Genomic DNA, 57,671 nt, shown 5'->3' on the forward strand with positions numbered 1-57,671 from the left:
CCTCATCAGGTCGATGGTCATTGAAATGAGATCACGCGCCTGCTTCACGACTTGCAGATTGGCCTCGTAGGAGCGGTTGGCTTCGGTCATGTCGGCCATCTCGATCAGCACGTTCACATTGGGCATCTTGACGTAGCCCTTGTCGTCGGCGGCCTCGTTGCCGGGCTGGAATTCGACGGGAAAATTGCTCGGGTCGCGGTCGATCGAATTCACCTCCACCGTCGAGCTGCCGGAGGCCCGGTCGAGTTCGGAGACGAAGCTGATGGTCTTGCGGCGATACGGGTCGGCGCCCGGCGTGGTGCCTGTCGACTGGGCGTTGGCGAGGTTTTCCGAAACCACGCGCAGGCGCTCGGACTGAGCGCCAAGGCCTGATGCTGCGACTTTGAGGGCTGCGGTCAGTGCGTCCATGGTCAGCTCTTGACCGCCATCATCATCATTGAGTGGAATGCCTTGACGATGGCCGTGTTGAGTTCGAAGGAGCGGCGCACCTCGCCGGCCTTGAGAAGCTGGTCTTCAAGCACGACCGTGTTCTTGGAGGGCATGACCACGCCGTCGTCTTCCTGCGGCTTGATGGAGAAGCCGGCATTGGTCGCCGCAGTGCCGAGATGACCGGGCTCGGTGATCTGGAGCGACACCGCGGTGCGGTCGAGCACCTTCTCGAACGGCTCGACGTCGTTTGCCGTGTAGCCCGGCGTGTTGGCATTGGCGATGTTGCCGGCGACCGCCGACTGACGTACCGACAGCCACTGCGCTTGCTTGGCGGCGAGATCGAAAAGGGAAACAGGCTCCATGGGAATCTCCGGGCATGTGCCCAAAGAGTAGGACGCCAGTCTTGCGCGGACCTTGCGATCGGTCGCTAGAACGTGAAGACGAAAACGGCGAAGCGGTTTTCGGACGACATCATGCTCCATCCCTTGAAATGGAGACGGATGATTTCAGGACGATCCGACCTGAAATCATCCTCGGCACAAAACCGTGACGGCTTATCTGGAAAGCTCGATCACCTGGTTGGCGCTGGTGAGCATGACCCATTTGCCGTTGCGCTGCTCGATCGCCGATACCTTGCTGGAATCCGGCAGCGTCGAACCGCGCTGGACCATCCACAGGCCGGTGTCGTCCTCGATCATGGCGCGGCCATTGGCGACATGGACCATGCGGAACTTCGCGATGTCGGCGGGGAAGGGTTGCTCGCCGGGCGGCTGCGTTTTGGAATCGTCCTGCACCGTGCCGGTGGCAAGCAGATCTACATCGGCGTTGGGAACGTCCCTGGCGGTCAGCGGCGCGCTGCGCTCGGCGACCACGCCACCTCCCGCACGTCCCGAATTGGTACCGGTGCCGCCGAACTTGATCGCCTGCACGCCGAACTGGTCCTGGTTGAAGAAGATGTACCAGGGAAACAGGGCGCAGGTCAGGCCGAGCGTGATGCCGAGCGCGGCGATGACGACGTCGCTGCGACGGTCCGCCTTCTTCTTGCCCAGTCTGGGGAATTGCGGCTTTGGCGGCTGCGGCAATTCGCTGGCGGCAAACAGGCCATCGATCAGCGATTCGCGACTGGCTTGAGCCATATCGGCAGCCTCGACGCGGGGAAGGGAATTCACAGGGGGCTCGGCAGTCCGGGCCGGCAAAGGCTCGGATCTGGGGAGAGCCGATTTGACGGCCTTGGCCAGAACAACCGCGGTCCGGGCAGCCATGGCGCCGGCGGCGTTTGCCCTGGCGACCCTGGCCTCCTCCGCTCGAGCCTGCTCCGCGGCGTTCGCTTCGGCGATCATCTCGTTCAGGAGGCGCTCGGTGTACTGGCGTTCAGTCTCCTGGTTCGGCATTCTGCTTTCCCTTGAGATGGCGGGCAAGATCGGAGAACGGATCGGCGGACGGGCGGTCCCTGGGCGATTGCGTCAGCGCCTCATAGATGACGGGCACCTGGCGTACGGCCATATCGAGTTCAGCGTCGACGCCGCCCTGATAGGCGCCGAGCAGCCGGATGTCGCGCGTGTCCTCGAAGCGGGAGATCATAGACTTCAGCCGCGTCACCAGGGCTCGCTGTTCGACACTCCAGGCCTTGCCGGCCAGTCGCGAGATGGACGACAGCGGATTGACGGGCGGATAGCGGCCCTGTTCGGCGATCGCGCGGTCGAGCACGACATGGCCGTCGAGAATGCCGCGCACCGAATCGGCGACCGGATCGTTGTGATCATCGCCGTCGACCAGCACGGAAATGATGGCCGTGATCGATCCCTTGCCTTCCAATCCTGGGCCTTCGGTTCCAGGCCCGGCGCGCTCGAGCAGCTTGGGCAGTTCGGTGAAGACCGAGGCGGGATAGCCGCGGGCAACCGGCGGCTCGCCGGTTCCCGTCGCCACCTCGCGCAGGGCGTGAGCGAAGCGGGTGATCGAATCCAGCACCAGCAGCACACCGTGGCCCTGGTCGCGAAAATGCTCGGCGACGCGCATGGCGGTGTCTGGCGCGCGCCGGCGCATCATGGCGCTCTCGTCGCTGGTGGCGACGACGGCCACGGTCTTGGCCATGCTGTCGCCGATCGTATCCTCGAGGAATTCGCGGACCTCGCGGCCGCGTTCGCCGATCAGCGCCACGACGACGGTGTCGAACGCGTCGGCGCCGGCGAGCATGGCAAGCAGCGTCGACTTGCCGACGCCCGATCCGGCGAAGACGCCCATGCGCTGGCCGAAGCAGAGTGGCGTGAAGATGTCGATGACCTTGACGCCGGTCATGAAGGCGGTACCGACGCGCTGCCGCGCCATGGCGCCGGGTGTCGCGGCGGCCGCCGACATGTCGTCGCCCCTGACCAAGGGCGGACCACCGTCGATTGCCCGGGTGAGCGCGTCGATGGCGCGGCCGCGCCACGAGGCATGCGGCGCCACCGCGAGCGGACCCCTGCGGAACACGGCATCGCCGATGCCGGCGTCGGCGCTGCGTTCGAAGGGGGCGATCACAACCTCGTCGCGGCTGATTTTGACGATCTCGCCGCGGCGCGAGCCGGACTGACCGCGCTGCTCGACAATGTCACCCAGCCTGGTGAAATCGGAAAGGCCGCGCACCTTGTAGTGCGTTGATGTGACTTCGGTGACGAGCCCGCCGCGCTTGACCAGCCCGTCGCTGTCGCCAAAGCGCCTGATAATCCGCTCCAAAGCGGCAAGCCGATCCAGCGGCGCCGGCTGGAGCTGTCTTTCGGGTGCACGGAGGGCTGGCTGCTCTGACGACATGCTACGACTTCGAGCCGAGCGTCTTTATCGCCTCCTCGGCGGAGGAATCGGTCTGCCGCATCAGCGCGGCAGTGTTCTCGAAGGCGCGCTGGACCATGATCAGCCGGGTCATTTCCAGCACGGGATTGACGTTGGATTCCTCGAGGAAACCCTGGGCGACGCCGATGTCGGAGCGGTCGGTGACCGGTTCGGGCGTGCGTGCCGGCACAATGCCGGAATTGCCGTAGCGCACGAAATTCTCGCCCGGGTCGAAATTGTAGAGGCCGATGGAGCCGACGAGCTGTTCGTTCTGGCGCAGCGAGCCGTCGGCGCCGGCCTTGGGCGGACCGTTGCGGGGATCGAGCTGGATCGGCGCCCCGCCGGCGTCGAGCACCGGATGGCCCTCGACCGACATCAGCTCGCCATTCTCGTTCATCGAGAAACGGCCGTCGCGGGTCATGACGGTGCCAACTGGCGTGTCGATGGCGAACCAGGCGTCGCCCTGGATGGCGAAATCGAACGGGTTGCCGGTCTCCGTCATGGCGCCGTGTGCCCCCGACAGAAAGGTCTTGCCGGAGGAGGCGAACGAAACCGACTTCTGCCCTGCGCCAGACACCACGTCCTCGAACTTCACGCCGGTGGCGCGAAAGCCGACGGTGCTGGCGTTGGCGACGTTGTCGGCGATCGTGTCGAGCCGGCGCTCGAGGGCTATCTGCGCGGAGAGGGCAACGTAGAGACTGTCTCGCATGATCAGAACTTCAGTTTCTGCATGGCCATCATCAGGTCGGTGGAGATGCCCGATGTGACCGGTTTGGCAAAGAGCACGCTGACCGACGTCACCGCCGTCGAGGTCGGATTGTTGATCTCGTACATGCTGGTGAAGCGGGTCAGGAACTTGTTCAGTTTCACCGGGTCGGTGAAATCCGAGATGTCGAGCTTCTGCCCGAACAATTGCGCCTGCTTGTCGATGTCGGCGGTGGCGAAAGAATCGGGCAGCCCCAGCGCGGTGCGCACCACGCTGGCAAGCGCCGTGTCGGCCAGCACGTCGTACCAGCTGGTGATGGTTGATGCTTTGCGGTCGAAATAGAGCGCCAGCCGCACGCCCTCATTGGTCTTGCCGGCGTCCTCCTCGAGAGTCTGGCGCATGTAGTTGTCGACGGTCGGCTGCTGCGCCGGATTGATGGTGGTGGCTGCTTCGCCGTACTGCTCGAAGTTGAAAGCGGCGGCGAGCCCGGCATAAGCCTTGTTCGTCATCTTGTTGGCGACGCTGTCGGCGTCGCGAATGCCCCCGGTCAGCACGCTGCGGATGAGATCCTTGCTTTCCGTCGCCGGATCGAGTCCGTAAGCCGAGAGCGCATAGTTGTACAACCGGCTGTTGGCCATCAGGTCGTCGATGGATTTCACGTTCGTGACGTTGGCAAGGTAGTATGCGGTCTCCGATTTTATGGAGTCCGCGTTCGGCGGGATCAGGCCAAGGGCCGACCCGGTGGTGTAGATCTTCGGCGTGTCTTTCAGCACCTCGTCGCGCGACGTTGTCTGATCGCCATATTGGGCAAAGTTGAACGCCGTGACGAAGTTGGCGTAGCGTTTGTCCGTCAGCTTGTTTGCCGGGCTGTTGGGATCGCTGACGCCGCCCGCCAGCATCGTGCTGATCTGCAGCGGCTTTTCGGTCGACGCATCCAATCCGTAGGAAGCCATGGCGAAGGTGAGCAGGCGCTTGTCCGCCATGAGATCGTCGATCGACTTCACCTTGGAGATGTTTGCCGCGTAATAGTCCGCCTCGCCCTTGATATACTGGGGGCTCGGCTCGACCAATTTCAGTCCGGTTCCGGCCACATAGCCTTTCGGCACCGCCTGCTGGGCAGCATCGCGCGTGGTTGTCTGATCGCCATACTGGGCGAAGTCGAAGGCCGAGACAAAGTTGGCGTAGCTCTTGTCGGTCAGTTTGTTGGCGGGACTGTTGGGGTCGCTGACGCCACCTTCGAGCATGGCCCTGACGGTTGCCGCCGGTTCGGTCTCGGCATCGAGGCCGAATGCGGCCATCGCGTATGTCAGCAGGCGGCTGTTGCCCATCAGGTCGTCGATCGACTTCACCTTGGAGATGTTGGTGACGTAGTAGGCGGTTTCACTCTGGTAGTAGGAGAGTCCTGCCTGCGAGGCGCCGATCTGGACTTGCAGCGCATAGTTGCTGGTCACCAGTTGCTGCGCCTTGTTGTAGATCGTCGCATTGGGGCCGTTGGCGGCGAAATTGAAGGCGCTGACGAACGCGGCGTAGCGCTTGTCGGTCAGTTTGTTGGCAAAACTGTTGGGATCGGAGACGCCTTCCTTGAGCGCCTTCACCATGAAGGCCTTGGCGTAGTCCATGTTCTCAAGGCCGTAGGCCTTCATGGCGTATTTGAACAGCCGGTCATTTTTGACGAAATCGTCGATCGATTTCACCTTGGTGATGTTGGCGAGATAATATTGGGTATCGCGGTCGACTGTCGGCTGTTGCTCGATGCGGTCGATCGACTTGTTGATGTCTTTGGTGATCAACTGGTAGCTGGTATAGGTACTGAGCAAGGACGCGCCTCCGGCCGAAGCTATGCCAGCACAATAAGCTCACTTCCTTGCGCGAAACTGAATCGCCAACTTTCGTGCCATGGCGGCTCGGATTCAAGCCTCACACAAGGCACGGGGACTATCCCTTGTCCGACGTGAAATGCGGAAGGACCGGTCGTGGGCATTCTGATTGGACTTGTGGTGACGCTTGGCTGCGTCCTTGGCGGCTTCATGGCCATGGGCGGGCATCTGCACGTGCTGGTGCAGCCATGGGAAGCCGTGGTCATCTGCGGCGCCGCACTCGGCACCTTCCTGGTCGCCAATCCGATGAAGACTGTCAAGGATACCGGCAAGGGCATTCTGGAAGCCTTCAAGCAGGCGGTGCCGAAGGAGCAGGACTATCTGGAAACGCTCGGCGTGCTGCACAGCCTGATGCGCGAGTTGCGCTCCAAGTCGCGCAGCGAGGTCGAGGCGCATATCGACAATCCGGAGGAGTCGGCGATCTTCCAGGCCTTTCCGACCGTGCTCAAGAACCACGATTTGATGAATTTCATCTGCGACTACTGCCGCATCATCATCATCGGCAATGCCCGCTCACACGAGATCGAGGCGCTGATGGACGAGGAAATCCAGACCATCAAATCCGACAAGATGAAGGCCTATCACGCACTGGTCGCGGTCGGCGACGGCCTGCCGGCGCTCGGCATCGTCGCCGCCGTGCTCGGCGTGGTCAAGGCGATGGGGGCGCTTGACCAGTCGCCGGAAATCCTCGGCGGCCTGATCGGCGCGGCGCTGGTCGGCACCTTTCTCGGCATCTTCCTGTCCTATGCGGTGGTCGGACCTGTCGCCACCAAGATCAAGACGGTGCGCGAGAAGAAGAACCGCCTCTACATCATCGTCAAGCAGACGCTGCTCGCCTACATGAACGGTGCGCTGCCGCAGGTGGCGATCGAGTTCGGCCGCAAGACTATCTCCTCCTATGAACGGCCGACTATCGACGCGGTCGAGCAGAGCACCATGAACACCGGCAGCGCCGAGAAGAAGGCTGCCTGAGCGATGCGCGACAGATCGGTGCCAAAACTGTCATGACGAGTCCGGGCAGCCCCTCGCAGGCGCGTTCGTTGATCATCGAGCGTCTGGTCGGCGACAGCGGTGAGACCGATCAGGTCGTCGACGCGGGCCGTGCCATGGCCGAACGCGCCGTGCCGCTGCTGCAGAAGGGACTCTCGGGCGAGCTCGGCATTCCCGTAATTGTCGACCTCAAGGCCGTCGAGGTCAGCCGCGTCCCGGAGGCGCGCTCGCGCGCCGGCGACAATTTCGCGATGACCGTCGTCGGCTCGCCGGCGTCCTCGGACGCGATGACACTCGTCATGGATGCTCCCGCAATCGCGATCATGGTCTCCACCCTGTTCGGCGGCGACCCGGATATGCCAGTGTCGCCGATCGAGCGCGAGCTGTCGTCGATCGAGGCCGATGTCTCGACCATGGTGCTCCAGGAAGTGGCGCAGGCGCTGAACGGATCGGGGCGGCGCTCGCTCGAACTGCGGCTGCCCGCACCGCGCGCCATGTCGGGGATCGAGGCCAGGCGGCACGTGTTGCGCGACGGTGCCGCGATCCGCATCGTCCTTGGCATCTCGACGCCGGTCGACAGCGGCTCGATCACCGTGACGATGCCGCAGCGCATCGTGCTGGCGGGCCGCGATGCCACGGCCAGCATCAGCGAGGACGATCATGGCACCAGTTGGCGGGCACGCTTTTCGGAAGAGGTGATGCGCTCGACCGTAGCGCTCGAGGCCACCATGCCCCTGGCGCGGCTGACGCTGGGCGACCTCGCCAACCTCGAAGTGGGCCAGGTCATCGACTTCGAAGAGACGGCGCAATCGCGGGCTCGCCTCGGCGCACGCGGCCAGACGCTGTTCGTATGCGAGTTCGGCAAACTGGGGCAGAATTACACCGTCCGAATCAGGCATCCTTTCGATGCCGGGCAGGATTTCATCGATGGGCTCATGCCGGCTGGTGCCGGGCGCGCCTGAGCTTTTGGAGACGACGCATGGCCAAGACCAAGGTAGAAGCAGAGCTCGACCAGCCGGACGAGCAGCTCGATCGCGCCATCGAGGAATTGCGCGGGGTCCTGCACGAAGAAGAACAGCGCCCCGATGCGGCGTTCCGGGCCGCCGCAGGGGCCAATTCAAGCGTCATCATGAACATCCCCGTCGATGTCCAGATCATCCTCGGCAGCACCGAGATGGCGGTTGCCGATCTGATGGCGCTGCAGAAGGGGTCGACGGTCGCGCTCAATCGCCGCATCGGCGAGCCGGTCGATGTCGTGGTGAACGGCCGCAAGATCGCGCGCGGCGAGATCACCGTGCTCGAAAGCGACCCTTCGCGCTTTGGCATCAGGCTGACCGAAATCATCGCCGGCACGAAGGGCGCCTAGACATGGATCGCGGAGCTCGCCGGTGGCAGCGGAGGCGAAAGGCATGACGACGCCGCTGACGACCCTGACGCGCGCGCAGAAGGCGGCCGCCATATTGGTGGCGATGGGCAAACCGTCCGCCAGCCGTCTCCTGAAATTCTTCAAGCAGGAAGAGCTGAAGGCGCTGATCGAGGGCGCGCGGCTGCTCAGGACGATTCCGCAGAGCGATCTCGAGCGCATCGTCGCCGAATTCGAGGCCGAGTTCACCGAGGGCGCCGGCCTGCTCGATTCCGCCGACAGGATGGACACCATTCTCAACGAGTCTCTCTCGCCCGAAGAGATGAGTGCCATCATGGGCGACAAGAAATTCGAGGTCGCGCCTGAAGGGCCGCCGCCGATCTGGCCCGATCTCGAAAAGCTCGAACCCTCGCGGCTGGGCGCCTTCCTGGCGGGCGAACACCCGCAGACGGCGGCCATGGTGCTGTCGAAACTGGGGCCGCAGGCGGCGGCGAGTGTGCTTTTGACACTGACGAAGCCGATGCGCGGCGAGATCATCAAGCGCATGGTGACGATGGCCAACGTTCCGGCCGCCGCCACCAGGATCGTCGAGAACCGGCTGCGCTCCAGCGTGCTGTCGGATACCTCCACCAAGGACACTTCGGCCGGGCAGGCGCGCGTCGCCAGCGTGCTCAACGAGCTGGAAAAGCCCCTGCTTGAGGAGGTCATGCAGGATCTCGAAGCCGCCGGCACGCCCGACCTCGACGGTGTCCGTGCCCGGCTGTTCGCTTTCGACGACCTGCCGCTGCTCACCCAGAAGGCGCGCGTGCTTTTGTTCGACGGGCTGTCGACCGAGCTTGTCACGCTGGCGCTGCGCGGCACGTCGGCCGCACTGGCCGAGGCGGTGCTGTCGGCGATCGGCGCGCGCTCGCGACGCATGATCGAGGCCGAACTCGGGCAAGGCTCGGAGGGTGTCCCGGCCGCCGATATCATGGCCGCGCGCAAGACGATCGTGACGACCACCATCCGCCTGTCGCGCGAAGGGGCCTTCGAACTTCCCTCGACGCAGAACGCCGCCTAAGGCATGTCCGACGCCACCGACAAGGACTCGAAAACCGAAGAGGCGACGGAAAAGAAGATCCGCGATACCATCGAACAGGGCAAGCTGCCCCATTCGAGGGAAACGGCGCTCCTCGCCTCGTTCGTCGCCATACTGGTGTTCACAGTCTTCTATGCCAAGGACGCCGTCGTCGACCTCAGCACGTTCCTGTCGATGTTCCTGGAGAAGCCCGAGGCTTGGCCGATGGACACCGAGACCGATGTCATCGCGCTTTACAAGCAGGTCTTGTTCGAAGTGGGTCGCGCCGTCGTGAGCCTGCTGGTGCTGCTGACGGTTGCCGGCATCGGCGCCTCCGTGCTGCAGAACATGCCGCAATTCGTCGGCGAGCGGATCAGGCCGCAGATGTCGCGCATATCGATCGCCAAGGGCTGGAACCGGATGTTCGGCGCCCAGGGCTGGGTCGAGTTTTTGAAATCGCTCGCAAAGGTCGGTTTCGCCATCACCGTGCTCACCTTCACGCTGTCGGAGGACCACCGCAAGCTGCTTGCCGGGATGATCACCAATCCCGTCGCTTTCGGCCTCGTCATCCGTGGCATCGCCGTCGACATACTGGTGGCGATCGTCTTCGTCATGGGACTGATCGCGGCGATCGACATCGTCTGGTCGCGCTTTCACTGGAAGCAGGACCTGCGCATGAGCAAGCAGGAGGTCAAGGACGAGTTCAAGCAGTCCGAAGGCGACCCGATCGTCAAGTCGCGCCTGCGCTCGTTGGCGCGCGACCGGGCGCGTAAGCGGATGATGACCGCAGTGCCGCGCGCGACGCTCGTTATCGCCAATCCCATCCATTTCTCGATTGCGCTGAAATATGTGCGCGACGAAGATTCGGCGCCGCTGGTCGTAGCGAAAGGGCAGGATCTGGTGGCGCTGAAAATCCGCGAAATCGCCAAGGAGCATAACATCCCGATCTTCGAGGACGTGGCGCTCGCCCGCTCCATGTACAAGCAAGTTTCGGTCGATAATGTGATCCCATCACAATTCTACCAGGCCGTCGCCGAACTGGTGCGGATCGTCTACTCGAAAAAGGCTGAGCGCAGACAGATTTCATGAACCGGCAACCGCACGCAAAATCCCGCGAGATCATCGTCGCCAGCGCCATCGAACAGGTGGTGGTGGAGCTCAGGCTGATCGACGTCGCCGACTATATCGCCTTCATCCGGCTGGAGCATTTCGCCTGCCTGTCGGATCTGGTCGATTCAGCGGCGGAGCTGTTCTTCATGCCGGGTACGCTTAGGCTCGGTCATGGCGGCGAGGCACATGTCGACTGGAGCGGCAGCCCGCGCATCGTGCTCGATCTGGAACTCAGGCCGCCCGGCGTGACCGTCTATTTCCAGCTGACGCTGAGCGAGACCGGCAGCACGGTCCTGGTCAATTACGTGTCGTTTGAAAAGCCGGGCGAAGACCCCGGGCACAACACGGCGCTGCTGGAGGCGGTGATCGAACAGGCCCGCATCCGCAAGGTCGAACCGCTGGCGTTCTAAAGCGCTTCCTTAAGCCGAGAGCGGCTACTCGATAAGCCCCAGCCGCAACGCCTTGGCGACCGCTTGGTTGCGGTTGACCGCATTGAGCTTTTGGGTCGACTGGGTGAGGTACTGGTTGGCGGTGTGCACCGACAGTTTCAGGAGCCGCGCGATCTCCTCGCTGGTGTTGCCGTTGGCGGTCAGCTTCAGGCATTCAAGCTCGCGCTTGGAGATCGAGCGCATTCTGCCGACGTCTCCCGGACGCATCCGCGCGACGGCGGCGAACAGCGAGAAGCAGCGAGCGTGAATTTCGTAGAGCGCATCCTGCGGCAGCGCGATCTCCGATCCCAGGAAGACGACAAGACCGCATTGACCGCGATCGGCATGGACGGGGAAGGCAATGCCGCTCGACCCGGGTGTCAGCGGCGCCATCTGTCCGGTCCAGGCGAGATTGCCGAACATGTCGGCCATGGCCGCCACGCCATCATCCGTCCACCAGCGCGGCTCGGTCGAAATCCGGCTATGGCGAACGATGTCCTCGCCATTGGCGCCTGAAATGAACTTGGTGGCCACCGCGACGCCGGGATAATCTGAATCAAAGCACGGGACCAGCCGCGCGCGCTCCGGCGACGGGCTGACGAAGTACAGGCCGAAGGCCGAGGCATTGATGTCGACTGAGATCCAGCGGCAGCGGCGCACCGCATCGGGAATGGTGACGGCGTGATGTGTTTCGGATCCCAGCGAGAAGGCACCGAACGGGCTGCGCTGCTCGTTGAAAAGGGCCTCCGCGGCCTCCTTGATGTCGGCGTGTTTCAAATGATGCCACTCCTGATCGCCGTGGCGATGGCCATCGCACGGTTCGAGGCCGCGAATTTCTGGATGGCGTGGGTGATGTAGCTGTTGACGGTGTTGGAGGAGACGCCAAGGATCACCGCCACCTCGTCGGTGGTCTTGCCTTCCGAGACCCAGAACAAGCATTCGCGCTCGCGGTCCGACAGCGGATCCTGCATCGCCGCGGCGGCGATCAACTGCGGGATGTGCGAAAGCGCGTAGCAGCATTTCAGCTGCGCCTTCATCAGCGCCGGCTGGTCGATCCGGCCGGCGGCGGCCGCCGAGAACAAGGCGAACAGGCGCTGACGGCCGACATTCAGCCGCAGTGAATAGACCTCGGCATGGCCGAGCACGTCGAGGAGCCGAGCCTCTTCGCCCGAGACCAGCCCGCCGGCATCCGGCGCCTGGGCCGCCACCAGCGGCGTCGGACGGATACCGGGTGCGGCGGTGAGCGGGCCTTGTGCAAGGCCGGCGATCAGCCGCTTGCCGATCAACTCGATGGCGTCGAAGATCCAGTTCGAAGACACGATACGTGCATCGTTGCGGTCCTGGTCATGGACGATGGCGACCAGCATGTAGCTGTCGGCGCCGATCTCGGCGGTCAGCTCCATGAAGAAGGAGGTGAGATCACCGCGCGACGTCAGGCGCGAGCCCAATGTGTCGGATTGAAGAGGCGCGGCGGGACTGCTCATCTGCTGCTTTTTGGTCGGAATCAATTCTGATGCCCGGCTGCTGGAGTGCCAGCCGCCGAACCCGAAAACGCGTTACTTTTACGAGACACACACGAGGCGCGGGGCCGCGCCCAACCAGACGGAATCCATTCAGGGAACGCGAGACATCCGCGTCTGGCGCCGGAAAAATTCCGGAACGTGAGACTTTGGGTGGTCGCCGCGCCCCCCGAGGACCGGCTGATTCGGGTCTAATCTACCCGCAGATGAATCCGACATCAAACGCGATTTGACAAAATCGAATCCGGTGGACTCGACCTGCGACTCAGCGGCCAATTTCTTTGCATTTCCTGGGCACGGAAATCGAGCCGCGCAGGCCGGCCATGATTTTTGCGAGGCTTACGCGGCGCCTCAGGATGCAAAAAAGGGGCGGCTGCCGCCACCCTTCCTTTGTCCGTCCTCCCCGCAGGCGCTCCGCTTTCTGGACGACCGCTCTACCGATCCTCGAACCCGGTCAGCACGCCGACGGCATTGATACCGATCTCCTCGACGGCATAGCCGCCTTCCTGGACGAACAGCGTCGGCAGGCCGAGCTTGGCGATGCGCTGGCCGATCTTCGGATAATCCAGGCTTTTCAGCTTGAACTGGCTGATCGGGTCCTTTTCGAAAGTGTCGACGCCGAGCGAGACGACGACGATGTCGGGAGCGTAGGCGGCGAGCCTGGCGCAGGCATCCTCCAGCGACACGTTCCAGGCATCCCAGCCGGTGCCGAAGGGCATGGGGTAGTTGATGTTGAAGCCTTCGCCGGCCCCCGCGCCACGCTCATCGGCATGGCCGAGGAAGAACGGGTACTCGACCATCGGATCACCGTGCAGGTTGAGAACCTGTACGTCGGCGCGGTCATAGAAGATCTCCTGCGTGCCGTTGCCGTGGTGATAGTCGACATCGAGGATCGAGACACGCTTGGCGCCCTGGTCGCGGAACCATTGCGCGGCGACGGCCGCGTTGTTGATGTAGCAATAGCCGCCCATGAAGCCGGCCCCGGCATGGTGGCCGGGCGGACGGCAGAGCGCGAAGGCCGACCTCTCGCCGTCCTTGACCAGGCCGGCGGCGGTCAGCGCGACGTCAAAGGACGATTTGATCGCGGCCCAGGTGCCCTCGACGAAGGTGGCGCCGCCGTCGAAGGAATAATAGCCGAGCAGGGCGTCGATGCGCTTGGGCGGCACGTCGCCGCGCAGTCCGCGCGTCGGCCAGGTGAAGGGCATCGCCGTGCCCGCATGGCCCTCGGCGATCCATTGCGGCCAGACGGTCGGCAGGAAGTCGATGTAGTCGGCCCTGTGGACGCGCTTGGCGGCGGCAAGGTCGTGCTCGACCGGCGCGATGATCGGCCCGAGCTTCTCGCTTTCGACCCGCGCCTTGATGAACTCCGCCCGCGAGGGCTTTTCGAAGCCGGGCACGATGGCTGAGGTGACCAGTTCCATCTGCCCGGCATGACCGGCGTGAAGTGGCGAATAGACAGTTTTCATGAATTTCCTCTCGAAGTGCGAAGCTACGGCAATTCCAGGAAAAGTGTGAAGCGGTTTTCCGTCCGGAATTGCATTGAAACCGGTCAGTCAAGATTGAGGTAGGGGCTCACCAAGGCGAGCCACATGGTTTCCACATCGTCCTCGATGAGGTCGAACGTCCTGCGGTCCTTCTTCAGCCCAACGAGCCGACAGACGTGCCCGACCTCCATCATCACCACGCCGAGCCGGCTGGCGATCTTGCCTTCGAGTGCGGGGTTCACATGCTGCAGCCATGCAGCATAGAGGGCGATGATCTGGTCGTCATATTCGTTCTGGATCGGCCGCAGGTCGGCATTGCCTGAAATGGCCTCGATCACCGGCATCAGGGTGGCGTTTTCGAGGTAGAGCTTCGACGTGTCGATGAACAGCTTGCGCACTTCCCGCCGAAATTCTTCGCGGTTGGTGGGCGGGGCGACCTTGATGCGCCTCGCGATCACCTCGGGAAAGGATGACAGCCAGCGTCGGGCGAGATCCAGAAGAATGGCTTCCTTGTTGGGAAAGTACTGGTAGACCGAACCGACCGACAGGCCCGCGCGTTGCGCGATGGCGAGCGTCGTCGGTGTCCTGGTTCCTTGCTCCCGCGTCAGGATCAGCGCAGCGTCGAGGATCCTGTCGACCACCTTGCTGGACCGTTGTTGCCGCGGCTGCTTGCGCGGCTCGAGCGTTATCCTGGTTTTGCGGTCGAGACTGCGCTTCACTGCTTGGTGCCCCTCGTTCCCCGCCTGGTCCCAACACAAGCGGGGCGTGCTGTCCACAATACATTCTAAATCCGGCATGTTGACAAACGCGAATAATCAGTCGCATTCTTTATCCACACTGTCTCTTGGGATAACAAGGGAAATTTCGAAGACAGCGTACTGGCATCTATTTTTGTCCCATGGCGCCGCTCCTGTGGAGTGGTCGTTGGGCACGGGGTTGTCGGGTCTAAAATCAGTCGTCAAAAGCGCGGAGTCGCGATGTCTGTTACGGGTGCGGGTCACAATGCGGATCTGATTGTCATCAACGGTCGTGTGCTGACCATGGACGGTGACAATCCCGCCGCCGAGGCCGTTGCCGTCAAGGACGGCGCCATCATCGCCATTGGCAGCCGTGCTGCAATCGAAGAGTTCAGGGGAAGGGGTACAAAGGTCATCGACGCCGAGGGCGGTTCGGTGATCCCGGGTTTCATCGAGGCCCATATGCATCTGTTTTCAGGCGCGGCCGAGCTTGCCCATCTGCAACTGGCGGGCGTGCATGGGTTCGAGGCGCTGAAGAAGGCGATCCGCGACTATGCAGCGGCGCACCCCGACGCGCGGATGCTGGTCGGGCAGAGCGTCGACTACACCGTGCTCGACGACGAGCGGGTGACGCGACACCATCTCGACGCGATCCTGCCGGACCGGCCATTCGTCATGGCCGCCCCCGACCACCATACGATGTGGGCCAACACAAAGGCGCTTGAACTGGCCGGCATCCTCAAAGGACGCATGCTTGGTCCGGGCAATGAGATCGTCATGGGCGACGATGGCTTGGCAGCGGGCGAATTGCGCGAGGGCGAGGCCTTCGGCCCGGTTCTCGACCTTGCCGGCGAAGGCCGCGTGCGGCTGGGCCTGGCGACCGGCGGTGAGCCGGACCCGATGCCGTCGGCCGCCGAACGCGCCGCCGACCGCGACATCATGCGGCGCGGGCTTGCCTGGTGCGCGCGCCACGGCATCACCTCGATCCAGAACATGGACGGCAATCTCTACCAGCTCGAACTGCTGGCCGAGATCGAGGCCGAGGAAGGCCTGCCCTGCCGCGTGCAGATCCCCTTCCACTACAAGAACTTCATGACGCTCGACATGCTCGACAAGGCGTCCGTGATGGCCGAACGCTACGACAGCGAATGGCTGTCCTCGGGCATGGTCAAGGTGTTCTACGACGGCGTGCTGGACTCGTGGACGGCTGTCATGGTCGAGCCCTATGCCGATCGTCCCGACTGGGTCGGCGAGCCGCTGTTCACGCCACGGCAGTTCATCGACCTGGCGGTCGCCATCGACAGGCGCGGGCTGCAGATCGCGGTACACTCGATCGGCGACGGCGCCGTGCGTGCCGTGCTCGACGGCTACGAGGCGGCGCAAAAGGCCAACGGCAAGCGTGACAGCCGGCATCGCGTTGAACATATCGAGGTCACCACCCCATCGGATGTGCCGCGTTTTGCCGAACTCGGGGTCATCGCCTCGATGCAGCCGCCGCATCCGCCCGGCGCCATGGATTTCCCGTTGGAGCCGACCGTGTCGCGCATCGGGCAGGCCCGCTGGCCGCTGAGCTATGCCTGGCGCACCTTGAAGGACGCCGGCGCCCATGTCGTGTTCGCCTCGGATTGGCCAGTGTCGCCGATCGACCCGATCCTGGGCATTCAGGCGGCAGTGCTGCGCAAGCCATGGGCAGAAAGCGATCCCGACCAAAGCTTCTCGCTGCATGAAGCGATCGCCGCCTACACGGTCGAGGGCGCCTATGCGGAATTCGCCGAGCATCGCAAGGGCATGCTGAAATCCGGCTACATGGCGGATCTGGTGGTGCTGTCGGCCGATATCGAGAAGACGGCGCCGGCCGATCTGCACAAGGTACGGCCGGTGACGACGATCTGCGGCGGCAAGGTCACCTATCAGGCCCGATAATGGCATGAGGCTTGCTGGCTAAAGACTGACTGAACTGTGATTCAATGCCGGGCTTGCCAACCTACCGGCCATGTGGTCACATCCAACAGGGGACAAACTCCGCCAGCAAGAGCGGGGTCAACAGTGAGGCGTAATCGTGCCGGACAAACCGGATCGGAATGCGATTGAAGTAGTAAACGTCAGCAAAATTTTCGGATCGGGTGAGGGGCAGGTCGCTGCTCTCGACAAGGTTTCGGTCTCCATTCGCGAAAACGAGTTCTTCACGCTGCTGGGACCCTCAGGCTGCGGCAAGACCACCTTGCTGCGGCTGATCGCCGGCTTCGACTTTCCAACCGCCGGGGAAATCCTGCTCTACGGCCAGGACATCGCGCCCTTGCCGCCGTTCAAGCGCCCGGTCAACACCGTCTTCCAGTCCTACGCGCTGTTCCCGCATATGACGGTGGCCGACAATATCGGCTTCGGCCTGGAGATGCTGGGCAAGCCCAGGGCCGAGATCAAGGCGCGCGTCGCCGAGATGCTGAAGCTGGTCAAGATGGAAGCGCTGGCCGGCCGCCGCACAGCCCAGATTTCCGGTGGCCAGCAGCAGCGCGTGGCATTGGCCCGGGCATTGGCGCCGCAGCCGAAAGTGCTGTTGCTCGACGAACCGCTCTCGGCGCTCGACTACAAGTTGCGCAAGGAGATGCAGATCGAGCTCAAGCGGCTGCAGCACGAGACCGGCATCACCTTCATCTTCGTCACTCATGACCAGGAAGAAGCGCTGACCATGTCGGACCGCGTCGCTGTGATGTCGTCGGGCAAGATCCTTCAGGTCGGTTCGCCCTGGGATATCTACGACAAGCCGGCGGATCGCTTTGTCGCCGACTTCATCGGCGAAACCAACTTCCTCACCGCCGCCATATCGGGCATCGGCAGCGGCAAGGCGCGCGCGACGCTCAAATCCGGCGCGACCATCGAGGCGACCGTTGCCGAAGGTTTTCAGCCGAAGGACAACGCCACGGTGGTGGTAAGGCCCGAGCACGCCAAGCTGACGCAGGACAAGGGCGACGTGTCGGGCACGGTCGAGAACATCGTCTATTTCGGCACCGACACGCATATCCACGTCCATCTCGACAGCGGCGAGGCCTTCACCGTGCGCCAGCAGAACACGCGCAGCGCAGGCTGCGGTTTCGAGCGTGGCGACAAGGTCGGCATCATGATCGGCAACGATGCCGCGCAAGTGCTGAGGGACTAATGGCGACCGCGGAAGAAGTCGCCAAGGCAGCGGAACGGCGCGATGTCCGTGACCGCTGGCTTCTGTCAGCGCCGGCGCTGCTGGTCATTCTGTTCGCCGCGACCGGCCCGTTGCTGATCGTGTTGGTCTATTCGCTCCTGACGCCGGGCGCATATGGCGACGTGAAATGGCAGTTCTCGAGCGATGCCTGGACGTCGGTGTTCCTGGAGCGCGACATTTTCGACGACACGCTGTCGCTGGCGGCGGCGCATGTCACCATCTTCTGGCGCTCGATCAAGCTTGCGGTTGTGACGACACTCGCCACGTTGGCGCTCGGTTTCCCGACGGCCTACTTCATGGCGACGCGCAGTGAAAAGACCAGGGATCTCTGGCTGTTCCTGATCACCATCCCGTTCTGGACCAACCTGTTGATCCGCACTTTCGCCGTGCTGCAGATCATCCGCAACGAAGGCATCGTCAACACGATCCTGCTCAAGCTCGGCATCGTCTCGGCGCCGGTCCAGATCCTCTACACCGACACGGCGATCCTGATCGGCATGGCCTATGTCTACCTGCCGCTGATGGTTCTGCCGATCTACGCCAGCATGGAGAAGCTCGATTTCCGGCTGGTCGAGGCGGGCTACGATCTTTACGCGACGCGTTTCAAGGTGCTGCGGAAGATCATTTTCCCGCTGGTCAAACCCGGCGTCATCGCCGGCTCGATCCTGGTCTTCATTCCGGCGCTGGGCGCTTATGTGACGCCGAGCGTGCTGGGCGGCGGCAAGAACATGATGCTGTCCAATTTGATCGAACTGCAGTTCGGACAGGGCCGCAACTGGCCGCTCGGCTCGGCACTGTCGATCACGGTGATGATCATCGTTATGGTGGCGCTGCTTGCCTATGTGCGCAATGCCGGGAAGTCGAGGGTGCGGCATGGCTAGCAACTTTTCCATCAAGCACCAGCCGGGTTTCACCGCGATCGCGGCGACTTGTTTCGTTATCCTCTATCTGCCCATCATCGTGCTGGTTATCTACGCCTTCAACGCGGCGAGCTCGACATCCGAATGGGGCGGCTTTTCGCTGAAATGGTTCCAGTCGGCATACCAGAACACTCAGGTCATCGACGCGACGCTGCGTTCCTTCCAGATCGGCTCCATCGCGGCGGTGCTGTCGACCGTCTTTGCCACCATGGCGGCACTCGCCACCACGCGCACGGCGTCGTATCCCGGCCTTACCTTCAAATACGCGGCGATCAACCAGCCGCTGATGGTGCCCGAGATCGTCACCGGCGTGGCGCTGCTGATCTTCTTCTCGCGCATCAAGATCTTCACCGGTTATTCCGGCATCGGCTACCTGGTCGCCGCGCATACGGCGTTCTGCATTCCGTTCGCCTACCTGCCGATCCGGGCGCGGCTGGAGAATATGGATCTGACGCTGGAGCGCGCCGCGGCCGATCTCTACGCGACGCCATGGAAGACCTTCCGCCGCATCACGCTGCCGCTTTTGTGGCCTGGTATCCTGGCCGGCCTGATGCTGGCCTTCGTCATCTCGCTCGATGACGTGGTCATCACAGAGTTCGTCAAATCGGGCGGTCAGGACACGCTGCCCACTTACATGCTCGGCCAGATCCGCCGCGGCATCACACCCGAGATCAACGCGATATCGACCGCCTTCCTGCTGCTTTCGGTCGCGATCGTCACGTTGTTTTTCTTCGTCAGCAGGAAACGAGACTGAAACCGACAATGGGAGTTAAAACCATGAACTGGAAGACAACAGCGACCGCCATGGGGTTGGCGTTGCTTGCCTCGACGGGCCTCGCGCGGGCCGAAGGCGTGCTCAACATCTACAATTGGGGAAACTACACCAGCCCCGACGTGATCAAGAAGTTCGAGGCGAAATACAACATCAAGGTGACGATCACCGACTATGACTCGAACGACACCGCTCTGGCCAAGGTTCGCCAGGGCGGCACCGGCTTCGACATCGCGGTGCCTTCGCAGACCTATGTGCCGATCTGGATCAAGGAAGGCCTCGTCCAGGAGACCGATCCCGGCAAGATGGAGAACGCCAAGAACATCGCGCCCGAATGGGCCAATCCCGACTTCGACCCAGGCCGCAAATACACTGTTCCTTGGGCCTGGGGCACGATCGGCGTCGTCGTCAATACCGACGCCTACAAGGGCCCGGCGAACACCTGGGGCATCATCTTCAACACGCCCGACGAGTTGAAGGGCAAGGTCAACGTCGTGCCCGAGATGGGCGACGTGATGTTCGCGGCGATCAAGTATGTCGGCGGTCAGCAATGCACCGACGACAAGGCGGTGCTGAAGAAGGTGCGCGACCTCCTGGTGGCAGCCAAGCCGAACTGGATCGCCATGGAATACAACACCATCGAGAAGATGGGCGCCGGCGACTTCAAGGCAACCAGCGACTGGAACGGTTCGGCCCTGCGCCAGCGGCTGGCCAACCCAGCCATCCACTTCAACTATCCGAAGGAAGGTTATGGGCTGTGGAGCGACAACGTCGTTGTGCTCAAGGAGGCCAAGAACGTCGAAAACGCCAAGCTGTTCCAGAACTTCATCATGGATCCGGAAAACGCCGCGGGTCTCTCGGCCTTCCACCGATACGCGAACGCCATCACCGGCTCGGACAAGTACATGCCAGCCGACATGAAGGACGCGCCGGAGGTGGTCATTCCGGCCGACGCCAAGCCGCTTGGCGAACTGCAGCAGATGTGCGCTCCGGAGACGCAGGAACTCTACACCAAGATCTGGACCGAACTGCAGAAGTAGTCACAGACCCAAGGGGCCCGGCGGCACTTGCCGCCGGGCCTTTTCTTTCCGGGAATGGCCTTTCATGAGTTCCTATCGCAACAGCGATCCGCGGCCGCCGATCATGCAAGGCTCGCCGCCCGCCATGCTGCCGCCGAGGCTCGACTGGGACAGGCCGCCCTGGAACCGCTGGGCTTTCCAGCACATACGGGAAATTCTGCCGACCGTGGAAGTCTGGCGCGGCGCTGGCCATCGCCACCGTCTCGAACGCGCCGAGGTCGATCTCGACGGGCTAGCGGTCGAGGACAGCGAGGGCAGGCCTTCGACACTCGCCGGTCTGCTCGACGAGACCTATACGGACGGCTTCCTGGTGCTCAAGGACGGCAGGATAGCCTATGAGCGCTATTTCAACGGCATGGACGAGCGCACGCTGCACCTGTCGCAGTCGATGGCCAAGTCGGTCACCGGCTCGGTGTTCGGCATATTGGCCGGGCGCGGCCTGATCGATCCGGCGAAGCCAGTGACGGACTACCTGCCGGAACTGAGCGCGACCGGGTGGGCCGGCGCCAGCGTCCAGCATGTGCTTGATATGACCACCGGCGTGCGGTTTTCGGAGGAATACACCGACCGCTATTCCGACATCGGCCAGGTCGATGTCGCCACCGGCTGGAAGCCGGTGCCACCGGGCAGCGATCCGGATTTCCGCTGGCCATCGCACATGTTCGAACTGATCCTGGGCTTGAAGGACACGGTTCGCCCGCATGGAGCCACGTTCGAATATCGCTCGATCGAGACGGACGTGCTCGCCTTCATCATGGAACGGGTGACCGGCAAGCGGCTGGCGCAACTCGTCTCGGAAGAACTTTGGCAAAAGCTCGGGGCTGACGAAAGCGCCTGCTTCACCGTCGACAGCGCCGGCTATGCGCTGGCCGATGGCGGCTTCAACGCGACGCTGCGCGACTACGCCCGCTTTGGCCAGCTGATTCTCGACAATGGCGGCGGAGTGGTGCCGGCTGGGTGGGTCGAGGCGACACGAAACGGCAAGCACGTGCCGGACTTCAGTGAAAGCCTGCCGGAAGGCAGTTACCACAATCAGTTCTGGATCGAGGATCCGCGTTCGCGCTCGCTGATGTGCCGCGGCGTGTTCGGACAGTTGATCCACATCGACTGGAACACAGGAATGGTCGTGGTGAAGCTGTCGACCTGGCCGGATTTCAGCAACATGGCCTATTCCAGGGCAACGCTGAAGGCCGTGCACACCATCGCCGCGGCGCTTGCCTGAGCTTCATGACCAATGGACTGGGAGGAAACGCCATGACCGGCAAGACCGCGTTCGAGACTCGATACGGATTCCGCCGTAACGAGGTGCTGCTCGGCAACTGGCGTGTGAGCCCGTTCAATCGGTGGTCGTTCCAGAATCTCGGCGAACTGGTGCCGACCGCCCGTGTGGCGGCAGCGCCCGGCGCCGCAGAAGCCCCTCGGCGAGACATGGACGGCTTGCTCGGGGAAAAGGTCACGGTCGCGACTGCACCGGAGACGGTGGCTGAATTCCTCCTGCGCTCCAGCACCGACGCCCTGACGGTGATGAAAGGCGGCAAGATCATTGGCGACTGGTTCGCGCCGCATATGGAGTTCGGCGCGCGCCACATCATCTTCTCGATCAGCAAATCGGTGACCGCGATCATCGCCGGCATACTGGAAGGCGAGGGCGTGTTCGACCCTGAAGCGCCGGTGACGGACTATATCCCGGAAGCAGCCGGCTCGGCCTATGGCGATGCAAGCGTTCGGCATGTGCTCGACATGAGCGTCAGCCTCGACTTCGAGGAGGCCTATCTCGATCCGGAAAGCGCCTTCGCCCGCTATCGCCGCGCGACGCTGTGGAATCCGGGCGGCGGCACCGAAAGCCTGCGTGAATTCATCCTGACCCTGCAGCGGCTTGCCGAGCCGCATGGCCAGACCTTCCGCTACCGCTCGCCCAATTCCGACCTGCTCGGCCTGCTGCTCGAGCGCGCCTCGGGCCAGCGCTTCACCGACCTCATGCGCGAGAAACTATGGCTGCCGCTTGGCGCCCTCAGCGAGGCCTCTGTCGCCGTCGACATGGAAGGCACGGCACGCACCGCCGGCGGCATTTCGGTGACGCCGCGTGACCTGGCGCGCCTCGGCGAGATGATGCGGCAGGGCGGCACCGCCAATGGCCACCGCATCGTGCCCGAGGCCTGGGTGCGCGACACCACCAGCACCGGCGGCAGCTCGGAAGCTTGGCGGCGCGGTGCCATGCTGCCGCTGTTCCCGAAAGGCCGCTACCGCAACAAATGGTATCAGACCGGCTTCGAAAATGGCGCCTATTGCGGCATCGGCATCCATGGCCAGTGGCTTTATGTCGATCCCAGCACCGAAGTGGTGATCGCCAAGATGTCGTCGCAGCCGGAGCCGGTCGACGATGCGCTGGATATCGAGATCGTTGCGTTTTTCGAGGCGCTGAGCCGGATGGTCTAAGTGGGCAGTCGCGTGCGATTGGTGATGTCGGCGCTGCCCCTCATCCGCCTGCCGGCACCTTCTCCCCGTATAGTGACGGGGAGAAGGGATCTGGTCGCTACGCCGGCGCCCCTTTGCACCGTTGGCGATTGGCGAAATCGGCGATGACAGCGCCCCTCTCCCCGTCCCTATACGGGGAGAGGATGCCGGCAGGCAGGTGAGGGGCAGCGCAGACATCTCAGTATGGGCAAATTCCTGCGGTACCCAGATCCGGTGAACGCATCGCGCTTTCCTGTGGACCTCCGCCGCGTGTGAGGACGCGGTGGTTGGCGGGCCGCACGCCAACCCTTATGGTCGCCGCTCTTTTCGACGAGAGTGGGAACGGCATGGCATCCGACATCAAGCGCATCGCAGCCATCATCGCGGCCGAAATCAAGGCGCGGCCGGAACAGGCGGCCGCGGCGATCGGACTGCTTGATGAGGGTGCGACGGTGCCGTTCGTGGCACGCTACCGCAAGGAAGTGACCGGCGGGCTGGACGACACGCAATTGCGCGACCTTGCCGAGCGTCTTGTGTATCTGCGCGAACTCGACGCCCGCCGCGACACCATCCTGGGCTCGATCCGCGAGCAGGGCAAGCTGACGCAAGAGCTTGAAACCAAGATCGCGGGCGCCGCGACCAAGGCGGAGCTCGAGGACATATACCTGCCCTACAAGCCGAAGCGCCGCACCAAGGCCGAGATCGCCCGCGAGCGTGGATTGGGGCCGCTGGCCGAAGCCATTCTCAACAACCGTGCGCTGGTGCCCGCGGACGTCGCGCTCGCCTATGTCACCGGCGAGGTGGCCGATGCGAAGGCGGCGCTCGAGGGCGCGCGCGACATCCTGTCGGAGCAATTCGCCGAAAACGCCGATCTGGTCGGCAAGCTGCGCAGCTACATGAAGGAGCGCGCCTTCCTGCGCGCCAGGGTGGTCGACGGCAAGCAGGAGGCCGGCGCGAAATTCTCCGACTATTTCGACCATGTCGAACGTTGGGCGACCGTGCCAAGCCACCGCGCGCTCGCCATGCTGCGCGGCCGCAACGAGGAGGTGCTGTCGCTCGACATCGAGGTGGATGCCGATGACGGCTCGCCGGTGAAGCCGGTCGAGCGGATGATCGCCAACGCCTACGCCATCGGTGCCAGCCTGCCCGGCGACCGCTGGCTGATGGAAGTGGCAGGCTGGACCTGGCGCATCAAACTGTCGCTGCACCTGACGCTCGACCTGATGCGCGACCTGCGCGAGCGGGCCGAGGAAGAAGCGATCCATGTCTTTGCCCGTAACCTCAAGGATTTGCTGCTGGCGGCTCCCGCCGGCTCGCGGCCGACGATGGGGCTCGATCCCGGCATCCGCACCGGCGTCAAGGTGGCGGTGGTCGATGGCACCGGCAAGCTGCTGGCGACGACGACGGTCTATCCGTTTCCGCCGAGGAACGATGTGCGTGGCACGCAGGCCGAACTTGCGGCGCTTATCCGCCAGCACAAGGTCGAGCTGATCTCGATCGGCAACGGCACCGGCAGCCGCGAGACGGAGAAGCTGGTCGCCGACATGCTGTCCGACATGCCTTCGGCCGGCGGCCCGAAGCCGCTCAAGGTGATCGTCAGCGAGGCGGGAGCGTCGGTCTATTCGGCCTCGGCGACGGCTGCCGCCGAGTTCCCCGGCCTCGACGTGTCGCTGCGCGGCGCGGTGTCGATCGCGCGACGGCTGCAGGATCCGCTGGCCGAACTGGTCAAGATCGAGCCGAAATCCATCGGCGTCGGCCAGTATCAGCACGATGTCGACCAGTACCGGCTCGGCCGCTCGCTGGAAGCGGTGGTGGAGGACGCCGTCAACGCGGTCGGCGTCGACCTCAACACCGCCTCGGCGCCGTTGCTGGCGCGGGTTTCAGGCCTCGGCGCGTCGCTCGCCGATGCAATCGTCGCGCATCGCGATGCGACCGGCCCGTTCGCCAGCCGCAAGGATCTGCTGAAGGTGGCACGGCTTGGGCCGCGCGCGTTCGAGCAGTCCGCCGGCTTCCTGCGCATCGCCAATGGCAGCGAACCGCTCGATGCCTCGTCGGTGCATCCGGAGGCCTATGGCGTGGCCAAGAAGATCGTCGCCGCCTGCGGCCGCGACGTGCGTTCGCTTTTGGGCGACAGTGCCGCGCTCAAGGCGCTCGACCCGCGCGTCTTCGTCGACGAGCGGTTCGGCTTGCCGACGGTGCGCGACATTCTGGCGGAGCTGGAGAAGCCCGGCCGCGATCCGCGTCCCGGCTTCAAGACGGCGACCTTCGCCGATGGCATCGACGAGATCAAGGATTTGAAGCCCGGCATGCTGCTGGAAGGCACCGTAACCAATGTCGCCGCTTTCGGCGCCTTCGTCGATATCGGCGTGCACCAGGACGGGCTGGTGCATGTCTCGCAGCTCGCCGACCGCTTCATCAAGGACGCGCATGAGGTGGTCAAGGCCGGCGACGTGGTCAAGGTGCGCGTCGTCGATGTCGACATCAAGCGCAAGCGTATCGCGCTCTCCATGCGTAAGGATGCCGGCGAGGGCGGTGCATCGAAGGGCGGGCCGCGCGACAATGGCGGCGGCAGGCCGGCGCCACGCGGGCCTACGCCGCAACGCCAGCCGGAGCGGCCGGCACAGCAAGGTGCGTTCGGCGCCGCGCTGGCGGACGCGCTGAAGCGAAAGTAGCTACCACGCCAGAACAGCCGGCTCCTTCTCAAGCTGGCCGAGCAGCCAGTCCCGGAAACTGGCAACCGGCGGATAGCCGCGCTTGTCGTGGGGGACGACGAGGTAATAGGCATTGCGGCTTTGCATCGGTTGGCCTGGCGCGGGCACAAGTTGGCCGCGCTGCAGTTCGCCCTCGATGAGGATCTGCGGCAAGAGCGCCACGCCGAGGCCCGCCATGCAAGCCTGGGCGGCGGTGGCGAACTGCTCGAATTGCATGCCAGGCCCGGTCGGCGCGCTCAGGCCCTGATGCTCAAACCATTCGCTCCAGGCGCCGGGACGCGTCGTCATGTGCAGCAGCGGCAAGCGGCCGATGTCGGCCGGCGTGGCGATGGCGCGGCCGGCGAGGAAGTCGGGCGACACCACCGGCGCCACCGTCTCGCGCACCAGAAGCGTCGAGTCGGCGTCCGGCCAGTCCGGGAGGCCATAGTGGATGGCGGCATCCAACCGTTCGCGTGCGAAGTCGAAGCGCCCGACGCGGGTGACGAAGTTGATGGTGATGTCGGGATTGTTCTCGACGAAATCGGGGATCATCGGCATCAGCCAACGCGTGCCGAAAGTCGGCAGAATGGCAAGATTCAAGATCCCACTATGCCGATTGCTCATCAATCCAAGGGCTGCATCACGCAACTGGCCAAGCGCCGAGCGTACCGCTTCGGCGTAGATTTCACCCGCCGTGGAGAGCCTTACATTGCGGCTGTCGCGTTCGAACAGCCGGCGGCCGAACTGATCTTCCAAAAGTCTTATCTGGCGACTGACCGCGCCTTGGGTCAGGTCCAATTCCTGGGCGGCGGCGGTGAAGGAGCCAAGCCGCGCCACGGCCTCGAAGGCGGCAAGGGCGCTGATGTTGGGCAAAAGGCGGCGCTGGACACTCATGATCCATTCCTAACGCTCATTGATCCGCGAAGCAATTTCGTTTGATTTTTTCAGGCCACGAGCCGATAAGCCGGGCTTCACCTGTTTCAAGGATCGAGAAGCCATGGCCGACAAGAATGCATTCGTGTGGGAAGACCCGTTCCTGATCGAGGACCAGCTTTCGGAAGACGAGCGCATGGTGCGCGATGGCGCTGCCGCCTTTGCCGCCGACAAGCTCGCGCCGCGTATCGAGGAAGCCTATCTCAACGAGACCTTCGACACGGCGATCTTCCGCGAGATGGGCGAGGCCGGCCTGCTCGGCATCAACATTCCGGAAGAGTTCGGTGGCCTCGCTGCCAGCTATGTCACCTACGGGCTGGTGGCGCGGGAAGTCGAACGCGTCGATTCCGGCTATCGCTCGATGATGTCGGTGCAGTCGTCGCTGGTGATGTACCCGATCCATGCCTATGGTTCGGACGAACAGCGCAGGAAGTACCTGCCGAAGCTTGCCAGCGGCGAATGGATTGGCTGCTTCGGTCTGACCGAGCCGGATGCCGGCTCCGACCCCGGCGGCATGAAGACCCGCGCCGAAAAGACCGCCAGCGGCTACAAGCTCTCCGGCTCCAAGATGTGGATTTCCAACGCGCCGGTCGCCGACGTGTTCGTCGTATGGGCGAAGTTGAAGGGGGAGAACGGCAAGGACGAGATCCGCGGTTTCGTGCTGGAGAAAGGCATGAAGGGGCTGTCGGCGCCGAAGATCGGCGGCAAGCTGTCGCTGCGGGCGTCGATCACCGGTGAAGTGGTGATGGAAGGCGTCGAGGTCGGCGAGGACGCGCTGCTGCCCAACGCCAAGGGCCTCGGTGGACCCTTCGGCTGCCTCAACCGGGCCCGCTACGGCATCTCATGGGGCTCGATGGGCGCGGCGGAAGATTGCTGGCATCGCGCTCGCCAATATGGGCTTGACCGCAAGCAGTTCGGCAAGCCGCTGGCCGGCACGCAGCTCTACCAGAAGAAGCTCGCCGACATGCAGACCGAGATCGCTCTGGGGCTACAGGCCTCCTTGCGCGTCGGGCGCCTGCTCGATGAAGGCAAGATGGCGCCGGAAATGATCTCGATCGTCAAGCGCAACAATTGCGGCAAGGCGCTCGACATCGCCCGCCAGGCCCGCGACATGCATGGCGGCAACGGGATCCAGATCGGCTATCACGTCATGCGCCACGCGCAGAACCTGGAAACCGTCAACACCTACGAGGGCACGCATGACGTGCACGCGCTGATCCTGGGACGGGCGCAGACGGGGATACAGGCCTTCTTTTGATCCTCGGCTTCGTCATCCTAGGGCGGAGCAGTCGCTTCCACCAATCATCAGTGCTGGAGACGGTAGCGAGCAACCAGTCGAACCAGATGATATTGTCCGTTCGATAGCCGTTTAATTTAGGTGCACCGCAACATCCGCTTGGAGAATGGCGACCAGATGTGTCAGGGTTCGGCTGATGAAACGCCGATCTCCGGGGCCCCATGGCAATTCTGGCAGCCGTCTACCACCTGACCCACTATAAATACGACCGGCCGGTGGTTCTCGGGCCCCAAATCATCAGGCTGCAGCCGGCACCGCATTCCCGCACCAAGGTGTTGAGCCATTCGCTCAAGGTCGAGCCGGCGAACCACTTCGTCAATCTGCAGCAGGATCCTTACGGCAACTTCCTCGCCCGTTTCGTCTTTCCGGAGCCGGTGACGGAGCTGAAGATCGAGGTCGACCTCGTCGCCGACATGACCGTCTACAATCCGTTCGACTTCTTCGTCGAACCGTCGGCCGAGGCGTTCCCGTTCGACTATCCCGAGGAGATCCGTGACGACCTCGCCATCTACCGCACGCCGGAGCCGGCCGGGCCGCTGCTCCAGGCGTTTCTGAAAACCGTCGACCGCAGCGCGCCCAACACGGTCAATTTCCTCGTCGATCTCAATGCGCGCCTGCAGCGCGAGATCGCCTATATCGTGCGCATGGAAACCGGTGTCTTCTCACCGGAGGAAACGCTGGCAGCGGCCAAGGGCTCCTGCCGCGATTCAAGCTGGCTCCTGGTGCAGATCCTGCGCAATCTCGGCATCGCCGCGCGCTTCGTCTCGGGCTATCTGATCCAGCTCAAGCCCGATCTTGTCGCGCTGGATGGGCCGGCCGGGACATCGGTCGATTTCACCGACCTGCATGCCTGGTGCGAGGTCTATCTTCCTGGCGCCGGCTGGATCGGCTTCGATCCGACCTCGGGCCTGCTCACCGGCGAAAGCCATGTGCCACTGGCAGCGACGCCGCATTTCCGCAATGCCGCGCCTATTTCCGGCATGGCGAGCTTTGCCAATGTTGAGTTCGGTTTCGAGATGCGGGTCGACCGCATCGCCGAGCATCCGCGCATCACCAAGCCGTTCTCGGATGAGAGCTGGCAGGCGCTCGACGCGCTCGGCAACGAGGTCGATGCCGCGCTCGCGGCCGGGGATGTGCGGCTGACCATGGGCGGCGAGCCGACCTTCGTGTCGATCGACGATTTCGAGGCCGCCGAATGGAACACCGCCGCCGTTGGGCCAACCAAGCGCGGGAAGGCCGATGCGCTGATCCGCAGGCTGCGCGAGCGTTTCGCGCCCGGCGGCTTTCTCCACTACGGCCAAGGCAAGTGGTATCCCGGTGAAAGCCTGCCACGCTGGACGTTTTCGCTCTTTTGGCGCGCCGACGGCGAGCCGGTGTGGAGCGACCCGTCGCTGATCGCGCGGGAAGATAGTTCGGCTGATATCGGGCCGAAACAAGCCGAAAGCCTGCTGACGGCGATCGCCGGCGAACTCGGCATCGACACGTCCATGGTCAGCGAAGCCTATGAGGATCCGGCCGAATGGCTGCTCAAGGAAGGCAAGCTGCCCGACAATGTCGACCCGTCGAATTCGAAACTCGAAGATCCGGAGGAACGCAGCCGCATGGCGCGTGTCTTCGAACGCGGGCTGACCAAGCCGTCCGGCTATGTGCTGCCGGTGCAACGCTGGAACAGCCAGGCCTCCGATCCGCGCTGGCGCTCGGAGAAATGGAAGACGCGGCGCGGCCGGCTGTTCCTGGTCCCGGGCGATTCCCCGGTCGGCTATCGCCTGCCGTTGGGCACGCTGCCCTATGTGTCGCCGGCGCAATTCCCCTACATCGTGCCCGTCGATCCGTCGCTGCCGCGTGGCCCGCTGCCGGTGCGCGAAGCGATCTTGCCAGCGGCCGCTCCTGCGGAACTCGAAGGCGCCGACGAAATGGCCCGTCGCCAACAGGCAGCCTCGTTCACGGCGACGACCGGCCAGCAGGAGCGCGTCGAGCAGGAGATCACCGAGATCGGCGGCGCGGTGCGCACGGCACTTTCGGTCGAACCGCGTGACGGCAGGCTGTGCGTGTTCATGCCGCCGGTCGAGGCGCTCGAGGATTATCTCGAACTCGTCGCTGCCGCCGAGAACGCGGCAAGGGCGATTGGCCTTCCCGTGCACATCGAGGGCTACGGTCCACCGCATGACCCGCGCCTCAACGTCATCCGCGTGGCACCCGATCCCGGCGTCATCGAGGTCAACATCCACCCTGCCTCGAACTGGCAGGACTGCGTGGCGACAACGACGGCGATCTACGACGAGGCGCGGCAGACGCGGCTTGGCGCCGACAAGTTCATGATCGACGGCCGCCACACCGGCACCGGAGGCGGCAACCATGTCGTGGTCGGCGGCGCCACGCCCAATGACAGCCCATTCCTGCGCCGGCCCGACCTGCTGAAGAGCCTGGTGCTGCAATGGCAGCGGCATCCCTCGCTGTCCTATCTGTTCTCCGGCCTGTTCATCGGCCCGACCAGCCAGGCGCCGCGCTTCGACGAGGCGCGCCACGACTCTCTTTACGAGCTTGAAATCGCGATGGCGCAGGTGCCGCATCCTGACCAGGGTGCCGCACCCTTGCCGTGGCTGGTCGACCGGTTGTTCCGCAACCTGTTGACCGACGTCACCGGCAATACGCATCGCTCGGAAATCTGCATCGACAAGCTGTTTTCCCCGGATGGTCCGACTGGCCGGCTTGGCCTTGTCGAATTCCGCGGATTCGAGATGCCGCCCAATGCGCGCATGTCTCTGGCGCAGCAATTGCTGGTGCGGGCCATCATCGCCCGCGCGTGGAAGAACCCGCTCGACGGGCGCTTCGCGCGCTGGGGCACCTCGCTGCATGATCGCTTCATGCTGCCGCACCATGTCTGGGCGGACTTTCTCGACGTGCTCGACGACCTCAAGCTCAATGGTTTCGAATTCCGGCCCGAATGGTTCGATGCCCAGCTCGAATTCCGCTTTCCCTTCTGCGGTGAGGTGCAGCATGCCGGGATCAAGCTGGAGCTCAGGCAAGCGCTGGAACCATGGCATGTCATGGGCGAGCAGGGCGCGATCGGCGGCACCGTGCGCTTCGTCGATTCCTCGGTCGAACGGCTGCAGGTCAGGACCGAAGGCCTCAATCCGGAGCGTCATGCGATCGTCTGCAACGGCCGCATCGTGCCGATGAGGGTTACCGACAACAGAGAGGTCGCGGTGGCCGGCGTGCGCTTCAAGGCCTGGCAGCCGGCCTCGGGCCTGCATCCGGCGCTGCCGGTCAACACGCCGCTGGTGTTCGACATCTATGACCGCTGGTCCGGCCGGGCAATCGGTGGCTGCGTCTACCATGTCGCGCATCCCGGCGGGCGCAGCTACGACACTTTCCCCGTCAACGGCAACGAGGCGGAGGCACGGCGGCTCGCCCGCTTCGAACCGCGCGGCCACACACCCTCGGGCTATGTGTTGCGCGAGGAACAGCCGGCGGAAGATTTCCCGATGACCCTTGACCTCAGGCGTCCACCAAGACTGTGATCTGACATGGCAAAGGGGAATCACAAAAGGGTGCGCGGCAAGCCGCAGGCCCATAGCCTGCTGGAGCACTACCAGCCGATCGACGGCGTCGTCGACGAGATGGTCGACGCGTCAGGCAATCCCCGTCCGGTCTGGAAGCATTTTGTCGAAGCGCTGGACGAACTCGGGGCCGAAAAGCTCGGCCAGCGCTTCGCCCGCGCCGACCAGTATCTGCGCGATGCCGGTGTGTACTACCGCGTCTACGACAAAGCGGGCGCCAACGAGCGCGAATGGCCGCTGGCGCATATTCCCTTGCTCATCGAGGACAGCGAGTGGCAGGCGGTCAGCGCCGGCCTGGTGCAGCGCGCCGAACTGTTCGAGGAAATTGTTGCCGATATCCACGGGCCGAACCGGCTGGTCGAAAAAGGCATCCTGCCGGCAGGACTGATCGCGGCGAGCCCTGAATATTTGCGGCCCGTGGTCGGCACCAGGCCGGCCGGAGGGCATTTCCTGCACTTCTGCGCCTTCGAACTCGGCCGCGGTCCGGACGGCCGCTGGTGGGTGCTGGGCGACCGCACCCAGGCGCCTTCGGGCGCCGGCTTCGCGCTGGAAAACCGGGTCGCCACCACGCGCGCTTTGTCCGACATCTATGGCGAGATGCATGTGCACCGGCTCGCCGGCTTCTTCCGCCGCTTTCGCGATGCGCTGATCGGCATGGCAGAGGAGAGCGACGGCCGCGTCGCCATCCTGACGCCGGGGCCACTCAACGAGACCTATTACGAACACGCCTATATCGCCCGCTACCTCGGCATCATGCTGCTCGAAGGCGAGGACCTGACCGTTTCCGGCGGCAGGCTGATGGTGCGGACCGTGTCCGGCCTGATGCCCATCAGCGTGCTGTGGCGGCGGCTCGATGCCGCCTTCGCCGATCCGCTCGAGCTGCGCCCGGATTCGCAGATCGGTACGCCGGGGCTGGTCGAGGCGATCCGGCAAGGCACGGTGTCCACCGTCAATGCGCTGGGCTCGGGCCTGATGGAGACGCGCGCGCTGCTCGCCTTTCTGCCCAAGATCGCGCGCGAATTGTGGGGCGAGGAGCTGCTTTTGCCCAGTGTGGCGACATGGTGGTGCGGGCAGGAGACGGAGCGCGCCCATGTGCTCGCCAATATCGACCGCATGGTGGTCGGCCCGGCGCTGTCGACAAGACTTGCCTTCGAAGATGACGGACAGACGAAGCTCGGCTCGGCGCTGTCGGTCGGGGAGCGGGCGGAACTGGTGGCGCGCATCGAACGCGACGGCGAGGCCTTCGTCGGCCAGGAGGCGGTGACGCTTTCGACGACGCCGGTCTATGTCGGCGGCTGGCTGGAACCGCGGCCGGCGAGCCTGCGCGTCTATCTGGCGCGTACGCCCGAGGGCTGGACGGTGATGCCGGGCGGGTTTGCGCGCGTCGGCCTATCGCTCGACCCGACGGCGATCGCCATGCAGCGCGGCGGCCAGGCGGCTGATGTCTGGGTGGTCAGCGACAGACCCGTGGAGCGCGAGACGCTGCTGCCGCAGGAGAGCGACAGCTTCAACCGGACGAGGCCCGGTAGCCTGCCCAGCCGCGCGGCGGAAAACCTGACCTGGCTCGGCCGCTACATCGAACGCTCGGAAGACACGGTGCGTATCCTGCGCGCCTATCACGTGCGGCTCGCCGAAACGTCCGATCCGGACATGCCGCTGCTGGCCGATATCAGGGATTATCTCGAACCGTTCGGCATCGATGTCGAAACGGCGATCCCGCCAGGGCTGATCGGCACGCTCGACAGCGCGGTGTACAGCGCCGGCCAGATCCGCGATCGTTTCTCGCCGGATGGCTGGCTGGCGCTCAAGGATTTGTCAAAAACGATCCATCAGTTCGCCACCACCGTGGCGCCCGGCGACGATGCGACGCGGGCCATGACCGTGATCCTGCGCAAGCTTGCCGGATTCTCGGGCCTTTTGCATGAGAACATGTACCGCTTCGCTGGCTGGCGTTTCCTCGAGATCGGCCGGCGGCTGGAGCGCGGCATCCAGATCGCCAGCACGCTGGCCCGACTGACCAGCAGCAAGGCGCCGGACGGGGCGCTGGACATGATGCTGGAGATCGGCGACAGCGTGATGACCCATCGACGGCAATATCCGGTGCAGGCCGGCCGGCGCACGGTGATCGATCTCCTGGCGCTCGATCCGCTCAATCCACGCTCCATCCTGTTCCAGCTCGAGAGGCTGAAAGCAGAGATAGGGCTGTTGCCGGCGACCGGCGGCGAGGGGCACATGTCGGCGGCGGCCAAGGAGATCCTGCAGCTCAACACGTCCATCGCCATCAAGGAACCGGCAGACATGACGGTGAAGGCGTTGAACGATCTCGCGGGCGAAATCGGCGGGCTCTACAGCAGCCTCGCCAAAGCCTATTTCGGCTAGAAAGAGATGGCCATGCTGTACGACATCAGGCTTCTGCTCCACTACGACTATGCTGCCGCAGCTGGTGGCGGACGCCATCAGGTGCGCGTGCTGCCGTCGACCATTGACGGTGTGCAGCGTGTCATCGCCGCTTCCCTTTCTTTTTCACCGGCACCCAACGAACGGTCGGATTTTTCCGATTTCTTCGGCAACAATGTCACTTCGATCGCGTTTCGCGACGCCCATGACACGCTCGACATCAGGATGAGCGCGCGTGTGTCGGTGGCGCGGCCCGAGCCGGGGCTCGACGTGTCGCCCGATCTCGGCCGCCTTCGACAGGATCTGGCCGCCGTGCGGTCGCTTGCGCCTGCCTCGCCGCACCATTTCCTGGCCGCCAGCAGCCATGCGGGCATCGATGCGGCGATCACCGCATTCGCGCAAGACAGCATCGGAAACTCGGCCGCAGGGACGGCGATGAACCTGTGCAATCGCATCCATCGCGATTTCACATACGATGACGAGGCGACCACGGTGCGGACCCGGGCCAGCGACGCCTTCCAGCTGAAGCGGGGCGTCTGTCAGGATTTCTCGCACATCATGATCGCCGGCTTACGCGGGCTCGGCATTCCGGCCGGCTATGTCAGCGGCTTCCTGCGCACCATTCCGCCCAAAGGCAAGCCCCGGCTGGAAGGCGCGGATGCCATGCATGCCTGGGTCAAGGTCTGGTGCGGGCGTGATGCCGGCTGGCAGGAGTTCGATCCGACCAATGGCATGCGGGCCTCCAACGACCATATCACCGTTGGTTACGGGCGCGACTATTCGGATGTGGCGCCCATCGTCGGCGTGCTGAAGACGACTGGCGGACAGGTCGGCGACCAGGCGGTCGACGTCATCCCGGTCGTGCTCGAAAAGGCGTGAAACGGGGCGCACTAACTTGCCCGGCGCCGCGAGTTCTCACAAGGATGGGGCAGACTTCTCAGACATCGATGCGGTCACTAGAGCAGCTCACCGGTTCACGGAAAAGGCAAGCCGATCCAAGTCTTTGATTTCGCGCAATTCCGGACGGAAAAGCCGTTTCACACTTTTCCTGTAGGTGCTTAGTCTGTATTCGCCTTAGGGGAGAATAGTCTTAGGCTGCCGCGCACAGGCATGAGGTTTGTCATTGAAAGCTGTCAGCGTCGTCATACCCGCCTACAATGCGGCGGCAACGATCGCTAAGACGCTGGCCTCGCTTGGCGGAGAGGCCGGGTTCATCGGCGAGGTCCTGCTGGTCGACGATCAATCGACCGATGGCACGGCCGATGCAGCCCGGCAGGCCGCGGTGCAATCATCCCTGCCCTTGCGTGTGCTGCCCGCCAGTTGCCGCGACGCCGGCGGCGCCCGTAACCTGGCGCTTGATGAGGCAGCCCATCCGTGGGTCTACCTGATCGACGCCGACGACCTGCACCTTCAGGGCGGCTTAAGCTCCTTGCTGTCGCAGGCGGAAAACCAGCCCAAGGCCGACATGATCGTCGGTGCCTTCCGGCGCAGGGTGAACGGCCAGGATCGGCAGATCAAGGTGCCAAACGGCTACACCGCTGCCTGCCTCACCAACGCCTCCGCCTACGTGAAGGGGGATATACGCTCGGTGGCGGTGGGCAGCGTGCTGGCTTCCCGGCGTCTCATCGGCGAGACCCGGTTCCCCGTCGGGCTCGCCTTCGACGAGGACACGCTGTTCTGGGCGCGGCTGATGAGCAAGGCGTCGCTGGTCATGATTCAGCGCCCCGTCATGATCTACGAAGTTTCAGCGGAGCGTTCGGACGATCGCTTCACGGTCAACCCGGTGCGGCGCTTCCTGGACTGGCGCCGGGAGCTGCGTACGCTCACCGATTGCGGCATCCCGATTTCGGCACTGAAAGCAAGGGAGGGCCTCGTCGCGCTCAAGATCGCCCGTGTCCATTATGCGCGAGGCGACCTGGACATGGCCGCGCGCTTTCTCGCAATAGCCTCAGTGGCGCCGAAGCGGCGCTCGGAAGCCTGGCGCTGCCTGCGCTACAAATTCAAACTCGCGGCGCGCCGCCGGCTGTCCCTTCCGCCGACACAGATGCAGCGCGCATTGTAGGCCCGACCGACGCCACCGGGATTGCCTTGTTTCCAGGCGGGGTGTGGAACCAGCGGTCAGCCCGCAGCTTATCTACGCATATTTCGTGTGGAGCTTACATGCTGCAGAGAACCGGATCGTCGCGGAGCCGATTGGCCGACGGTGATAGCGTACCCAAGAATGGAGCACAGATTTCCGCCAGGGATGCCGCGCTGACCTATGTCAGCGATGCCGAGCCCGGCATCCGCCGGCTGAAGGCAGGCAAGGGATTCGCTTACAAGGCACCGGACGGGAAAGCGGTCTCCGATGCCGACAGAGCGCGCATCGCGGCGATCGTCATACCGCCGGCCTGGACCGATGTCTGGATTTCGCCCGATCCGAACGGGCATATCCAGGCGACCGGGAGGGATCAGCGGGGGCGCAAGCAGTATCGCTATCATCCGCAATGGGCCGAGGAGCGCGACGGCGCCAAATATTCGAGCCTCGTGGCTTTCGCCGAAAGCCTGCCGGACCTTCGGCGCAAGATCGACAGCGACCTGCGCCGTCACGGCCTGCCGCTCGAACGCGTCGCCGCCGCGGTGGTCTGGCTGCTCGACAACACGATGATCCGCGTCGGCAATGCCGCCTATGCTCGCGACAACAAGAGCTTCGGCCTGACGACATTGCGGGACCGGCATGTCGATATCAAGGGATCGAGCCTGCGCTTCGCCTTCAAGGGCAAGTCCGGCAAGGAATGGAAATTGAAGCTGGTTGACCGCCGGATCGCGGGGATCGTTCGGGGCGCGCAGGACCTGCCGGGCCAGAAACTGTTCCAGTATCTCGACGAGGACGGCAACAGACGCCCTGTCCGCTCCGACGACGTGAATCACTATATCCGCGAAGCGGTCGGCGATGCGTTCAGTTCGAAGCACTTCCGCACATGGGGCGGCACCATCCACGCCGCGTCGCTGTTTGCACAGACGGAACTGCCTGAAAGCCAGGCACAGCAAAAACGGGTGATGAACAACGTCATCGACAAGGTGGCCGAACGGCTGGGCAATACGCGCGCGGTCTGCCGCCAATGCTATATCCATCCGCAGGTCTTCAAGGCTTGGAGCGAAGGACGACTGCTTGCCGAAATGGCGGAAGCCAACAAACGCAAGCGATCCATCGAAGGCCTCGATGAGGAGGAAGCGCTCGTGTTGAGATGGTTGAAGACGCAGGAGGACCGATCGGCGGCAATCGGCGGCCGCTGAATCCGCGGCGTCTCGATTTTTTTATCGACGCCATGTCGGCATCGGCCCTACTGTTTCGTCCTTTGCTACAGAAAGGACCGTCCATGCTCTACGCCATCCTCTGCTACGCCTCCGAAGATGTCGTCTGTTCCTGGAGCAAGGAACAGGATGACAAGGTCATGGCCGACCTGCTCGGCGTTCAGGAGAAGTATGCCAACGCCGGCCGGCTTGGGCCCGTGGCGCGGCTTTTGCCGACGACGGCGGCAACGACGCTGCGGAAAGTGAAAGGTGAATCGCTGGTCATCGACGGGCCGTTCGCCGAGACCAAGGAACAGTTCCTCGGTTTCTACACGCTCGATTGCGCCGACCTCGACGAGGCCGTCGAATTCGCCCGTGAGCTCTCCGAGGTCAACCCAAGCGGCGGTTCCTACGAAATCCGCCCTGTATCGGTGTTCCATCCGACCAGGGTTCCGGCATGACCGAACTCGCCTGGATAAGCTCCGCGATCAGCGCTGCCCGCCCACAGGCGATGGGCGCGCTGCTGCGCTATTTCCGCGATCTCGACACGGCGGAGGAAGCTTTCCAGGACGCCTGCCTCAAGGCGCTGAAGAACTGGCCGCAAAACGGACCGCCTCGCGATCCGGCGGCCTGGTTGATCTTCGTCGGCCGCAACAGCGGCATCGACGCGGTGCGCAAGCGTGCCAAGCAGGCGCCGATGCCGGAAGAGGACCAGGTTTCCGATCTGGAGGACGCCGAAAGCGACATCGCCGAGCGGCTGGACGGAGCGCATTACCGCGACGACATATTGCGGCTGCTGTTCATCTGCTGTCACCCTGATTTGCCCGCAACGCAGCAGATCGCGGTGGCGCTGCGCGTCGTCTCCGGCCTCACCGTCAAGCAGATCGCGCGCGCCTTCCTGGTCGGCGAGAGCGCGATGGAGCAGCGCATCACCCGCGCCAAGGCGCGCATCGCGGACGCTGGCGTGCCGTTCGAGACGCCGGGCGCGGTCGAGCGCTCCGAGCGGCTCGCTGCGGTCGCGTCCATGGTCTACCTGATCTTCAACGAGGGCTATTCGACCAACAGCGGCGAGGCGCCGGCTCGCGCGCCCTTGTGCGAGGAAGCGATCCGGCTTGCCCGGCTGCTGCTGCGGCTGTTCCAGACCGAGCCGGAGATCATGGGGCTGACAGCGCTGCTTCTGCTGCAGCACGCACGCGCACCGGCACGTTTTGACGATGATGGCGAGATCGTGCTGCTCGAGGACCAGGATCGAAGCCTGTGGAGCCGCAAGATGATCGACGAAGGGCTGGCGCTCGTCGACAAGGCGCTGCGCCATCGCAAGCCAGGTCCCTATCAAGTCCAGGCGGCGATCGCAGCGCTCCACGCGCGGGCCGAGAAAGCCGAGGACACCGACTGGGTGGAGATCGACCTGCTCTATGGCCTGCTCGAGCAGATGCAGCCGTCGCCGGTCATCACGCTCAACCGTGCGGTCGCGGTCGCCAAGGTGCGCGGACCGGAAGCGGCGCTGGCGATGATCGAGCCGCTCGAGCCGAGGCTTTCGGGCTATTTCCATTTCTTCGGCCTCAAGGGCGGGCTGTTGATGCAACTCGACCGGGGCGAGGAGGCACGCATTGCCTTCGACCGCGCCATCGCGCTCGCCAATACGGCGGCGGAAGCTGCCCATATCCGCATGCATATCGACCGTCTGATCAAGGACGGCGCCGTACGCACGCCGGCGAAGAAAGCAAACTGAAAGCCTCTGCCCGTTCTGCCTGGCTCAATCGTGCAGCCCGGGCTTGGACCATGCCGGGGTGGCGATTTTCCCCTGAAACAGGTAATGGCACGCCATGACAGCCCCTTCCAGCCGCGACGGCGCCGGGAAGGCATGGCAAGGCGTTGGCCCGCGCCCTACGAGCGGCGGGATTCTGAAAGGGACAGAAATGACGATAGCGAAGGAAACGGCCGAGCTTCTGGCGAAACTGGGCGTGGCCAAGGAGGCGCTTGACGGCGGCGACCTGATCGTGCGCAGTCCGGTGACGGGTGAGCGGATCGCGGCGCTGAAGACGATCTCGCCGGCCGACGCGGCAAAGACCATCGATGCAGCCCACAAGGCGTTCCAGTCCTGGCGGCTGGTGCCGGGTCCCAAGCGCGGCGAACTGGTGCGGCTGCTGGGCGAGGAACTGCGTACGCACAAGACCGAGCTTGGCCGGCTGGTGTCGATCGAGGTCGGCAAGATCCCGTCCGAAGGGCTCGGCGAAGTGCAGGAGATGATCGACATCTGCGATTTCGCCGTTGGTCTGTCCCGGCAATTGTACGGCCTGACCATCGCCACCGAGCGTCCGGGCCACCGCATGATGGAAACCTGGCATCCGCTTGGCGTCGTCGGTGTCATCTCCGCATTCAACTTCCCGGTCGCGGTGTGGTCGTGGAATGCCGCACTGGCGCTGGTTTGCGGCGATGCAGTGGTATGGAAGCCGTCGGAGAAGACGCCGCTGACCGCGCTTGCCTGCGAGGCGATCTTCAAGCGTGCGGTCAAGCGCTTCGGCACTGACGCACCGCAAGGACTGGCACCGGTTCTGATCGGCGACCGTGCGGTCGGCGAAATCCTGGTCGACCATCCCAGGGTGCCGCTGGTCTCGGCCACCGGTTCGACTCGCATGGGCCGGGATGTCGGTCCGCGCCTGGCCAAGCGTTTCGCCCGCGCCGTGCTGGAACTGGGCGGCAACAATGCCGGCATCGTCTGCCCGACGGCCGATCTCGACATGGCGCTGCGCGCCATCGCCTTTGGCGCCATGGGCACCGCCGGCCAGCGCTGCACGACGCTGCGCCGCCTGTTCGTCCATGACAGCGTCTACGACGCCTTGGTGCCGCGACTGAAGAAGGCTTATCAGAGCGTCTCGGTCGGCAATCCGCTGGAGACCTCGTCACTGGTCGGTCCGCTGATCGACAAGGCCGCCTTCGATGCCATGCAGAAGGCGCTGACGGAGGCGGCCGCGCATGGCGGCAAGGTGACTGGCGGCAGCCGGGTCGAGAACGGCCATCCCGATGCCTATTATGTGCACCCGGCGCTGGTCGAAATGCCGAAGCAGGTTGCACCGGTGACGGAAGAGACCTTCGCGCCGATCCTCTATGTGATGAAGTATTCCGATTTCGACGCCGTGCTCGACGAGCACAACGCGGTCGGCGCCGGCCTGTCGTCGTCGATCTTCACCCGCGACCTGCAGGAATCCGAGCGCTTCCTCGGTGTCGACGGTTCGGATTGCGGCATCGCTAACGTCAATATCGGTACTTCCGGCGCGGAGATCGGGGGCGCTTTCGGTGGCGAAAAGGAAACCGGCGGCGGCCGCGAGAGCGGTTCAGATGCGTGGAAAGCCTATATGCGGCGCGCCACCAACACCGTGAACTATTCCAAGGCGCTACCGCTCGCCCAGGGCGTCTCGTTCGACATAGATTGAGAACGCCGGCCCGGTTCGGGTGTCGTTGCGCACCCGAACCGTTTGCGACCGGAGATTGATTGCCGAGTGCAGTTATGCTACCATCTTTCGCATGGTGCCGACATGCGCCGACGACCCGCCGCAAGGCGGGTTTTTTATTTCACGGTTCTTGTGTTTGGCTGGTTGTCGCCACAGGCAGGTGACGCTGGCGACGCGGTTAAACCGCTCTACGGCATGTCGCGGCGAATAGGATTCGCCCGACCTGCTGTAAGCCTCTGATTTATGCAGGTCGTTGTCCCGGAGCCGGGTGCCATCCATTAAGTCCCTGTTTTGACGCGATTCCGGGCGGAAACACACCCTTCCTGGAAGCGCTCTGGAAGCGGCCAAAAAGCACGCGCAGGTTGACAACCTTCCGGTTGCTGCAACATCCTGCCGATCTTTGACTCGGAGGTAGTTATGACTGTTTCGATCAACCGCCGCACCTTTTCCATAGGCACAGGAGCTTTGGCATTGGCCGCCGCCGGCCTTTCGCCGGCGCACGCGCAGCAGGCTTTTTTCCGCATCGGCACGGGTGGAACGTCCGGCACTTACTATCCGGTGGGTGGCCTGATCGCCAACGCCATCTCGGCAACGGGGCCGGCCGGCGTCGAAGGCCTGGTCGCCACCGCCACGTCCTCCAACGGGTCGGTCGCCAACATCAGCGCCATCCAGTCGGGTGCATCCGAATCAGGGTTTACGCAATCCGATGTCGCCTACTGGGCATATTCGGGCACTGGCCTCTATGAGGGCAAGCCCAAGGCCGATGACCTGCGCCTCATCGCGACGCTCTATCCCGAAACGATCCATCTAGTCGCCCGAGCGGATGCTGGCATCAAGACGGTGGCGGACCTGAAGGGCAAGCGCGTTTCCCTCGACGAGCCGGGCTCAGGGACCATTGTCGACGCGCGCCTCGTGCTCGGCGCATACGGGCTGACGGAGAAAGATGTGCAGCCCGAATACCTCAAGCCCGGTCCGGCCGGCGAGCGGCTCCAGGACGGCGCCATGGACGCCTATTTCTTCGTCGGCGGCTATCCGACCGGTGCCATCGTCGAACTTGCCAGCACCAACAACATCACCCTGGTTCCAATCACCGGCCCCGAAGCCGACAAGCTCCTGTCCGAACAGAAGTTCTTTTCCGCCGACACCGTGCCGGAAGGCACCTACAAGAATGTCGGCGAGACCAAGACCATATCCGTCGCCGCGCAATGGGTGACCAGCGCCAAGCAGACCGACGACCTCGTCTACAAGATCGTCAAATCGCTTTACAGCGACGCGACCCAGAAGGCGCTGCAGGCCGGCCATGCCAAGGGCAAGCTGATCACGCTCCAGAACGCGGTCACCAGCGCAGGCATTCCGTTTCATCCCGGTGCGGAGAAATTCTACAAGGAAGTCGGCGCCCTGAAGTAGGAGCTACCAGCGCGTAGGACCGATGGACGACAGCGAGGCGGGAGGCGTGCTTTCCGCCTCTTTTGCCTGGAAACTCAGGACACGGAACCGGCCATGAGCGACGATGACAAAATCACGCTTTCCGCGATGGAGTTCGATGAGGAGAAAGCTCGCGAACTGGAGGAGAAATTCGACTCCGAAATCCGATTCCGGCCATTGACCCAGGCCGCGGGCTGGCTGGTCGGCTTCCTCCTGGTGGCGCTGTCGCTGTTTCACTACTACACCGCCGGCTTCGGATTGCTGCAGGAGATGCTGCACCGAGGCATCCATCTGTCGATGGTGCTGGCGCTGATCTTCCTCGTCTTCCCGCTGGTGAAGAAGGGTTACGACCAGCCCGCGCAATCCAGCTTCCTGCGGCCGCTTGGCATACCGCTTTTCGACTGGCTGCTGGCGCTCGCCGCCGTGGTGGCCGTGCTGCACGTGCCGATGATCCCGCTCGACGATCTTGCCTTCCGCGTCGGCAACCCCACGACGCTCGATGTGGCGTTGGGCGTTATCCTGATCCTGCTCCTCCTGGAAGCGACGCGCCGCTCCGTCGGCATCCCGCTGCCGATCATCGCGTGCATCTTCATGGCCTACGCACTGTTTGGGCGGTACATGCCGAGCATTCTGGTGCACCCCGGCGCGTCCGTTTCCCAGCTTGTCGATCACCTCTATCTGACGACGCAGGGAATCTACGGCATCGCGCTCGGCGTCGTGGCCACCTACGTCTTCCATTTCGTGCTGTTCGGCGTCTTCGCAACCCGCATAGGCCTCGGCCAGCTCTTCCTCGACTGTGCCGCCTGGGTCGCCGGCCGCTACGCCGGCGGTCCCGCCAAGGTATCGATCTTCGGCTCGGCATTGTTCGGCATGATCTCCGGCTCGTCGGTCGCCAACACCGTCACCGTCGGCTCGCTGACCATCCCGGCGATGATCAAGCTCGGCTACAAGAAACATTTCGCCGCGGCGGTGGAGGCGGCGTCCTCGACCGGCGGTCAGGTCACGCCGCCGATCATGGGCGCGGCCGCCTTCCTGATGATCGAATTCCTCGAACTGCCCTACACGACCATCATTCTGGCCGCCATCGTGCCTGCCTTCATGCATTTCTTCGGCGTGTTCATGCAGGTGCATTTCGAGGCCAAGCGCACCGGCCTCCGAGGGCTCAGGCCGGACGAGATGCCCGACGTCGTCGAGGCGCTGAAGCGGGACTGGCCGACGATCATCCCGCTCGTCGTCCTCATCGGCGTCCTGCTCTCGGGCTACACGCCCTACATGGCCGCCTTCTGGGGCATCACGCTCTGCATCGCCGTCGGCTTGCTCAATCCGCGCCGTCGCATGTCGGTTGCCGACATCGCAGTATGCCTGCGCGACGGCGCCAAATATGCGCTCGCCGTCGGTGCCGCGGCCGCCACCGTCGGCATCGTCGTCGGCGTCGTCACCCTGACCGGCGTCGGCTTCAAGCTATCCTACATCGTCACCTCAACGGCGGGCCAGTTGTCGCTCCTGTTCGGCACCTTCATCCCCGAGTCGATCTTCTCGGCCCAGGGCCTGACGCTGCTGTTCACCCTGCTCATGACCGGCGTGGTCTGCATCCTGATGGGCTGCGGCATCCCGACGACGGCCAACTACATCATCATGGTGACCATCGCGGCACCCGCGCTGGTCATGCTGGGCACCGAACCGATCGTCGCCCACTTCTTCGTCTTCTATTACGGCCTGCTGGCCGACATCACGCCACCGGTGGCGCTGGCCGCCTATGCGGCGGCCGGCATGGCGGGGGCGGACCCGTTCAAGACAGGCAACACCGCCTTCCGGTTAGGGTTGGGCAAGGCGCTGGTTCCTTTCGTGTTCGTCTTCTCGCCGTCCCTGCTGCTGGTGACAAAGGACTTCACCTGGCCGAATTTCTTCCTGGCCTTTGGCGGCTGCGTGCTTGGTATCACCTGCCTCGGGGCCGCCCTGTCGCGCTATCTGCTGGTGCGCACGCGCCCATGGGAGAACGTGCTCCTGGTATTTGCCGCCCTGCTGCTGGTGGCGCCCGAGCTCTATTCCTCGCTGCTCGGCCTGGCGCTTGTCGTTCCCGTCGTGCTGCGCCATTGGAGCGCACGCCATACCGAAGAGGCGCAACCAGTCTGACCGGCGCCGCGCCCGCGCGATCGACGCTTCAAATAGGCCTGCATCAGCTTCACAAGTTGGGAGGTGGCGGGACTCGGCGGTCGGTGGAAAAACACGCTGCAAAGGCGCTGTCGACGACGGCCAGCTTGGCGGCCTGGACGATCATGTATTCCTCGTAGAATCCGTGCGACACCCACATCACCGAATTGCCGCGCTGACCAAGCCAGCCAATGCTACCGAGTTCCTCCGCCGTGCGCAGTTTACGGCTGAGATGGGTCCGCGACAGCTTGAGCCATTTGGCGAAGTCGCCGATCGAAACCACGCCGGTCGGAATTCGCTCCAGCCCGGCATGGTCGGGGTTGATGCCCGACATCAGCCAGTCCATGACGATGCCGCCATTGTTGAGCCAGATGAACAGGGAAAAGGTCTGGTTGGGTTCGCGCACCGGCTTTGAGGCTAGCAAGCCGTCCGCCACCAGGGGCTGCAGCGTGGCAAGCATGTCTGGCCGCTCCAGGAACCTGGCCAGCCGGTTGCCGCCATCGATATGGTCGAGCGTGCGCAGATGGGCTGTTACCCAGCCGGTGAATCGCTCAATCGTCGCCGCCGTCGGTTGCAGGGGATGCGTGCGGCCGTCCCCACCCGCCACATACTCGGCGATGTTGTAGTGCAGCATCTCCTTGATGAAGGCGTCCGCCGTGTTGCGGCTGGCAACCGCGTTCTTGTGCACGACCTCGATGAAACGCGATACGGTCAGGTCCTTGCGGCGGTCGTTCGGGTCGCGCCTGAAGTGCATGGCAAGGCCGACATGGCCCAACAGCCAGCGCTGCTGCGTGGCAAAGATCGAAGCCAGCCGCGGGCTTTCCTCATAGATGCGGATCAGGGACTGCGACTGTTCCTGAACGTAGCGGTGCAAGGCTGGATGGCCGGCTATGTCTTGCAAATTCAGCGATGATCTCCCGATGCCTTGAATCAACTCGCATGGCGAGATTGCGTTCCCCATTTTCCAGTCTTCGACATCTGTGTCCAGACGTACCAACTACGAAGAACAGGGCCAGCCGAGACACAGATCCACGGCAACGGTTATCGTCTCGTTTGCTATGGCTTGAGAACCCCTTCCCGAATCGTTAGCCGAACGGCGAGATCCAGCCGCAGCGTGGCGCAACGGTCGTCAAGGCGTTTCCAGTTGCTGGTCCATGGCGGCATCTTTCACCTCCATCAACCAAATGAGTCCCAGCCAAGTCGAATTAACCGTTGGACAGGTTGAAGCCCTTGCGGGTTCCGCCGATTTCGCAAGGCCGTGCCACCTTGCCAGGTGGGACGGACACCTTCACTCGGCCGCCTGAACCCGACGGGCCTGGATGATCGTGCGGATTTCCGACCGGCAGGAACCGCAATTGGTACCTGCCTTCAGCGTGGCGCCGATGGCTTCGACACTGTTGCAGCCGGCCGCCACGGCCGCGGTAATCTGGTTCACCCCGATGTTGAAACAGGAACAGACGGTCGCGCCGGCATCGGGCCGCTCGGCACCGGCACGGCCGGCGACGATCCTGAAGCGTTCGCGCTGGCTGGCGTGGACCTCGCCGAGCTGCTCGGCGGCCCAGCCGCGCGACACCGCGACCGGACCGGGTGCGATGAACAAGGCACCCGCCAGATGCTCGCCTTGGAAGGCGGCGATGCGGTGCTGGCCGGCCTCGCGGTCGTGATAGGCGAGCATTTCGGCATCCGCGGCATCGAAGAGAGAGCCGGCGAAGGCTGTCCAGTCGATATCGTCATTGGCAAAGGCCAGTTCGACCCGCCAGCCGCCCCGGCATCTGGCGGTCGCCCAGTAGTCGGCGGCCATCGTCACGGGCCTTTTGCGTGTCACGGCAAAGCCAAAGGCCCCAGCGGTGAATTTCTCGATGCGAGCGGCGACATGCTTTAGCGCCGGCTGCCCCGACACGGGATCGGTAAGCGATGCCGTGAGCGTGTCGAGCCGGCCCCTGGCGGCGAACTGGTCGGTCCAGTGCATCGGCGCGAACAGGCTGCCCGGGCGCTGGCGCGTGGTCACCAGCACGCGGACCAGCACATCGCCGCGCGGAGTAGAGACGCGCGCGATGTCAGCGTCGCCAATGCCGTAAAGCTGTGCATCCTCGGGGTGGATTTCGACGAAGGGCTCGGCGATGTGCTGGGACAGGCGCGGGCTTTTGCCGGTGCGCGTCATGGTGTGCCAGTGGTCGCGGATCCGGCCGGTGTTGAGGACGAGCGGGAAGGCGGCGGTGATGCGGGTTTCGACGGTTGGACGCAGAGCGATGAAGCGGGCCTTGCGGTCGGGCGTGTAGAAGTTGCCGTCGGCGAAGAAACGGGTTGGTTGGCGTTCGATCGAAGTGGCCCCCTCTGGCCGAGTTCCAGCCTGAGCACCCCCTTCTGATTGAAGCCGAGCTTGAGCACCCCCCTCTGGCCTGCCGGCAGGCCAGAGGGGGGTGCCTGGGCTCGGTGCCGGCCAATGGAACGGAGCCAATCCTTCGTAGTCCTCAACATCGATCGCAGCATAAGCGCTGATGTCGAAATCCCGCTCGCCATCATTTTCGAACCCCGACAGCGCGGCGTGCTCGGCAAAGATCTCCACTGGGCTCTCATGCGCGAACGCCTCGCCAAAGCCCATCCGCCTTGCCACTTCCGCAATGATCCACCAGTCGGGCCGCGCCTCGCCGGGGGCGGCCAAAAACGGCCGCTGGCGCGAGATGCGGCGCTCGGAATTGGTGACGGTGCCGTCCTTCTCGCCCCAGGCCGTGGCCGGCAATCGGACATGGGCGTGGCGGACCGTGTCGGTCTCGGCCAGCACGTCCGACACCACGACGAACGGGCAGGCCTTGATCGCCGCCTCGACTGCCCTTGCATCCGGCATGGAATCGACCGGGTTGGTGGCCATGATCCACAACGCCTTGATGCGCCCATCGGCCACCGCCTTGAACATCTCGACCGCCTTGAGACCGGGCTCCCCGGCAATCGCCGGCGCCTTCCAGAAGCGCTGCACGCGTTCGCGATGCCCGGGGTTTTCGATATCCATGTGGGCGGCGAGCATGTTGGCCATGCCGCCGACCTCGCGGCCGCCCATGGCGTTGGGCTGGCCGGTGACCGAGAAAGGGCCGGCGCCCGCTTTTCCGATGCGGCCGGTGGCGAGATGGCAGTTGATGATGGCGTTGACCTTGTCGGTGCCCTGGGACGACTGGTTGACGCCCTGGCTGTAGACGGTGACGGTCTTTTCCGTCCTGGCGAACAGGCTGTAGAAACGGCTAAGTTGGTCTTCGCTGAGGCCCGTGGCGGCAGCGACGCCGGCAAGGTCCAGCGTCGAGGCGGCGAACAGGGCTTGTCCGAATCCGGCCGTATGCGCCGTGATATAGGCACGGTCGAGCGCATTGTGCTGGCCGAGCCAGGCGAGCAGGCCGGTGAACAGGGCGACGTCGCCATCCGGCGCGATCGCCAGATGCATGTCTGCGATGTCTGATGTCATGGTACGGCGCGGATCGACGAGCACTACCTTCATCTCGGGCCGCTTTTCCCGGGCAGCCGCGATGCGCTGATAGAGCACGGGATGGCACCAGGCGAGATTGGAGCCGACCAGCACGATCAGGTCGGCCAGCTCCAGATCCTCGTAGGTTCCCGGCACAGTGTCCGAACCAAACGCGCGGCGATGGCCGGCAACCGACGAAGCCATGCAGAGCCGCGAATTGGTGTCGATGTTGGCCGAGCCAATGAACCCCTTCATCAGCTTGTTGGCGAGATAATAATCCTCGGTCAGCAACTGGCCGGAGACGTAGAAGGCGACCGCGTCGGGGCCATGTTCGGCGATGGTGTGCTGGAAGGTCGAGGCGACGACGTCGAGCGCCTCGTTCCAGCCGGCGGGGCGGTCGTGGATTTGCGGTTGGAGCAGCCGGCCGTCGAGGTCGATCGTCTCGGCCAGTGCGGAGCCCTTGGAACAGAGCCGGCCGAAATTCGCGGGATGATCGGGATCGCCGCGGACAGATACCTGCCCGTCCGCGGCAACCTTCGCCAGCACGCCGCAGCCGACCCCGCAATAGGGGCAGGTGGTCCTCACCTCGCGCGCTGCGTCAATCTCCATAGTTCAGGCCGCGCGGCTGGCCAGCGCTTCCAGCGCGACGAACAGGTGCTCGCCCTCGACCTTGACCGCAATGGTGCGCACCGCGCCTTCGTCGGCGCCCAGCGCCTTACCCGTCTCCAGCGAGATCACCCAATTGTGCAAGGGGCAGGTCACCGCCGCGCCATGCACGATGCCCTGGCTCAGCGGCCCGCCTCTGTGGGGGCAATGGTCCTCGATGGCGAAGACCTGGTCGTCGGCGGTGCGAAAGACAGCGATCTTGCCTTGCGGGGTGGCGACACAGCGCGCGCCACGGCGGGGAATGTCGGAGAGGGTGCCGATCGATGTCCAGGTCATAGGTGTGCCTTTGCTTGATATGAATGTGCCAAGGCACCCCCCTCTGTCCTGCCGGACATCTCCCCTGCAAGGGGGGAGATTGGCAGCTTGAGCGCAGGCGCATTTTCTTCAGCGCTGGAGATTGGCGAAAGCAGATATGACATCCGATTTCCCCCCTTGCGGGGGAGATGGCCGGCAGGCCAGAGGGGGGTGCCTCGCGCTGACATCGCCATCACTCCGCCGCCTGCGCAAACCCGACCGACGCCATCGGCCGGAATTCGTGCTTGTCCTTGCCGGACACGCGCTCGGACCATGGATCGACCTGGGCGAACTTCTGCGAAAAGATGAAGCGGTCGTAATAGGCCTTGCGCTTCTCGCCATCGTCCATGATCTGGCGCTTGATCTCGGCGATGCCGATGCGCTTGGCCCATTTGTAGATGCGTTCGAGATAGCGGCCCTGCTCGCGATACATCTGTGTCAGCGCCACGATATGCTCCAACGCCTCGTCCTCGGTCCTGACCAGGCCGAGCACTTCCGTGCCCTTGATGTCGAGCCCGGCGGCGCCGGCGAAATGGATCTCGTAACCGCTATCGACGCAGATGACGCCGACGTCCTTGCAGGTCGCCTCGGCGCAATTCCTCGGGCAGCCCGACACCGCCATCTTGACCTTGGCCGGCGTCCACGAGCCCCACATGAACTTCTCGATGCGGATGCCGAGACCTGTCGAATCCTGCGTGCCGAAGCGGCACCAGTCCGAGCCGACGCAGGTCTTCACCGTGCGCAGGCCCTTGGCATAGGCATGGCCCGAAACGAAGCCGGCCTGGCCGAGATCGGCCCACACCGCCGGCAGGTCCTCCTTGCGGATGCCCAGCATGTCGATGCGCTGGCCGCCGGTGACCTTGACCATCGGAATCTCGAATTTGTCGACGACGTCGGCGATGGCGCGCAGTTCGGCCGCATTGGTGACGCCGCCCCACATGCGCGGCACCACCGAATAGGTGCCGTCCTTCTGGATGTTGGCGTGGACGCGCTCGTTGATGAAGCGCGACTGGTAGTCGTCGGCATACTCGTCCGGCCAGTCGCAGACGAGGTAGTAGTTAAGGGCCGGCCGGCATTTGGCGCAGCCGCAGGAGGTCTTCCACTCCAGCTCCTGCATGACCGCCGGAATGGTCTTCAGTCCCTTGGCCTTGATCAGCCTGCGCACGTCGTCATGGCCGAAAACGGTGCAGGAGCACATGGGCTGCACGGCGGCCGGGTTGTAGGTGTCGCCAAGGGTCAGCACCATCAGCTTTTCGACCAGCCCGGTGCAGGAGCCGCAAGACGCCGACGCCTTGGTGTGGGCGCGCACGTCGTCGAGCGAAGTCAGGCCCTTGCCCGTGATCGCGCCCGTGATCTTGCCCTTGCAGACGCCGTTGCAGCCGCAGATTTCCGCATCATCCGGCAAGGCTGCAACGGCCGCCATAGGGTCCAGCGGGGCACCCCCTTGGTAGGACTGGCCGAAGATCAAGGTGTCGCGCATCTGCGAGATATCGGTCTGCTTCTTCTTCAGGTCGTTGAACCAGGCGCCGTCTGAAGTCTCGCCATAGAGCACGGTGCCGATGATGCGGTCATTCCTGAGCACCAGGCGCTTGTAGACGCCGGCGGCGGCATCGCGCAGCACGATCTCCTGGCGATCCTCTCCATCGGCGAAATCGCCAAGCGAGAACAGCTCGATGCCGGTGACCTTGAGCTTGGTGGGCGTGTCTGAATGCACGAAGGCGGCGGTTTCATCGCCGGCAAGCTGCTGGGCCGTGACGCGGGCCATTTCGTAGAGCGGCGCCACCAGCCCGTAGACCTGGCCGTTCACCTCGGCGCATTCGCCGAGCGCGTAAATGTCGGGGTCGTTGCTGCGCATGCCGGCGTCGACGACGATGCCGCGATTGACGGCAATGCCGGCCTCCTTGGCCAGTGCCGCATTCGGCCGGATGCCCACCGCCATGACCACCAGCGTCGCCGGAATGACCGTGCCGTCGGCGAGTTCCACCTGCTCGACCTTGCCGTTGCCCGTGATGGCCTGAGTGTTGGCCTTGGTGATGACCTTGATGCCGCGCTCCTCCACCGCCCGTTGCAGGAGGTAGCCTGCGGCCGGATCGAGCTGGCGCTCCATCAATGTCGGCATGACGTGCAGCACGGTGACATCCATGCCTTGCGCGTTGAGGCCGGCCGCCGCCTCCAATCCGAGCAGGCCGCCGCCGATGACGACGGCCTTGGCGCGCGACTGAGCGGCGAGCATCATCGCCTGAACGTCGTCGAGATCGCGATAGGTCAGCACGCCCGGCAGATTGTGGCCGGGCACCGGGATGATGAACGGCACCGAGCCGGTGGCGATGACAAGCTTGTCGTAAGGCTCGGTGACGCCGTGGTCGGAGGTGACGGTCTTCGCTTGCCGGTCGATGGCCATGATCTTGTGGCCCTTGTAGAGGGTGATGTCATTGGCGATGTACCAGCCGTCGCCATGGATGATGATTTCCTCATAGGCCTTCTCGCCGGAGAGCACCGGCGACAGCATGATGCGGTCGTAATTGACCCTGGGCTCGGCGTTGAAGATGGTGACGGCGTAGCGGCCCGGCGCCTGTTCCAGCAGATGCTCCAGCATGCGCCCGGGCGCCATGCCGTTGCCGATGATGACGAGTTTTTCGGTCATGGCGTTACTCCGCGGCTTCGACGAAGCGGTGGCGTTCGTAGAGGAACTTCAGCACCGCCTCGCGGCAACGCAGGAAGGTCCGGTCGGAGGCAAGTTCGATGCGTCGGCGCGGCCGCGCCAGCGGCACGGGCAGCACCTCGCCGACGGTCGCCGCCGGGCCGTTGGTCATCATGACGATGCGGTCGGACAGCAGCACCGCCTCGTCGACGTCATGGGTGATCATGATCGTCGTCGAACCCAGCCTGGAATGGATGTCCATCACAGCGTCCTGCAGATGGGCGCGGGTCAAGGCGTCGAGCGCGCCAAACGGCTCGTCGAGCAGCAGGATCTTGGGTTCCATGGCGAGCGCGCGAGCAATGCCGACGCGCTGTTTCATGCCGCCGGAGATTTCGGCCGGCCGCCTGTCGCTCGCATGCGCCATCTGCACGAGGTCGAGATTGCGCATGATCCAGTCATGCCGCTCGGCCTTGCTCTTCGAGCGGCCGAAGACTTTCGACACCGCCAGATTGATGTTCTCGTAGACGGTCAGCCACGGCAGCAGCGAGTGGTTCTGGAACACAACGGCGCGCTCGGGGCCGGGGCTGTCGACCTCCTTGTCCTCCAGCAACACCGCGCCGGCGGAAACCTTGGTCAAGCCGGCGATCAGGTTGAGCAAGGTCGACTTGCCGCAACCGGAATGGCCGATGATGGAGACGAATTCGCCCTTGTCGATGGTCAGCCGGATGTCCCTCAGCACATCGCTTACCTGGCTGCCACGAGCGAAGGATTTGTCGATATGGTCGAGCTTGAGATAGGCGGTCATGGCGCTCTCCTCACTTTGCCGTCGTGCCGCGGGTGACAAAGGCGCCGACCGCCGCGACCAGGCGGTCGAGGCAGAAGCCGGTGACGCCGATATAGGCGAGCGCGACGATGATGTCGGGCAGCCGTGACGAATTCCACGCGTCCCAGATGAAGAAGCCGATGCCGACGCCGCCGGTCAGCATTTCGGCCGCGACGATGGCGAGCCAGGACAGGCCGATGCCGATGCGCAGGCCGGTGAAGATGTAAGGCGCAGCGGCCGGCACCATGATCTTGATGAAGAATTCGAGCTGGTTCAGCCGCAGGATGCGGGCGACATTGCGATAGTCCTGCGGGATGTTGCGCACGCCGACGGCGGTGTTGATGATGACCGGCCAGATCGAAGTGATGAAGATCACGAACAGAGCCGACGGGTTGGAGTCGCGGAAGGCGGCGAGCGACAGCGGCAGCCAGGCGAGCGGCGGCACGGTGCGCAGGATCTGGAACACTGGATCGAGGCCGCGCATCGCCCAGATCGACTGGCCGACCAGCGCGCCGAGCGCCACACCGACGACCGCCGCCATGCCGAAGCCGATGGCGACGCGCTGCAGCGAGATCAGCACCCGCCAGGCAAGACCGATATCCTGCGGGCCGTTGTCGAAGAACGGATGCGCGATCAGGTCATAGGCCTCGTTCCACACCTGGCTCGGCGGCGGCAGGCTTGCCGTCGGTGACGAGCAGGCGACCTGCCAGACGACAAGCAGAAGGGCGATGACGATGGCGGGCGGGACGAGAACGCTGGCCACCCTGGTGGCAACCGCCACCGGATCGACACGGCGCCGCGCTTTGGCGGTGAAGGCGACCACCTCGGCTGACTTGGCCGGGAATGCTTTCACCTTGGTGTCCTCGACGGCTTGGATGGACATGTCCTGGGGATACTCCGTGGTGTGCTGGTGCGGTACTGAGCGCCAAACGGCGCTGGCGCCGTTTGCGTTGGGTACAAACGGCCTGACTAAGCCGATGCCTTGATGGTCAGGCTGTCGAGATAGGCCGAGGGGTTGGCCGGATCGAAAGTCTTGCCGTCGAAGAAGGTCTCGACGCCGCGCGAGGACGAGGCCGGGATGTCGCTCGCGGCGACACCGAGTTCCTTGGCCGCCTCGCGCCAGATATCCTCGCGGTTGACCTGGTCGACCAGCGCCTTGATGTCGGTGGTCGGCGCGAACTTGCCCCAGCGGATGTTTTCGGCGAGGAACCAGCTGTCGTGGCTCTTGAACGGGTAGGAGACGCCGCCCTTCCAGAATTTCATGTAGAGGTCGGTGGCGCTGGCGACCCGGCCATTGCCGTAGTTGATGTCGCCCTTGAGGCGGCCGATAATGTCGGCGACGGGCACATTCATCCATTGCCGCTTGCCGATGATGGCGGCCATCTCGTCCTTGTTTTCCTTGGCGTCGCACCATTGCTGTGCCGCCATCACCGCCATGACCATCGCCTTGGTGGCGTTGGGATATTTTTCTATGAAGGCGGCGCGCAGGCCGAGCGCCTTTTCCGGATGGCCCTTCCAGAGTTCGCCGGTCGTGGCGGCGGTGAAGCCGACGCCCTGATGGACAAGCTGTTCGTTCCACGGCTCGCCGACGCAGAACACGTCCATATTGCCGACCTTCATGTTGGCCACCATCTGCGGCGGTGGCACGACGATGGTCGAGACGTCCTTGTCCGGGTTGATGCCGCCGGCCGCCAGCCAGTAGCGCAGCCACAGATCATGGGTGCCGCCCGGGAAGGTCATGGCGGCCTTGACCTCCTTGCCCTCGGCCTTCTTGGCGGCGAAGGCGTCCTTCAGCTTGGCGGCATCGAGGCCGACGCCGGTCGCGGCATATTCCTGTGCGACCGAAATGCCCTGGCAGTCGTAGTTGAGGCGGGCGACGATCGCCATCGGCAGCGGCTGGTTGTTCTGCGTCACCTTGCCGGTGTGCATGAGGTAAGGCATCGGCGTCAGGATGTGGGCGCCGTCGATGCCATTGGCTTCGCCGCCGAGCACCAAATTGTCCCGCGTCGCGCCCCAGGAGGCCTGCTTGAGCACCTCGACATCAGGCATGCCGAATTTCGCGAACAGGCCCTTCTCCTTGGCGATGATCAGGGGCGCGGCATCGGTCAGCGCAATGAAGCCGAGCTTGGCGCCGGTTACTTCGGGACCTTTCCCTTCGGCATGAGCGCCGGCGGGAAACAATGTCTTTGCGGCGAGGAACAGTCCTGCCGTCAGCGCGCTGCTGGCCAGAAAATCGCGGCGGGTGAAATCCTTGAGGGACGTGCCAGTTCCGATCCGTTTCGTCATCGTCGTCTCCGGTTGAGCGCGGTTGAAGCGCCGTCGATTGCGTGTTCGGCCAAAAACAAAAAAGCCGCCGGCCAGGCTTCGCGCATCCCTGGGGGGATTGCGCAGTGACCTGAGCGGCAGCTTTGCCTATGGCGCCCGCCATTGGACGCCTGTTCCATTGCCCGTGAAGGCTCGTTTATTTCAAAGCAGGAACCGTGCCAGTTTACCTCTGGCCGAAAAATTCAAATGGAATCAATATGATGGGAGCTTTATGCGGCGACCCGATCCGTCGCGACTGAGGTCAAACATTGGTCAGCTCACCTTTCGAACGCATAATTTTTGTGCAATGCACAAGCATGGCGCTAAAATGATCGGATTTCCCCGATGGCTGATTTTTGCCTCTCGATATAGGCGTCGATCTCGTCTGGATCGAAGATCTGGCCATCGAAGAAACCGTCCGGTCCGAGCATGAGGCCGGCTCCCGTCGCGCCTACCGCGGTCGCGGCCTTGAGCGCGCCTTCGACCTTGGCATTGGCGCCGGGCAGCGCCACCCCGAGTGGCTTCAGTGCCGAGCGGTAGAGATCTGGGCGGTAGCAGTCGCGGGCGATGGCGAGATTGTCGGGCGTGTGCGCGACGTGGCCCCAGCGGACCATCTGCGTGTAGAACCACAGCGAATGGCTTTTCCAGGGAAAGTTGGCGGCCTTGTCGAACGGCACGAAGAAGTCGTCGATGTCCAGCTCCGCCCCGCCGCCCAGCCGGAGATGGCCGGTCAGGATCGGCATCTGGACGGCCGGCGGCAGGCCAAGGAAGCCACGTTGCGCCATCACCGCGGCCAACTCGTCACGGTTCGCCGGATCCTGGCACCAGCGCGCCGAGTGATGCAATGCGCGCAAGAGGGCCGCCAACGCCTCGGGGACCTGCTCGGCCCAGGCCTTGCGCACGCCAATCACCTTCTCCGGGCTGTTGCGCCATATCCGTGCCTTGACGGTGACGATATGGCCGGTGCCGGCCGCCACCGCGGCGCTGTTCCAGGGCTCGCCGACGCAATAGCCGTCGATGCGGCCGGCGGCCAGCGCGTCGGCCATGAAGGGCGGCGGCACGATGACGATCTCGATCTCGCGCGATGGATCGACGCCGCAGGCGGCAAGCCAGTAACGCAGTTCGTAATTGTGCCCGGAATGCGGATGCACGACGGCGAAACGCAGCGGGTCGCGGCCGGCGTCGGCCCGCTCGCGGATGAAGGCGCCAAGTGCCGCGCCGGCACGGGCCGGATCGAGATCGGGTGCCGCACCGTGCGCCGCCATGCCGGCCCAGACGGCGCTGGAGATGGTGACGCAGTTGCCGCCGAGCCCCAGCGAAAAGGGCACGATGGTCTCGGAGGCGAGCGGAGTGAGGCCCAGATTGCAGGCGAGCGGCATCGGTCCGAGCATGTGCGCGAGGTCGAAATGGCCGATGGCGATGCGGTCGCGGATGTTGGCCCAGGAGGTCTCGCGGTGCAGGGTGAGATCGATGCCTTCGCGCGCGGCAAAGCCCAGTTCGCCGGCCGCGACCAGCACGGCGCTATCGAAAAGCGGCATGAAGCCGGCGGTGATCTGGTGCTCGGCGCCCATGCTCATTCGTCCTCCGCCGGTCCGAGAAGCCCGGCGGCAGTCACCAGGCTTTGGGCGATGTCGCCGATCTTGCGGTTCTGGTTCATCGCGGTCTTGCGCAGCAGCGTGTAGGCGGCCTCTTCGGTCAGGCCCCGCGACTTCATCAAGATGCCCTTGGCGCGGTCGATCACCTTGCGGCTCTCGAGTTCGCTGCGCGCCTCTTCCAGTTCACGTGCCATGCGCGAGAAAGCGTTGAAGCGGCTCACCGCCATGTCGAGGATCGGCTTGACGCGCTCCTGCCTCAACCCGTCGACGACATAGGCCGAAACGCCGGCATCGACCGCAGCCTCGATCGAGGCCTGATCCGAGCGGTCGACGAACATGGCGATCGGGCGCTTTACGGCCCGCGACAGCTGGAACATGTTTTCCAGCATGTCGCGGTTGGGATTTCCAAGGTCGATGACGATGACGTCGGGTTCGATCTCGGCAATGCGGCGCGCAATGCCCGAGACGTCATGGATGACGGTGACCCGCTGATGACCCGCCTCGCGCAATCCGGCTTCGATTATCGAAGCGCGGATGCGGTTTTCGTCGATCACCAGGACGGCGAGGGAAGTTCGGACCATGCCCGCATTATGAGCAAGGCCGCAAATTTGTGCAATGCAGCATAGCCGCCGACCTTGGAAGGTCGGTGGCTATGCCCAGAATGCCTGGTGGCGAAAAGTATCTGCTTGGCAGGAGACGTTGATCAGCCGCAGACGCGAACGTCTTCGACCACCCTGTGGTGGTGGCGCCAATGCACGACCGTCTCGATGTGGCAGCGGTGATGGCGGTGACGCCAGCGGTAGCCGTCATTGTCATACTGAACGCTCTGGTCGCCATCATACTCGTTGTCGTAGCGGCGCTCATGATGACGGCGCACGACGATTCCCGAATCTTCGTCCGAGGAATACTGGTTGCCGTCGTCGGACTGGATAGTCACGCTGGCAGCCTGCGTGGGCGCAATCGCCGCAGCTGTCGCGGCAAACGCCAGCACCGTAGCCAAAATCAACTTTTTCATTCCGTCCTCCTGCATGTTCAACACACATAAACTCGCGGAACAACCGGGTGTTCCGCTCAAAATCCACACGCTTTGCGACGCTGGCGATATCAAGCCGTTATCGGCCACATATTACAAGTGGACGAAGGCGGTCAGCGGCAGGTGGTCGGAGGCCACGCGCGACAACGGTGTGTCATGCGCTTCGATGGTCCCGATCATGCCGTGCCGGTTGGCCATGATCCGGTCGAGCGCCAACAGCGGCAGATTGGACGGGAAGGTGGGGACGGCAGGAGGCTGCGGGCCGAAGCTCGCGTGCAGCGTGTTCAGCGCGGAGCGGTTTCCGAGCCGCCATTCGTTCAGGTCGCCGAGCAGGAGCGTCGGCTTCTCGTCGGGACTGTTCATGATATCCAGCACGACCTGGGCCTGCTGCGAGCGGGAGCGGCGCAGCAGGCCCAGATGAGCCGCGATGATGCGCAAGGACTGATTTCCGTCGAGATCGATTTCCGCGACCACCGCGCCGCGCGGTTCGAGACCCGGGAGCCTGATCTGATGCACGTCGCGAACGACGCCCCTTTTGAACAGCAGGACATTGCCGTGCCAGCCATGGCCTTTGCCCGTTGCTGAAATGGGCACCGGCACGAGGCCGGTTTCGAGTTCTAGACGGTGCAGGTCGAGAAGCCCGTCACGGTCGCCGAAACGATTGTCGGCCTCCTGCAGGGCGATGACGTCGGGGGCGATCTCCCGGATGACGCGGCTGGTGCGGTCGGGATCGAACTTGCGGTCGACGCCGATGCATTTGTG

At 64.0% G+C, this 57,671-nt stretch carries 47 protein-coding genes (2 of these 47 running past the window's edge); 25 read left to right on the forward strand and 22 right to left on the reverse strand.

Going from position 1 to position 57,671, the window contains the following annotated elements; all coding sequences use genetic code 11:
* The 6 genes from flgC to FJ950_RS25160 all read right to left on the reverse strand — a co-directional run.
* Positions 1-408 carry the 5' portion of a flagellar basal body rod protein FlgC gene (gene flgC / locus FJ950_RS25135; RefSeq protein ID WP_015315914.1) on the reverse strand. 9 nt of this gene lie to the left of the window's left edge, so only the first 408 of its 417 coding nucleotides appear in the window; it begins with the start codon at positions 406-408; the stop codon falls past the left edge of the window.
* A gap of 2 nt (positions 409-410) precedes the next feature.
* Entirely contained in the window at positions 411-791 is a 381-nt protein-coding gene (flgB, locus tag FJ950_RS25140) for a flagellar basal body rod protein FlgB (protein WP_015315915.1), read from the reverse strand.
* 192 nt (positions 792-983) lie between these two features.
* The gene (locus tag FJ950_RS25145; RefSeq protein WP_140619457.1) at positions 984-1,820 is read right to left on the reverse strand and encodes a hypothetical protein; all 837 of its coding nucleotides are present in this window, start codon (positions 1,818-1,820) and stop codon (positions 984-986) included.
* Entirely contained in the window at positions 1,801-3,216 is a 1,416-nt protein-coding gene (gene fliI, locus FJ950_RS25150) for a flagellar protein export ATPase FliI (protein WP_140619458.1), read from the reverse strand. Before fliI ends, FJ950_RS25145 begins: the two co-directional genes overlap by 20 nt.
* Before the next feature lies 1 nt (position 3,217).
* A complete protein-coding gene (flgF, locus tag FJ950_RS25155) occupies positions 3,218-3,943 on the reverse strand; it encodes a flagellar basal-body rod protein FlgF (protein ID WP_015315918.1) in 726 nt (241 codons plus the stop codon).
* 2 nt (positions 3,944-3,945) lie between these two features.
* Positions 3,946-5,757: a DUF1217 domain-containing protein gene (locus FJ950_RS25160; RefSeq protein WP_140619460.1), complete on the reverse strand. Its 1,812-nt coding sequence runs from the start codon at positions 5,755-5,757 to the stop codon at positions 3,946-3,948.
* 156 nt (positions 5,758-5,913) lie between these two features.
* Between FJ950_RS25160 and motA the strand changes: the two genes are divergently transcribed.
* The 6 genes from motA to FJ950_RS25190 are packed head-to-tail and all read left to right on the forward strand — an operon-like array spanning position 5,914 to position 10,747.
* The gene (gene motA, locus FJ950_RS25165; protein WP_015315920.1) at positions 5,914-6,789 is read left to right on the forward strand and encodes a flagellar motor stator protein MotA; all 876 of its coding nucleotides are present in this window, start codon (positions 5,914-5,916) and stop codon (positions 6,787-6,789) included.
* A gap of 32 nt (positions 6,790-6,821) precedes the next feature.
* A complete protein-coding gene (locus FJ950_RS25170; protein ID WP_140619462.1) occupies positions 6,822-7,769 on the forward strand; it encodes a FliM/FliN family flagellar motor switch protein in 948 nt (315 codons plus the stop codon).
* Positions 7,770-7,786: 17 nt separating this feature from the next.
* Positions 7,787-8,173 carry a flagellar motor switch protein FliN gene (fliN, locus tag FJ950_RS25175; RefSeq protein WP_015315922.1) on the forward strand — a complete coding sequence of 129 codons (387 nt, stop codon included), beginning with the start codon at positions 7,787-7,789 and terminating at the stop codon, positions 8,171-8,173.
* A gap of 43 nt (positions 8,174-8,216) precedes the next feature.
* Positions 8,217-9,230, forward strand: coding sequence for a flagellar motor switch protein FliG (locus FJ950_RS25180; RefSeq protein ID WP_140619464.1), 1,014 nt, complete (start codon positions 8,217-8,219; stop codon positions 9,228-9,230).
* Positions 9,231-9,233: 3 nt separating this feature from the next.
* A complete protein-coding gene (flhB, locus tag FJ950_RS25185; RefSeq protein ID WP_140619465.1) occupies positions 9,234-10,316 on the forward strand; it encodes a flagellar biosynthesis protein FlhB in 1,083 nt (360 codons plus the stop codon).
* Entirely contained in the window at positions 10,313-10,747 is a 435-nt protein-coding gene (locus FJ950_RS25190) for a hypothetical protein (RefSeq protein ID WP_015315925.1), read from the forward strand. The genes flhB and FJ950_RS25190 overlap by 4 nt, the downstream gene beginning before the upstream one ends.
* Before the next feature lie 24 nt (positions 10,748-10,771).
* Here the strand turns inward: FJ950_RS25190 and FJ950_RS25195 are convergent, their stop codons facing one another.
* From FJ950_RS25195 to FJ950_RS25210, 4 genes are all read right to left on the reverse strand, one after another.
* Complete coding sequence (locus FJ950_RS25195; protein WP_140619467.1) at positions 10,772-11,542, reverse strand: helix-turn-helix transcriptional regulator; 771 nt, start codon at positions 11,540-11,542, stop codon at positions 10,772-10,774.
* Entirely contained in the window at positions 11,539-12,249 is a 711-nt protein-coding gene (locus FJ950_RS25200; RefSeq protein ID WP_041163672.1) for a helix-turn-helix transcriptional regulator, read from the reverse strand. Before FJ950_RS25200 ends, FJ950_RS25195 begins: the two co-directional genes overlap by 4 nt.
* Positions 12,250-12,719: 470 nt before the next feature.
* Positions 12,720-13,751: a histone deacetylase family protein gene (locus tag FJ950_RS25205; protein WP_140619469.1), complete on the reverse strand. Its 1,032-nt coding sequence runs from the start codon at positions 13,749-13,751 to the stop codon at positions 12,720-12,722.
* 83 nt (positions 13,752-13,834) lie between these two features.
* Complete coding sequence (locus FJ950_RS25210) at positions 13,835-14,488, reverse strand: TetR/AcrR family transcriptional regulator (RefSeq protein ID WP_140619471.1); 654 nt, start codon at positions 14,486-14,488, stop codon at positions 13,835-13,837.
* 258 nt (positions 14,489-14,746) lie between these two features.
* Here FJ950_RS25210 and FJ950_RS25215 point away from each other — a divergent pair, with 258 nt between their 5' ends.
* The 8 genes from FJ950_RS25215 (at position 14,747) to FJ950_RS25255 (ending at position 25,596) form a co-directional block, all read left to right on the forward strand.
* Entirely contained in the window at positions 14,747-16,429 is a 1,683-nt protein-coding gene (locus FJ950_RS25215; RefSeq protein ID WP_140619473.1) for an amidohydrolase, read from the forward strand.
* Between the two features lie 136 nt (positions 16,430-16,565).
* Positions 16,566-17,660: an ABC transporter ATP-binding protein gene (locus FJ950_RS25220; RefSeq protein ID WP_140619475.1), complete on the forward strand. Its 1,095-nt coding sequence runs from the start codon at positions 16,566-16,568 to the stop codon at positions 17,658-17,660.
* The gene (locus tag FJ950_RS25225; RefSeq protein WP_140619477.1) at positions 17,660-18,580 is read left to right on the forward strand and encodes an ABC transporter permease; all 921 of its coding nucleotides are present in this window, start codon (positions 17,660-17,662) and stop codon (positions 18,578-18,580) included. The genes FJ950_RS25220 and FJ950_RS25225 overlap by 1 nt, the downstream gene beginning before the upstream one ends.
* Positions 18,573-19,373, forward strand: coding sequence for an ABC transporter permease (locus tag FJ950_RS25230; RefSeq protein WP_015315933.1), 801 nt, complete (start codon positions 18,573-18,575; stop codon positions 19,371-19,373). The genes FJ950_RS25225 and FJ950_RS25230 overlap by 8 nt, the downstream gene beginning before the upstream one ends.
* Before the next feature lie 23 nt (positions 19,374-19,396).
* Positions 19,397-20,431 (forward strand): extracellular solute-binding protein, encoded by a 1,035-nt coding sequence (locus FJ950_RS25235; protein ID WP_015315934.1) that lies wholly within the window; start codon positions 19,397-19,399, stop codon positions 20,429-20,431.
* A 64-nt stretch (positions 20,432-20,495) separates the two neighbouring features.
* Positions 20,496-21,692, forward strand: coding sequence for a serine hydrolase (locus tag FJ950_RS25240; protein ID WP_140619479.1), 1,197 nt, complete (start codon positions 20,496-20,498; stop codon positions 21,690-21,692).
* Between the two features lie 32 nt (positions 21,693-21,724).
* On the forward strand, positions 21,725-22,906 hold the full coding sequence (locus FJ950_RS25245; RefSeq protein ID WP_140619481.1) for a serine hydrolase: 1,182 nt from the start codon (positions 21,725-21,727) through the stop codon (positions 22,904-22,906).
* Positions 22,907-23,271: 365 nt separating this feature from the next.
* Positions 23,272-25,596: a Tex family protein gene (locus FJ950_RS25255; protein ID WP_140619483.1), complete on the forward strand. Its 2,325-nt coding sequence runs from the start codon at positions 23,272-23,274 to the stop codon at positions 25,594-25,596.
* Here the strand turns inward: FJ950_RS25255 and FJ950_RS25260 are convergent, their stop codons facing one another.
* Positions 25,597-26,508 carry a LysR family transcriptional regulator gene (locus FJ950_RS25260; protein WP_140619485.1) on the reverse strand — a complete coding sequence of 304 codons (912 nt, stop codon included), beginning with the start codon at positions 26,506-26,508 and terminating at the stop codon, positions 25,597-25,599. It abuts the gene before it with no gap.
* A gap of 103 nt (positions 26,509-26,611) precedes the next feature.
* On the opposite strand from FJ950_RS25260, the gene FJ950_RS25265 reads away from it, so the two are divergent.
* From FJ950_RS25265 to FJ950_RS25315, 11 genes are all read left to right on the forward strand, one after another.
* Positions 26,612-27,805 (forward strand): acyl-CoA dehydrogenase, encoded by a 1,194-nt coding sequence (locus FJ950_RS25265; protein WP_140619487.1) that lies wholly within the window; start codon positions 26,612-26,614, stop codon positions 27,803-27,805.
* 200 nt (positions 27,806-28,005) lie between these two features.
* Entirely contained in the window at positions 28,006-31,365 is a 3,360-nt protein-coding gene (locus FJ950_RS25270; protein WP_140619489.1) for a transglutaminase family protein, read from the forward strand.
* Between the two features lie 6 nt (positions 31,366-31,371).
* Positions 31,372-33,783 (forward strand): circularly permuted type 2 ATP-grasp protein, encoded by a 2,412-nt coding sequence (locus FJ950_RS25275; RefSeq protein WP_140619491.1) that lies wholly within the window; start codon positions 31,372-31,374, stop codon positions 33,781-33,783.
* A 12-nt stretch (positions 33,784-33,795) separates the two neighbouring features.
* Positions 33,796-34,680 carry a transglutaminase family protein gene (locus FJ950_RS25280; RefSeq protein ID WP_140619493.1) on the forward strand — a complete coding sequence of 295 codons (885 nt, stop codon included), beginning with the start codon at positions 33,796-33,798 and terminating at the stop codon, positions 34,678-34,680.
* A gap of 244 nt (positions 34,681-34,924) precedes the next feature.
* The gene (locus tag FJ950_RS25285; protein ID WP_140619495.1) at positions 34,925-35,863 is read left to right on the forward strand and encodes a glycosyltransferase family A protein; all 939 of its coding nucleotides are present in this window, start codon (positions 34,925-34,927) and stop codon (positions 35,861-35,863) included.
* 98 nt (positions 35,864-35,961) lie between these two features.
* A complete protein-coding gene (locus FJ950_RS25290) occupies positions 35,962-37,077 on the forward strand; it encodes a DNA topoisomerase IB (RefSeq protein ID WP_015315945.1) in 1,116 nt (371 codons plus the stop codon).
* A gap of 83 nt (positions 37,078-37,160) precedes the next feature.
* A complete protein-coding gene (locus tag FJ950_RS25295) occupies positions 37,161-37,535 on the forward strand; it encodes a YciI family protein (protein ID WP_015315946.1) in 375 nt (124 codons plus the stop codon).
* Positions 37,532-38,806: an RNA polymerase sigma factor gene (locus FJ950_RS25300; protein ID WP_015315947.1), complete on the forward strand. Its 1,275-nt coding sequence runs from the start codon at positions 37,532-37,534 to the stop codon at positions 38,804-38,806. Before FJ950_RS25295 ends, FJ950_RS25300 begins: the two co-directional genes overlap by 4 nt.
* 187 nt (positions 38,807-38,993) lie before the next feature.
* A complete protein-coding gene (locus FJ950_RS25305) occupies positions 38,994-40,508 on the forward strand; it encodes an aldehyde dehydrogenase family protein (protein WP_140619496.1) in 1,515 nt (504 codons plus the stop codon).
* Between the two features lie 435 nt (positions 40,509-40,943).
* Complete coding sequence (locus FJ950_RS25310) at positions 40,944-41,933, forward strand: TAXI family TRAP transporter solute-binding subunit (protein ID WP_015315949.1); 990 nt, start codon at positions 40,944-40,946, stop codon at positions 41,931-41,933.
* A gap of 93 nt (positions 41,934-42,026) precedes the next feature.
* Complete coding sequence (locus FJ950_RS25315; RefSeq protein WP_140619498.1) at positions 42,027-44,084, forward strand: TRAP transporter permease; 2,058 nt, start codon at positions 42,027-42,029, stop codon at positions 44,082-44,084.
* A 49-nt stretch (positions 44,085-44,133) separates the two neighbouring features.
* Here FJ950_RS25315 and FJ950_RS25320 read toward each other — a convergent pair whose 3' ends face one another.
* The 11 genes from FJ950_RS25320 to FJ950_RS25370 all read right to left on the reverse strand — a co-directional run.
* Complete coding sequence (locus tag FJ950_RS25320) at positions 44,134-45,063, reverse strand: hypothetical protein (protein WP_140619500.1); 930 nt, start codon at positions 45,061-45,063, stop codon at positions 44,134-44,136.
* A 327-nt stretch (positions 45,064-45,390) separates the two neighbouring features.
* Positions 45,391-48,162 carry a nitrate reductase gene (locus FJ950_RS25325; RefSeq protein WP_140619502.1) on the reverse strand — a complete coding sequence of 924 codons (2,772 nt, stop codon included), beginning with the start codon at positions 48,160-48,162 and terminating at the stop codon, positions 45,391-45,393.
* Between the two features lie 3 nt (positions 48,163-48,165).
* Positions 48,166-48,495: a nitrite reductase small subunit NirD gene (nirD, locus tag FJ950_RS25330; RefSeq protein WP_140619503.1), complete on the reverse strand. Its 330-nt coding sequence runs from the start codon at positions 48,493-48,495 to the stop codon at positions 48,166-48,168.
* A 211-nt stretch (positions 48,496-48,706) separates the two neighbouring features.
* A complete protein-coding gene (nirB, locus tag FJ950_RS25335) occupies positions 48,707-51,157 on the reverse strand; it encodes a nitrite reductase large subunit NirB (RefSeq protein ID WP_140619505.1) in 2,451 nt (816 codons plus the stop codon).
* A gap of 4 nt (positions 51,158-51,161) precedes the next feature.
* On the reverse strand, positions 51,162-51,959 hold the full coding sequence (locus FJ950_RS25340) for an ABC transporter ATP-binding protein (protein WP_140619507.1): 798 nt from the start codon (positions 51,957-51,959) through the stop codon (positions 51,162-51,164).
* Positions 51,960-51,969: 10 nt separating this feature from the next.
* A complete protein-coding gene (gene ntrB / locus FJ950_RS25345; RefSeq protein ID WP_140619509.1) occupies positions 51,970-52,860 on the reverse strand; it encodes a nitrate ABC transporter permease in 891 nt (296 codons plus the stop codon).
* An 86-nt stretch (positions 52,861-52,946) separates the two neighbouring features.
* A complete protein-coding gene (locus FJ950_RS25350) occupies positions 52,947-54,263 on the reverse strand; it encodes a CmpA/NrtA family ABC transporter substrate-binding protein (protein ID WP_140619511.1) in 1,317 nt (438 codons plus the stop codon).
* Positions 54,264-54,604: 341 nt separating this feature from the next.
* The gene (locus tag FJ950_RS25355; RefSeq protein WP_181171437.1) at positions 54,605-55,852 is read right to left on the reverse strand and encodes a CmpA/NrtA family ABC transporter substrate-binding protein; all 1,248 of its coding nucleotides are present in this window, start codon (positions 55,850-55,852) and stop codon (positions 54,605-54,607) included.
* 2 nt (positions 55,853-55,854) lie between these two features.
* The gene (locus FJ950_RS25360; RefSeq protein ID WP_140619514.1) at positions 55,855-56,457 is read right to left on the reverse strand and encodes an ANTAR domain-containing response regulator; all 603 of its coding nucleotides are present in this window, start codon (positions 56,455-56,457) and stop codon (positions 55,855-55,857) included.
* A gap of 122 nt (positions 56,458-56,579) precedes the next feature.
* Positions 56,580-56,891 carry a hypothetical protein gene (locus FJ950_RS25365; RefSeq protein ID WP_140619515.1) on the reverse strand — a complete coding sequence of 104 codons (312 nt, stop codon included), beginning with the start codon at positions 56,889-56,891 and terminating at the stop codon, positions 56,580-56,582.
* A 111-nt stretch (positions 56,892-57,002) separates the two neighbouring features.
* On the reverse strand, positions 57,003-57,671 hold the 3' portion of the coding sequence (locus FJ950_RS25370) for an endonuclease/exonuclease/phosphatase family protein (RefSeq protein ID WP_140619516.1). The gene runs 132 nt beyond the window's last position; only the last 669 of its 801 coding nucleotides appear in the window; its start codon lies beyond the right edge, outside the window; it ends in the stop codon at positions 57,003-57,005.

This window comes from Mesorhizobium sp. B2-3-14 (assembly GCF_006442175.1).
In the GTDB taxonomy this organism is placed as follows: Bacteria; Pseudomonadota; Alphaproteobacteria; order Rhizobiales; family Rhizobiaceae; genus Mesorhizobium; species Mesorhizobium australicum.

Excerpts from the sequence above, each read along its gene's own strand:
- flgB (WP_015315915.1), bottom strand. The coding sequence starts at position 791 with ATGGAGCCTGTTTCCCTTTTCGATCTCGCCGCCAAGCAAGCGCAGTGG.
- FJ950_RS25145 (WP_140619457.1), bottom strand. The coding sequence starts at position 1,820 with ATGCCGAACCAGGAGACTGAACGCCAGTACACCGAGCGCCTCCTGAAC.
- fliI (WP_140619458.1), bottom strand. The coding sequence starts at position 3,216 with ATGTCGTCAGAGCAGCCAGCCCTCCGTGCACCCGAAAGACAGCTCCAG.
- flgF (WP_015315918.1), bottom strand. The coding sequence starts at position 3,943 with ATGCGAGACAGTCTCTACGTTGCCCTCTCCGCGCAGATAGCCCTCGAG.
- FJ950_RS25170 (WP_140619462.1), top strand. The coding sequence starts at position 6,822 with ATGACGAGTCCGGGCAGCCCCTCGCAGGCGCGTTCGTTGATCATCGAG.
- fliN (WP_015315922.1), top strand. The coding sequence starts at position 7,787 with ATGGCCAAGACCAAGGTAGAAGCAGAGCTCGACCAGCCGGACGAGCAG.
- FJ950_RS25180 (WP_140619464.1), top strand. The coding sequence starts at position 8,217 with ATGACGACGCCGCTGACGACCCTGACGCGCGCGCAGAAGGCGGCCGCC.
- flhB (WP_140619465.1), top strand. The coding sequence starts at position 9,234 with ATGTCCGACGCCACCGACAAGGACTCGAAAACCGAAGAGGCGACGGAA.
- FJ950_RS25190 (WP_015315925.1), top strand. The coding sequence starts at position 10,313 with ATGAACCGGCAACCGCACGCAAAATCCCGCGAGATCATCGTCGCCAGC.
- FJ950_RS25200 (WP_041163672.1), bottom strand. The coding sequence starts at position 12,249 with ATGAGCAGTCCCGCCGCGCCTCTTCAATCCGACACATTGGGCTCGCGC.
- FJ950_RS25205 (WP_140619469.1), bottom strand. The coding sequence starts at position 13,751 with ATGAAAACTGTCTATTCGCCACTTCACGCCGGTCATGCCGGGCAGATG.
- FJ950_RS25215 (WP_140619473.1), top strand. The coding sequence starts at position 14,747 with ATGTCTGTTACGGGTGCGGGTCACAATGCGGATCTGATTGTCATCAAC.
- FJ950_RS25225 (WP_140619477.1), top strand. The coding sequence starts at position 17,660 with ATGGCGACCGCGGAAGAAGTCGCCAAGGCAGCGGAACGGCGCGATGTC.
- FJ950_RS25230 (WP_015315933.1), top strand. The coding sequence starts at position 18,573 with ATGGCTAGCAACTTTTCCATCAAGCACCAGCCGGGTTTCACCGCGATC.
- FJ950_RS25235 (WP_015315934.1), top strand. The coding sequence starts at position 19,397 with ATGAACTGGAAGACAACAGCGACCGCCATGGGGTTGGCGTTGCTTGCC.
- FJ950_RS25240 (WP_140619479.1), top strand. The coding sequence starts at position 20,496 with ATGAGTTCCTATCGCAACAGCGATCCGCGGCCGCCGATCATGCAAGGC.
- FJ950_RS25245 (WP_140619481.1), top strand. The coding sequence starts at position 21,725 with ATGACCGGCAAGACCGCGTTCGAGACTCGATACGGATTCCGCCGTAAC.
- FJ950_RS25255 (WP_140619483.1), top strand. The coding sequence starts at position 23,272 with ATGGCATCCGACATCAAGCGCATCGCAGCCATCATCGCGGCCGAAATC.
- FJ950_RS25260 (WP_140619485.1), bottom strand. The coding sequence starts at position 26,508 with ATGAGTGTCCAGCGCCGCCTTTTGCCCAACATCAGCGCCCTTGCCGCC.
- FJ950_RS25265 (WP_140619487.1), top strand. The coding sequence starts at position 26,612 with ATGGCCGACAAGAATGCATTCGTGTGGGAAGACCCGTTCCTGATCGAG.
- FJ950_RS25270 (WP_140619489.1), top strand. The coding sequence starts at position 28,006 with ATGGCAATTCTGGCAGCCGTCTACCACCTGACCCACTATAAATACGAC.
- FJ950_RS25275 (WP_140619491.1), top strand. The coding sequence starts at position 31,372 with ATGGCAAAGGGGAATCACAAAAGGGTGCGCGGCAAGCCGCAGGCCCAT.
- FJ950_RS25280 (WP_140619493.1), top strand. The coding sequence starts at position 33,796 with ATGCTGTACGACATCAGGCTTCTGCTCCACTACGACTATGCTGCCGCA.
- FJ950_RS25290 (WP_015315945.1), top strand. The coding sequence starts at position 35,962 with ATGCTGCAGAGAACCGGATCGTCGCGGAGCCGATTGGCCGACGGTGAT.
- FJ950_RS25295 (WP_015315946.1), top strand. The coding sequence starts at position 37,161 with ATGCTCTACGCCATCCTCTGCTACGCCTCCGAAGATGTCGTCTGTTCC.
- FJ950_RS25300 (WP_015315947.1), top strand. The coding sequence starts at position 37,532 with ATGACCGAACTCGCCTGGATAAGCTCCGCGATCAGCGCTGCCCGCCCA.
- FJ950_RS25305 (WP_140619496.1), top strand. The coding sequence starts at position 38,994 with ATGACGATAGCGAAGGAAACGGCCGAGCTTCTGGCGAAACTGGGCGTG.
- FJ950_RS25310 (WP_015315949.1), top strand. The coding sequence starts at position 40,944 with ATGACTGTTTCGATCAACCGCCGCACCTTTTCCATAGGCACAGGAGCT.
- FJ950_RS25315 (WP_140619498.1), top strand. The coding sequence starts at position 42,027 with ATGAGCGACGATGACAAAATCACGCTTTCCGCGATGGAGTTCGATGAG.
- FJ950_RS25320 (WP_140619500.1), bottom strand. The coding sequence starts at position 45,063 with ATGGGGAACGCAATCTCGCCATGCGAGTTGATTCAAGGCATCGGGAGA.
- FJ950_RS25325 (WP_140619502.1), bottom strand. The coding sequence starts at position 48,162 with ATGGAGATTGACGCAGCGCGCGAGGTGAGGACCACCTGCCCCTATTGC.
- nirD (WP_140619503.1), bottom strand. The coding sequence starts at position 48,495 with ATGACCTGGACATCGATCGGCACCCTCTCCGACATTCCCCGCCGTGGC.
- nirB (WP_140619505.1), bottom strand. The coding sequence starts at position 51,157 with ATGACCGAAAAACTCGTCATCATCGGCAACGGCATGGCGCCCGGGCGC.
- FJ950_RS25340 (WP_140619507.1), bottom strand. The coding sequence starts at position 51,959 with ATGACCGCCTATCTCAAGCTCGACCATATCGACAAATCCTTCGCTCGT.
- ntrB (WP_140619509.1), bottom strand. The coding sequence starts at position 52,860 with ATGTCCATCCAAGCCGTCGAGGACACCAAGGTGAAAGCATTCCCGGCC.
- FJ950_RS25350 (WP_140619511.1), bottom strand. The coding sequence starts at position 54,263 with ATGACGAAACGGATCGGAACTGGCACGTCCCTCAAGGATTTCACCCGC.
- FJ950_RS25355 (WP_181171437.1), bottom strand. The coding sequence starts at position 55,852 with ATGGGCGCCGAGCACCAGATCACCGCCGGCTTCATGCCGCTTTTCGAT.
- FJ950_RS25360 (WP_140619514.1), bottom strand. The coding sequence starts at position 56,457 with ATGGTCCGAACTTCCCTCGCCGTCCTGGTGATCGACGAAAACCGCATC.
- FJ950_RS25365 (WP_140619515.1), bottom strand. The coding sequence starts at position 56,891 with ATGAAAAAGTTGATTTTGGCTACGGTGCTGGCGTTTGCCGCGACAGCT.